Here is a 57,671-nt window from a genome sequence, read left to right as displayed (position 1 = left end):
GGGCGCAGGCGGCATGGGGGTTCTGGGCCACGCCCAGACGGCGCGCAGTCCCTGTGGATGGTTGGCTTTCAACTCAAGTTGGCTGCCTGCATGGGCCAGTGAAACCGCTTTGCACAGGGCCAGTCCCAGGCCGAAACCCGGTCGGCTGTCCTGTTCTGGCCCACGCTTGAAAGGCTCGAACGCCATGGCCCTGTCGGCTGCGGCCATGCCGGGCCCCAAGTCCGCCACTTCAAGCTGGAATTCGGACGCGCCGGACGCTATGGTGAGCGTGATGGGGGTGCCCGCAGGGCAATGACGCGCCGCGTTGTCCAGCAGGTTGAACAGGGCCTGTTGTACCAGTGTGGCGTTGCATTGCACCAGCGCAGGTTCAGGCCCAAGGTCCAACTGAAGACGTGCGTGGGGGTGATGGCTGGCCAGTGTATCTCGTGCCTGCATGGCAATTTCCTGCAGGTTCTCCCATTCGGTGGGCAGGCGGTGGTCCAGGTGTTCAAGCCGAGCCAGTTGCAAGGTGTTGGTGGTAATCACCTGCAGTCGGCGCAGTTCATCGCCCAGTTGTTGGCAACTGGTCTGGATCTGCGCGGTGCTGGGCGAATCGGCGCTGCGCAGGTTGTCCACGGTGGTCAGCATGGCTGCAATCGGGGTCCGAAAGTCGTGTGCGACTGAGGTCAATAGCGTGCTGCGCAGGGCTTGGTTGTGCCTGGCCCTGTCCAGGTCGTTCACCTGCTGCTGGAAATAAGTTCTTTCCAGATCGCCAGCCAAGGTCGCGCACAGGGTTCGAATGAGCTTCAGGGGCATTGGCGGATTGGCATTGGCGTCGTCTCTGGCTGTACGGATCAGCACGCTGCCCCAACTGCGCCCGCCCGAGGTCAGGGGTAGCACGTGTTGCTCCAGCTGATTGTCGCGGCCAGACAGTGAGCCCCGCTCTGTCAGTTCGTTCACACTGGCCAGCATGGCCCGGCGCTCGGGGGGCGAGGCTTTGCCCACCCAAATCAGGCCAGGTTTGCGGATGTCTTTCACAGGCCAGTGCGGGGTTACCATGGCTGATGCATTCAGCCCCTCGTCGCGCAGCCTGTCCAGCAGGAGCTGTGACTTCTTGGCCGGGTCGCTGGTGTTGGCCAGTTGGGCGGTCAGATAAATCTGGGCTTCACTGCGCTGGGCCGATTCCCGTTCTTCATTCATGGCCACCCGCAGGCGCGAGGTCAGCACGCTGGTCAAGAGGCTGGTGGCAAACACGGTGCCCAACATCACCATGTCTTGTTTGTGGTAAATGTCCAAGTCAAACCGGGGTGGAATAAACAGATAGTTGAACAGGACAATGCCGCCCGAGGTGATGACCAAGGTGGATGCCACGGACAGCCGCAGGCTGGCTATGCAACTGGCCAGCACCACCAGCCCGGTGAAATCGCGAAAGTCCACACGGGGCAGAATCAGTTGAATGAACACCAGGGTGAGTGCCCACACCACAAACCCCCACGCAAGCGACTCGGGCAGGTGAAGAAAGCCTGTGCGTCGTTGAGTGGGGCGGGGCAAACGCATGGATTTACCGCAGGTGGCGCGCGCTGTAGTCGGCCAGCGCCTGGCCACGGAAGGTTTGTTTGAACAGGATGGGTGTGAGGAAGGTGGTGAGAATACCCATCAGCACAAGGGTTGAGAACATGGTGGGCCCGATGAAGCCCTTTTGGTAGGCAATGCCCGCGACCACCAGTTCCATCACGCCGCGCCCATTAAGCACGCAGCCCAGCCCGATGGCTTCGCGGCGGCCCATGCCCACCACGTGCCCCCCCCACCAGCCAGCCAGCAGTTTGGTGAAAATCGACACCAGAATCACCACGGTGGGGAAGTCGAGTTCATCGAGCGCAATCGGTTTGAATTCCAGGCCCAGAAATGCAAAAAATACCGGGGCCAGAAAGCCGTTGGTGACCGAGTTCAAGGTGTTTTGCAGGTCGGTGTAGCGGGAGGCCTGAAAGTGGCTGCGGTCCAGAAACAGGGCTCCAAAAAAAGCACCGATGACAAAGTGGAAGCCCAAAGCCTCGCTGACGGTGCCAAACACCAGCACAAAGACCACCACAATCCCGAAAAGCGCCTCGGGGCCGAAGAGCTGGATCATCCGCTCGGGCAGGGCCCGAATGTTCACCTGTTTCTGGTCCAGCCACTTGAGCAACCAATTCAGAGACAGCACCAGCAGGGCAAATACCAACAGTTTCACCGAGGCCACCCCGACGGTGCTCAGGGCGTCGCTCAGGTTCATTTGGGTGGGCAGGTTGAGTACGATGCCTAGAATGAACAGCGCGGCCACATCATTGACCACTGCGGTGGCCAGGGAAAAGCTGGCAATCGGTGTGTGGAGTATGCCCAGGCTGTCCAGCAGTTTGACCGCAACGGGCAATGCGGTGATGGAGATACACAGGCCCAGAAAGATGGTGCGCATGATATCCAGGTCATAGGCCCACGCCACCAACACACCGCCGCCGAAAGGCACGAAAAAGCTGATGGCGGCCAAGGCCAGCCCACGGCCTTTCATGGCGTCGTAAATGTCGGAGAACCGCATTTCGAGGCCGGCGCTCAGAATGATCAAAAAAACTGCCAGCTCGGTGACGGCGGCCAGCGATTTGTTGGGTTCGATCAACCCAAGAATGGCTGGGCCCAGCAGGATACCGGCCAGAATTTCACCGATCAGTTCCGGTTGGTTGTACCGGGCGAACAGCCGGCCAAAGAGCCGGGCAACCACAATCAGGACTAGCAGGCTGGTGAGCAGGGACATGAAGGGCTGTAGCTCCGGGGCAGTTGAACAATGGTCGGGGCCTGATGCCCCGGGAGCCGTTGGATTCAGCGGAAGGAGAACAGTTCCACGTCAAAGACCAAATCGGTGTTGGGCGGGATCGGGCCTGCACCACGCGCGCCATAGGCGGTGTCGGCTGGGCAGAAGATGGTCGCACGGTCACCGACCACCATTTCGCACAGGGCTTGCGTCCAGGCCGAGATGACCCGGTTCAGCGGAAAGGAAATGGTTTCGCCGCGTTGAAAGGAGCTGTCGAACACGGTGCCATCCAGAAACGTGCCTTCATAGTGAACAGTCACAATCGAACTGGGCACAGGTTTTTCAGTGCCGGTGCCGCGTTGGGTGAAGGTGATTTTTACGCCGGAAGGCAGAGTCAAAGTGTCGCTCATGGTGCAGGGCTGCCCAAGTGGTGGTTGTCAAAGCCACATCTTAACCGGCTGGGTGTGTCAATTCGGGGTGTGGGTGGGTTTTCCCGCGGATTGAGCAGGCTCTGAGGGCCGGGCGTACAAGCCGGTTAAGTGGTCATGGTATAAACATCTCACCTCAAAACCCGAAGAATGGAGACACCTGAATGAATAACCCTTTGTTGTGGCGCGTGTTGCAAGCTGGTTTGGTGCTGATTTGGTTGGCGGTGCCGTTTGGTGACGCACTGGGTATGCCCAAGCTGACGACGCTGGGCCTTGTGCTGCTGGTGTTGCATGCGCTGGAGATTCCCCTGTCCAAAGCCAAAGTGGCCAGCACCGGTGTCGGCACTGGCCGCATGGTCGTGATGACCCTGCTGTTTGGTTTCACCTGGTGGCTGCCCGTGTCCAAAAGGGTGATTGCACCCTGATGGCCTTGAAGGCGCCAGCGCGGTGATTCACATCACATAACGCTGTGCCTGGCCTTGCATCTGCCGGGCCAGTTCATCAATGCCATGGACTAGGGCGTCCAGCCGTTCGCAGGCGCTCTGGTTTTCTTCGGTCATTCGGGCAATCAGTTCCACCTGCTGGGCAATCAGGCCAGACGCTGAGGATTGTTCCATGATGGACCGGTTGATCTCGTCCACCGCATGCATGGTGTGGGTGGATTGCTGGTCGATACCATCCATCAGTTCTTCCGCCTGTTGGGCGCTGCTCAAGCCGATGCCCAAGGCCATGCTCCAGCCTGACACCATGTCCACCGCAGCGTTGGCGCGCTCCTGCACGCTGGAAATCAGTGTGCTGATTTCTGCTGTAGAACCGGCGGTGCGCTCGGCCAGTTTGCGCACTTCATCGGCCACCACCGAGAAGCCACGGCCTTCTTCGCCGGCGCGGGCCGCTTCAATGGCCGCATTCAGGGCCAGCAGGTCGGTTTGGCTGGCGATGGCGTCAATGGTGGTAACAATTTCACTGATGGCGTTGGCACTGCTGGCCAGTTCGCTGATCATGGTGGACAGGGGCAGGGTGGATTCATTCACATCCCGCATGCTGCTGGCCACCGTGCGCACGCCCTTGCGACTGGTACGTGCCGAGGTGCCCACTTGCTCGGAGATGGATTTGGTTTCACGCACATTGTCGGAAATCTGGCTGATGGACACCGTCATTTCTTCCACCGAGGCGGCGACGGAACTGGATGAGTGGGCTTGATTGGTTGCGCTGCTGCGCACCTCACTGGAGGCTAGGCTCAATTGTTCCGAGGCCTGCCGAAGTGTGCCCGCACTGGTTTGCAAACCGCCGGCAAACTGTTTTTGGGCTGTGGCCAATTCATTCAATGCCGCGCTGATCTGGCCAATTTCATCCTGGCCCGGGGCCACATCATGCACCCGCAGGTCACCTTTGGCCAGTTGGCGTGTGGCCTCGACAATGCGGGCCACCCGGTTGCGCATGTTTCGGGCAATCAGGCTGCCCATGATGATCAGCATCAGCATCATGACGCCAGCAGACGCGAGGGCGGAGGCGATCTGTGCGTCATAGTCGCTTTTGCGGCTTTCCAGTTGGGTCAACAGCGTTTCGGCGTTCAGGCGGGCCAGCTCATGGGTTTCGGTGATTGGAACTGTGGCCTGTCGGAAGAAGGCGCCCGCCTCCATGGTGCCGCCATTGGTCAGTGTGCCCAGAGTCACCAGCAGGGTGTTGATCGATGCTTGCAATTGGTCGCGGTGCCGGGCAATTTCTGCGTTCAGGGGGATCCCCGCTTTGCTGACTTTCTCGTAGCTCAGGTTGATGCTGTTCATGGTCTGTTCGATCTCGCCGGTCTTCGTCCGGGCTTGCATCAACACGTCCGTGGGCAATGGCCCCGCTGCGAGTGCAGCAGACACCTGGCCACGGATTTGCCCTATGGATTCACTGAGCAGCGGCAGGTCAAAGTCCCCAACACTCATCAAGTAGTAGGTGGGCAGAATCGGGTCAAGAGTCAGTTCGCTGTCGTCAGACACTTGGCGCACCGCGCGAATCAGGTTGTTGATCAAAGCCGTGTGTTGGGCGAAGTTGTCAGGCGCATTGAGTTTGCCTTGGCTGGCTTGCAGGCTGTGCCATTCCTGTTCCAGCTGGGTACTCAACACCCGCGCATCGGCCCACGCAGCGGGCAGGGTCTGGTTGAATTTCGCCCAACCGGTGCTGACTTGCGCTGCAGTCGCGTCGAGCTCGGCTTTGACGGCGGAGTCGCCCGCTTTCAAGCGGTTGCTCAAGCCGCGATGGCGCTGAACTTGGCCCAGGATGGCAGTCAGTTGTTCAATCGCCCGCACCCCTTCAATTTCGTTCAGGGTGGATGCGCGCACGGTGCGCAGGGTCGACAGGCTTTGCCAGCCCAAGCCGCACAGCAGTGCAGTGGTTGCCAGGCCGATGGCCAGAAACTTTCTGGACAGGGAGACCCGGTTCAAGAGGGAATCGAATGTGAACATGACATTTTCCACGGGTTAACACTTCCGGTCAGTATCCGGCACTGGTTAACCCGTTGGTCGAACTGTATGCGGGCGTTTTTGACCGCTTTTTTCAGGATGCCTGCCCGCGCCTGCGCGGATGCGACAGCCAGAGCGCCACCACACTGGCCAAGCCGATGTGAAGGGCTGCACAGAGGGCCAGAAACACCAGCGTCCAGCGGCGGTGGCTGCCCAGCACGGTGTTGGTGTGGGTTTTGATCAAGGGCAGGGCGCCGAAGCACAGCATGACGCCCAAGGCAGCCTCGGGCAGGGTGATGGCCACGCCCACCAGCCAATCACTGCCCACCAGGCCCACAGCAATCAGCATCAGCGAACGCATCAACGTGCTGACTTCTTGCCGTGGCGGGGCAGTGCTGGCCTCGGTGGGCAGGCTGCCCAGCAGCCCGGCAGTCACATTCGAAACCCACAGGGCTGGGCTCAGTGGGCGCTGAACGGCTGTTTGCCCCAAACCCATCAGCAGGGCTGGCAGGGCCACCAGGCTCAAGGCCAGGCCCACGTCATCGGGGTTGATGGCAGGAAGAGCCAGCACCGGGGGTGCCCAGTTCAGGCCGGGCAGGCGGATGAGCGAGTCCAGGGCTTGGGGGGTGTCCCACAGCCCCATCAGGAGCCCCAGCCCCAACAGGGCTGGCCACAGCAAGCCGGGCGATCGGGTGGCTGCCCAAGTGCCCGTCAAAAACAGCAGGGTGGACCACAGGGGGCTGTCGACCATCCATTGAACGCCAGTCCAGAACATCAGCAGCCCAAGGCCCAGTTGCAGGGCTTGAAGCACATCACTGCTCAGCAGGCCGGGTGTGGACCTGGCCCGGGTCACGGCCTTCAGCAACAGCCACAGTGCGCCAGTCAGCAGCGCCGCCAGTGCAAGGGTTGGGGCGGAGAGTTCTGCCCCATGGGCCGAGGCCGACAGGGCCAAAGCCAAGCCCACCAGGCCCAGGGGTTGAAGTGCCACCCGGTTACCTGTCCACAACTGCACCAACCCGACAGCACCGCAGGCCAGCAGCAGATGTTGCAAGTCCAGCCCACCCAGTGTGCACAGCAAACAAAGGCCCACCGGCAGAGGCAAGGCTTTGACGGGCGTGAGCAAGGTGGTGTGGGGGCGAGACATGGGAATTGGCTTGGATACAAACGCCTGTGAGCATACGTCAGCGGGCGGCTGTTCGGTTGAAATCGGATCGGGGTTTTCCCTTGCATGAGGGGCGTGTTTGGTGCAGTTGTTTGCTGGTTTGTTTTGTAACCTTATGAAAACAATGAAATAAGCGTGGGTGATGTGAATTTTGTGCAGTGCCCATATGCTGTGCAGCGCATATTGAGGCTTGACGACAGTCTGCGCACAATCAAAAGGCTGAAGAAGGGTCTTCCTTCTCTGTTGCGGTCAAAGAAACAAAAGAGGAGTGTGAGCAAAGTGGAAATGAACCGTCGGGATTTCTTCAAGGTGACGGCTACCGGGCTGACAGGCTCGGGGCTGGCTGCCCTGGGGTTCTCGCCTGCGCCAGTGTTGGCGGAGACGCGGAACTTCAAGCTGGCCCGCACCACCGAGACACGGAACACGTGTCCTTATTGTTCGGTGGGTTGCGGCGTAATCATGTACAGCCTGGGTGACAAGGCCAAGAACGCGAAGGCTGAAATCATCCACATCGAAGGCGACCCTGACCATCCGGTCAGCCGGGGGTCCCTGTGCCCGAAAGGCGCCGGTCTGCTGGACTTTGTCCACAGCGCCAATCGACTGAAATACCCGGAAATCCGCGAGCCCGGTTCCAACGAGTGGAAACGCGTGAGCTGGGATGAGGCGATGGAACGCTTGGTCACGATGCTCAAGGCCGACCGAGACGCCAACTTCATCTCCACGCTGGACGACGGCAAAGTCGTCAACCGTTGGTTGACCACCGGCATGCTGTGTGCTTCGGCATCGTCCAATGAAAGTGGGTACATCACCCACAAGGCGATGCGCAGCCTGGGGATGCTGGTCTTCGATAACCAAGCGAGGGTTTGACACGCTCCGACGGTGGCCAGTCTGGCTCCGACATTCGGACGCGGTGCAATGACCAATCATTGGACCGACATCAAGAACGCTGACCTCGTTCTCATCATGGGTGGCAACGCCGCCGAAGCTCACCCCGTGGGTTTCAAGTGGGTGATTGAAGCGAAGAAGGACCGCAAAGCCAAACTGGTGGTTGTGGACCCGCGCTTTACCCGTTCTGCCGCCATGGCCGACTACTACGCGCCCATTCGCGCCGGTGCGGACATTGCATTCCTCGGTGGGGTGATCAATTACCTGCTGACGAACGACAAAATTCAGCACGAGTACGTCAAGAACTACACCAACGCCCCGTTCATCGTGAATGCGAGTTACACCTTCGAAGATGGCCTGTTCTCGGGCTACGACGGTGAGAAGCGCAAGTACGACAACGCCAGTTGGGGGTATGAGAAAGACGAGAAGGGCTTTGCCAAAGTTGACCCAACGCTGGAACATGAGCGGTGTGTGTACCAGATCATGAAAAAGCACTACGCCCGGTACACGCCGGAAATGGTGTCGAAGATCACCGGTACGCCTGTGGACAAGTTCGAGAAGGTCTGCGAGATGATCGCCAGCACCTGCACGACGAACCGCACCATGACCATCATGTACGCGCTGGGCTGGACGCAACACAGCCAGGGCTCGGAGATGATCCGCGCTGCGGCCATCATGCAACTGCTGCTGGGCAACATCGGCGTGGCTGGCGGTGGCATGAACGCTTTGCGTGGCCACAGCAACATTCAGGGCTTGACCGACCTTGGTCTCTTGTCCCAACTGCTGCCCGGTTACCTGGGCTTGCCCAAGGACAGCGAGCAGGACATCAACGAGTACCTGAAGGTTCGAACCATTCAGCCCCTGCGGCCCAACCAGATGAGCTTCTGGCAGAACTATCCCAAGTTCTTTGTCAGTCTGCAAAAGGCATGGTGGGGCAATGCGGCCACGGCTGAAAACAATTGGGCCTACAACTACCTGCCCAAGTGGGACAAGGGTTACGACGTGCTCAACGCGTTCGAGATGATGAACCAGGGCAAGCTCAACGGCTACATCTGCCAGGGCTTCAACCCCGTGGGTTCTTTCCCGAACAAGAAGAAAATCGTCGATGGCCTGTCCAAGCTGAAGTACCTGGTCATCATCGACCCGCTCGTCACGGAAACTTCCGAATTCTGGAAGAACTACGGCGAGTACAACGATGTGAAAACCGAGGAAATCCAGACCACGGTGTTCCGTTTCCCCTCCACCTGTTTTGCCGAGGAAGACGGTTCGCTGACCAACTCCAGCCGCTGGTTGCAATGGCACTGGAAAGGCGCGCCCCCACCCGGGGAAGCCAAGGGTGATCCGGAAATCGTCGCGGAAATTTTCACACGCCTGAAAGCCAAGTACCAGAAGGACGGCGGTGCATTCCCTGACCCCATCCTGAACCTGACCTGGCCGTACCGCATTCCCAACAGCCCTTCTGCGGAAGAGCTGGCGATGGAGTACAACGGCAAGGCCTTGGCCGATGTTCTGGACCCGAAAGACCCCACCAAGGTGTTGGCCAAGAAGGGCGAGCAGTTGGCTGGTTTTGGCTTGCTGCGTGACGATGGTTCGACCTCGTGCGGTTGCTGGATTTATTCCGGTGCCTGGACGCAGGCTGGCAACCAGATGGCCCGCCGCGACAACAGCGACCCTTGGGGCTTGGGCCAAACATTGGGCTGGGCTTGGGCATGGCCTGCGAACCGCCGCATTCTGTACAACGCTGCGTCCACGGACCCCACGGGTAAGCCCTGGGACCCCAAGCGCAGGCTGATTGGCTGGAATGGTGAGCGCTGGGCCGGGTCGGACGTGCCGGACATTCGGCCGGACGCCAGCCCGCTGGATGCCGACCGCGTCAACCCCTTCATCATGACTGCCGAAGGTGTGGCGCGCCTGTTCACGCCGACCGGCTTGGTGGAAGGGCCGTTGCCCGAGCACTACGAACCCTTTGAAACGCCGCTGGAGAACAACCCCATGCACCCGAACAACCCGGCTGCCAAGTGCAACCCGGCTGCGCGTGTGTTCAAGGGGGACATGGAAGCCTTCGGCACACCCAAAGAGTTCCCGTACACGGCCACCAGCTACCGCCTCACCGAGCACTTCCACTACTGGACCAAGAACGTGAAAACGTCCTCGATTGTCCAGCCACAGCAGTTTGTGGAAATCAGCGAGGCACTGGCTGCGGAGAAGGGCATCAAGAATGGCGACAGGGTCAAAGTGTCGTCGAACCGGGGCCACATCAAGTGCGTGGCTGTTGTGACCAAACGCATTCCCGTGCTGGAGTGTGACGGCAAGAAGGTGCACACCGTAGGGCTTCCCAACCACTGGGGCTTTGTGGGCGTGGCCAAGCCGGGTTATCTCGTGAACACATTGACCCCGTTTGTGGGCGATGCGAACACCCAGACCCCGGAATACAAGTCGTTCACTGTCAACATCGAGAAGGCCTGAGGAGAGCACAATGGCATCATTGCAGTCACTGGATGTCGTCTCTCGATCGGCGACAACACTGCCACCCCCCCAGGTCCGCAAGACCCGGGAAGTGGCCAAACTGATCGACGTTTCCACCTGTATCGGCTGCAAAGCCTGTCAGGTGGCCTGCATGCAGTGGAATGACCTGCGCGATGACGTGGGCGAGAACGTGGGGACGTATGACAACCCCCGCGACCTCACGCCCAATTCATGGACGGTGATGCGTTTCTCGGAAGTGGAGAAAGAGCAGAACAGTCTGGAGTGGTTGATCCGCAAGGACGGTTGCATGCACTGCGAAGACCCGGGGTGTTTGAAGGCCTGCCCTTCGCCCGGTGCCATCGTCAAGTACAGCAACGGCATTGTGGACTTCATTTCCGAAAAATGCGTGGGTTGTGGCAACTGCGTCACGGGTTGTCCGTTCAACGTGCCCCGGATTTCCAAAGCCGACAACAAGGCCTACAAATGCTCCCTGTGTTCCGACCGGGTGGGTGTGGGCCTTGAGCCCGCCTGTGTGAAAGCCTGCCCCACCGGCGCCATCCAGTTCGGTTCCAAAGAGGACATGAAGGATTACGCCGACACCCGTATCACGGACCTCAAGGAGCGCGGCTACGCCAATGCGGCCTTGTACGACCCGCAGGGTGTGGGTGGCACGCACGTCATGTACGTGCTGCAGCATGGCGATCAACCTGAGCTGTATCACGGTCTGCCCAAAGACCCACAGATCAGCCCCATGGTGTCGCTGTGGAAAGGCATTGCAAAACCGCTGGGCGTGTTCGCCATGCTCGGTGCGGTGTTTGCAGGGCTGATCCACTACATGCGTGTGGGCCCCGTGGAGGTGAAGGAAGATGACGCCGGGCCTCAGGCCTGAGCAGGGAGAGCAGCATGTCCAAAGGCAATTACCTTGACCGTTACGACACCGCAACCCGGACCAAACACTGGACCATGGCGGTGCTGTTCATCCTGGCTGGCCTCTCGGGGCTGGCGTTTTTTCACCCGGCATTTTTCTTCCTGACCAACCTCTTCGGTGGCGGTTCATGGACACGGATTCTGCACCCGTTCCTGGGTGTGGGGGCCTTTGCCGTGTTCGCACTGATCTACGTCAAGCTCAAGGACCATAACCGCTTTGAGCCCGTGGACCGGGAATGGATCGCCAAATCCAGCGAAATGCTCAAGGGCAACAAAGCGGCCATGCCGCCAGTGGGCCGCTACAACGCGGGCCAGAAGTTTGTGTTCTGGAGCATGGCCGGTGGCCTACTGGTGTTGCTGGTGACCGGCATCACCTTTTGGCAGCCGTACTTCCGTGGGTTTTTCCCGATAGAGGTGATTCGCTTCGCCGTGGTACTACATGCCTTGTCGGCGGTGGTGGTGATTTTGTCACTCATCATGCACGTGTACGCCACCATTTGGGTCAAGGGCACCTTGCGCGCCATGACCCGTGGCAACGTGTCTGAAGGATGGGCCAAACAGAACCACCCCTTGTGGCACAAGGAGGTGACGGGCAAAGGGCAATAAGCCCCACGCCAGTTTCCACCGCCCGGCGCGCGGGGCTTTGCAGCCTTGTTCGCCGGGCGTCTGTTTTTATTGAACACCGGACAGGAATGTCATGCAGCACAACACCGATCAGCGCGACCCGGATTCCATCGTGGCCCAGGGCCGAATGATGAGCCCCGAGGAAATCGCCGTCCAGAATAAAGACCAAGCCGAATTCATTCTTTACCCCGCGTTGGGCAGCCTGTACGCCGAGCGGGCTGCACGCCTGCGGCACCTGGCCCAAGGCCACCCCATGCAGGATTACCTGCTGTTTGTGGCCAACCTGGCTGATGCGCAGCATGCAGCCGCCCAGTCGGTCAGCGGGCTGAGCCTGCCCACCACAGCCGACATTCACCAAGCCATTGAAGCCAACCGGCCCTTGTTGCATGTCGGCCACCATGGGCGCGATGTGCAGTGGTTGACTGTGTTGCGCAGCCTGTTGACACCGCTCAAGCACCTGCATTCGGGCCAGCCTGTGGCGCGTGTGATTGAACAGTTGCTGGCCAAAAGCGATGAGGATATCAACCGCCTTGCAGACCGTTTGCTCAATGGCTACCTGCATGGGCTGGACCTGGCCCAAGCCCAATTGGTGGCTGCGGGTTTGCAGGTGTATTTCAGCCGTTTGGTGGTGGACACCCATGCCGCCCACGCGGGCAAGAGGCCCGAGCCCTTTGGCCGATTGCCCGGCCAGACTGCCACCTGCCCCTGCTGCGGCAGCCGGCCTGTGGCCAGCATCACCCGCATTGGCGCCGAGCAAAGCGGTTTCCGCTATGTGTCGTGCAGCCTGTGTGCCACGCAGTGGCATGTGGTGCGTGTCAAATGCGTGGCCTGCGACAACACCAAAGACATCACCTATCAGTCCCTTCAGGCTGCTGATGCCGATGACAGTGGCGCTCCGTTCAAGCCCGGAGCTGTACAAGCTGAATGTTGCGACCAGTGTGGGCACTACCTGAAAATTGTTCACATGGAAAAAGACCAGTTTGTGGAGCCGCATGCGGACGACCTGGCCTCGCTGGCACTGGACTTACTGGTGGCTGAACAGGGCAATGTGCGCTTCGGCAACAACCTGATGCTGTTGTTCGGCCCGCCACCCGACAACGCGGACCCCGGGGTGCACTGATGAATTCGCCCGCTGAATCCATGGTTCATGGTTCGCAGGCGAGTCTGAAGCAACTGCCCGCGGTGGACAAGTTGCTCAATCTGCCCGACACCCATGCGCTGATTCAACGCTTTGGCCAGGACCAAGTGCTGGTGCATCTGCGTCAAACACTGGCCGACTTGCGTCGCCGCCTGTTGGACGGCGATATGCTGCCCGCCACTGCTGTGGAAGCCTCTGCGGTGCTGGCCTTGGCAGCCCAGGGGTGCGAGCGGCTGTTTGGCGAGCGCATGCGCCGGGTGTTCAACCTGACAGGCACAGTGATTCACACCAACCTGGGGCGGTCGGTGCTCAGTCAGGCGGCCATTGACCATGTGGCCCGCATGATGCAGACGCCCAACAACCTCGAGTTTGACCTTGATCGGGGCGAGCGGGGCGACAGGGACGATCTCATTGAAGAACTGATCTGTACCATCACTGGGGCCGAGGCCGCCACGGTGGTGAACAACAACGCCGCCGCTGTGCTGCTGACCATCGCCGCCTTGGCGCGCGGCAAGGAATCGATTGTGTCACGGGGAGAGCTGGTGGAAATCGGCGGTGCATTCCGCATGCCGGATGTGATGTCCAGCGCGGGTTCCACCTTGGTTGAAGTGGGCACCACCAACCGCACTCACCTCAAAGACTATGAACAGGCCATCAGCCCGCGCACCGGCCTCATCATGAAAGTACACACCAGCAATTATGTGGTGCAGGGCTTTACCAAAAGCGTGAGCGAGGCCGAGCTGGCCCCCTTGGCACGTGCCAAGGGTATTCCACTGGCCAGTGATTTGGGCAGCGGTGCTTTGGTGGACATGTCGCAGTGGGGCCTGCCCAAAGAGCCTTTGCCGCAGGAAGCCCTGGCCGATGGGTGTGATGTGGTGACTTTTTCCGGCGACAAATTGCTGGGAGGGCCGCAGGCGGGTTTGATTGTGGGCCGCAGGGACTTGCTTCAGACGATTCGCAAATTTCCCATGAAGCGGGCACTGCGCCTGTCCAAGCTGCCGTTTGCAGCCTTGGAAGCCACCCTGCGCCTGTACCTGAACCCCTCGGTGCTGCGTGAAGAATTGCCAACCCTGCGCCTGTTGACGCGACCCGTCGATGACATTCAACGGGTTGCTGCCAGTGTACTGGGCCCATTGCAAACCGCGCTGGGGGAGCGTTATCGGGTTGAAGCCCAGCCCATGATGAGTCAGATTGGTTCAGGTTCGCTGCCGGTGGATGTGATTCCCTCGTACGGCCTGGCCGTGACCCTGCCCGGCCAGAAGCGGCCCGGTGGCGCCTTGGACGCCCTGGCCACTGCCTTGCGCCAGTTGCCGGTGCCGGTGATTGGCCGCATTCACAACGACCAGTGGTGCATGGACTGCCGTTGTCTTGAAGATGTCAGCGGCTTTGTGGCCCAACTACCCCAGTTGCGGAGCGTGTTGGCATGATCATTGGCACGGCTGGCCACATCGACCACGGCAAGTCCACCCTGATGCAGGCCTTGACCGGCACCCACACCGACCGTTTACCGGAAGAAAGGCGGCGGGGTATTTCCATTGAATTGGGCTACGCCTTTCTGGATGGAGCCGACCGCCAGCGCATTGCCTTTGTGGACGTGCCCGGTCATGAAAAACTGATTCACACCATGGTGGCTGGTGCCACCGGCATGGACCACGCGCTGCTGCTGGTGGCCGCTGATGATGGTGTGATGCCCCAAACCCGCGAGCACGCGGCCATCCTCAGCCTGTTGCAGGTGCCGTCGATCACCGTGGTCATCACCAAGACCGATTTGGCCGATGCCGACCAACTGGCCTTGGTGCATGCGGGTGTGGACGCACTGCTCAAAGGCACAGCCCATGAAGACAGCCCGCGTTTTGAAGTGAGCGCCACCACGGGGCAGGGCATCGAAGCGCTTCGGGCTCATGTGGTGAGCCTGAAAGGCCGACCCGAGCCCAGCCACTTGATGGGTTTTCGCATGCCGGTGGACCGCAGTTTCACGCTCAACGGTGTGGGCACTGTGGTGGCCGGCACGGTACAAAGCGGGCAGGTGGCCGTGGACGATGAAGTGGTGGCGTTGCCCGGCGGCAGCATGGCACACCGCGTGAGGGTGCGCAGCCTTCGGGCCCACAACCAAACCGTGACGCAGGCCAAACCGGCAGACCGCTGCGCCTTAAACCTGGCCGCGCTGGCTCGGGACGATTGCCCCAAAGGTGCGTGGTTGGTGGCCCCGGAACTGGCGCACCACACCCTTCGGCTTGATGTGCAAATCACCTTGCTGGGTTCGGAAGAAAAACCGCTGCGTTCAGGCCAATGGGTGCATGTGCACTGGGGTACTCGGGATGTGCTGGCCTCGGTGGCGGTGCTGCGCAGTGCGCAGCCCGATGCCCTGGCCCCCGGCGAAACAGGGCTGTTGCAGTTGGTGTTCCGCCAACCCGTGTCAGCCTGGTGGGGCGATCGGCTGTTGCTGCGCGACACCTCGGCCAGCCGAACCTTGGCGGGTGGCTTCGTGTTGGACAATGCCCCACCCGCGCGCTACCGCAAGGCCCCCGCGCGGCTGGCCATGCTGCTGGCCTTGGCTGAAGTGGACCCGCTTCAACGCGTGTTGAAGGTACTGCAGGCCAGCGAGTTGGGGCTGAATTTGGGGCAATGGGCGGGCCGTCAGGGCATTGAACCCGCCAAGTTCATCGCCGCTTTGGCCCAACACGCCCAGGCGCAGAGCGCTGTGCATTGGTTGGATGAGCGCCAAGGCTGGGCCATACACCGCACCGTACTCGGCAGCTTATGGGGCACTGTGCGGGGTGTGTTGTCGGCTTTTCACCAGAGCCACCCCGACGATGCAGGCCCCGATGTCGCCCGTTTGCGCCGCATGGCCTTGCCCAAGGCTGACACCGCAGTGTTCGCGGTGTTGGTGAATGCCTGGGTGGAGGCAGGCCAGCTGGTGCGCAAAGGGGCTTGTCTGCAATTGCCGGAGCATGCGGTGACCTTGTCCGCCGTGGATGAGCGCATGGCCCAGAAGGTGATGCCCCTGCTCACCAATGCCCGCTTTGACCCGCCGTGGGTGCGTGATTTGGCCCAAGCCACCGGCGAGCCCGAGGTGATGATGCGGGTGGTACTGGGCCGCTTGGCCAGCCAGGGCCAGTTGCATCAGGTGGTGAAAGACCTGTTTTATGCCCCGCAGCCCATGGCTGAATTGGTGCGTATTGCGGCCCGTTTGCATGCAGCCCAGGGTGAGGTGCAGGCCGCTGCGTTTCGGGATGAAACCGGGCTGGGGCGCAAACGCGCCATTCAGATTCTGGAGTACCTGGACCGGGTTGGCGTGCTGCGCCGGGTTCAGGATAGACACCTATTGCGCACGGACAGTGCGCTGCTCCACACTTTCATGGAGGCTGCGTGATGGTGCGCAGCCTTGTGCAGTTAACTGGAAGGAATTCATCCCCGGTGGGGTGGTCAGACTTCAAATCTGAAGGGTGGCGCCATGCGTTGCCAGGTGGGTTCGACTCCCATTTCCTTCCGCCAATTCGAGGCTTGTCGTGAACATCGCCAACATCCACTGGCCGGACACACTGTGGTACTTGCCTGAATGGGACACTTGGGCTCAGTTGCACGACGATGGCACAGCCACGGTGGGCATTACTCAATTGGGCATCGAGTTGTCCCGCGAGTTTTACATGTGTCGCCCCAAACCTTTGGGTACGGTGGTTGAACAAGGCCGTTCCATCGCAGTGGCGGAGTTGGCCAAGTCGGTAGTGTCGGTGAAAACCCCGGTCAGCGGGGAAGTCATCGCTGTGAACGCTGCCCTTGAAGACCAGCCCAACCTGCCGTTTCAAGACCCTTATGGCCAAGGTTGGCTGGCCCGCATCCGGCTGAGCCGCTGGGCCGAGGATGTGGCCGCTTTGAAGCAGGGCCCGGCCATTGAAAGCGATGTGCGGCAACGCATGGTGCTGTACCGCCTGCTGCCGCTTGATGGGGCTGACGCATGAGCATTCAGGGTGTGGCCTTTCAGTTGTGGCGTTGCGACCCCAACGACCCGGACCGCCTGTCCACCCCGTTTTTCGATGCCTCCGCCCTGGCCGCATTCGATGTGCCCGTGGAGCTTTACTTCACTGCACGTTCAGTGCTGTTGTTGGCACCGGGTGTGGCCGATGCGCTGTATTCAGGCAGTCAGCAGATCAAATCAGTGGGCGACTACCTGCGCGAAGCGCATGCCCACGGTGCCCGCATGTACGCCTGTACCGATGCACTTCAGGCTCACGGATTGAGCCTGGGTGGATTGATTGCGCAATGCGATGGCCCGGGTGGTGTGGTGCAGTTCACCGGCCGGTTGATAGACCCCTCATGGCGTTGCCTGGTGTTCTGAGGCCAGCCACTGCTCCAGTGTTTGCCCGGTGTGGCCGGTGAGGTAGCCGGGAATGGCCGACAGTTGGGCCAGAAAGGCAGGGTCGTGCAGCAGGCCGATGGCGTGTACCAAGCCCGGCCGTTCGGCCATGGCTTTGGGCCAAGCCATGAAGTAGGTTTCAGTGGCCAGGTGCACAAAATCCAGGCCAAACCTCGAAGCGGCTGCACGCACGCCAAACCCGGCGTCTGCCATACCGCTGGCCACGAAAGCAGCCACTGCGGAATGGGTGTGTTCGGCAGGGAAGGGTTCATTCAGAGCTTCGTCGCTCAGCCCTTGCGCCGCCATCAACTGGTTCATCACTTCCCGCGAGCCGCTGCCGGGCTGGGTGTTTACAAATCGGATGTGCCGCTGACACACATCCCGCACCGTGGTCAGTTTCAGCGGGTTGTCTGTTTTCACAATCAGACCCAGTTCGCGTTGCACCAGCACGCGCACATCACACCACAGCCCACCGGCCAGTCGCTCCAGCCAGTGGGTGTCCAGAGTGTTCAGGCCAGGGCCTGTGAGGTGAAACCCTGCCAAGTCGGTTTGGCCTTTGAGCAGTCGGTCAATCACCTGGGTGTTGTCCAGCCATCGAATGCTGGCTGCAATGTCGTGGTTGACCAGTGTGTTGACCACGCTGTCCATCGCAAAACAATGGCTGGCGTCCACCGACACCCGGTCTTCTTGGCAGTGCAGCAGGTCGTCCAGTTCGCGGCCCAATTCGCTGGTCACTTCCGCCAGAATGGGTTCAAGGCGAGCCGTCACCCGCTGTTCCGCGCGCACCAGCCGCAGGCCGAGTTCGGTCAGTTCGGTGCCGCGCCCGCGTTGCATCACAATCACTGGCTGGCCAAACAATTGCTCGGCGGCATGCAGCAGCCCCCAGGCGTGGCGGTAGGCATGTCCGTAGAGTTCGCAAGCCTTTGCCAGGCTGCCGCATTCGTGCACCTCCACCAACATGCGCATCGTGCGGGCCAGCAGGTCGTGGTTGTCCTGCGGGCCCAAGGACCAACGGTGTCGCACACGAAGCTGCTTGAGCACAGTCATCGGGGTACTGCTTCAGAGCACGCTGAAATAATCAGCAGGGCTGGGGCGGGCTTTGGGTTTGGGCAGGCTGCCCACGTGGCCCACGCTCAGGAAACAGGCCATGGCTTCACCGGGCCTTAAACCTGCCAGTTGGGCGAGGCGGGTGGACCTCAGGGCTTGCCCGGTGGTCAACGACGAGCCCAAGCCCAGTTGGGTGGCGGTCAGCAGCATGTTTTGAATGGCACACCCCAGGGAGATGTAGCGTTCATGCAGGTTGATCTTGGTGTATTCATCCGTTTCCCGGCACACGCACAACAGCAGCCAGGGCGAGCGTTCGGCTTTCTCGCGCGCCTGCAACCGTTCTTCGGTGGAACAGTCTGGGTCGCGGTCGATCAGGTCTTGTTCAAACACATCGGCCAATTTTGCGCGGGCTTGGGCAGACACTTCAATGAAGCGCCAAGGCAGAATCTGGCCGTGGTCAGGCGCGGCTGCGGCCGCGCTCAGAATGAGCTGGCGTGCAGCTTCATCGGGGCCGGGGCCCACCAAGCGGCGCGGCAGCACGCTGATTCGAGCGTGAAGTTGGTCGATCCATCCGGATTGCGGGGCCATGCTGCCTGCCTTGACGGTCGAAGTGAACAGTGGCACAAGGGTAGCACTCTGGGCCACTGGGCGTCATGCGGATCGACCCTAGGTGAAGCGCAGTTCAATTTGGCCGCTGCGCGATAGTCTCATTGTGTACACTTTGTACACCTATAACAAACACGGAGACCCCCATGACCCCTATTCATGCTTTGCTTGCTTTCACCGCCTGGACCTTGCTGTTGGTGGCCCTGGTGTTCCTGTACCGTGGCCTGCGTTTCATGCAGGGCACACCCATCAACGCCTGGCCCCGGGGCAACAAGCCTGCAGACGATGCCCCCTTGGTCAAGCGCATTGAGGATGCGCACGCCAACTGTCTGGAAAACCTGCCGTTGTTTGCGGTGATCGTTTTGGCTGCAGCCGACCTGGGCAAGTTGGACCTGATCGCGCCCTTCGCGGCGTTCGTGTTTTACGCCCGCGTGGCTCAGTCGCTGGCGCACCTGTCCGGCACGGGCAAAGCGGCCGTGTTTGTGCGCGCCAACTTCTGGGTGGCCCAACTGGGCCTGATGGGTTACATGCTCAGCCTGTTGCTGAAGTAAGTACCGTTCGCACTGACTTGGCTGGCGGGGCCTTAGTACAGGCCCATGGCCAAGCCAGCCGCCACAGCTTGGCCCAGTTGTTCGCACTGGGCCAAGTCGTTTTCAGAAATGTGTTTGGGGGCGGCAATCGCCTTCGGTGTTTGGGCTTGTGTGCAAACAATCAGCGGTTCAGCCACTTCCTTCATGCGCCAGCCGGTCAGAATGCGTTGTAGCTGCCGCACCGCCCCTTGCCCGTCGCTGCCAGCGCACACCATCAAGGCGTAGGCCTTGCCTGCCATGTGGTCGAGCGCCGGGTAGTAGCAGCGGTCGAACAGGTCTTTCATCATCCCCGTGATGCTGCCCAAGGTTTCCGGGCCGACAAACAGGCAGGCCTGCGCGCCCATCAGGTCGGGCGTGTGTACCTCACTGGCCTGTTTCAGCAAAACCGTCACGCCTGGTTCCTGGCGTGCGCCCGCGCAGGCGGCTTGCGCCATGTGCTGGCTGCCACCGGTCAGGCTGTGAACAACGATCAACAGGGTTTTCATGATTCCGCACGATGCGGAAGCAATCATTGCCCCAGCATCTGGTTGTAACGCGACAGAATGGAATCGTACAGTACGCCCGCCGAGGCATGCAGCCTGAGGCTGTTTTGCAGGTAGTCGAACTGGGCATTGCGCAGGTCAATCTCGGCCTGTTGCAGGCGGTTTTCCGCAGTCAGCAAATCCAGCAGGGTGTGGGTACCCAGTTTGTAACCGGCTTCCAAGGCGTTTTTGGCTTGAAGGGCCGAGTTCACTGCGGTGCGGTTGGCTTTCACACGCCCAGCGTCGTTTTGAACCGTGTCGAACAGGTTCGCCACCGTGCTGCCTACCGTGGCTTCGCTGGCCGCCAGTGTCTGTTTCAGGGCTTCAGTGCGTTGCGTGGCCTGGTTCAGGCGCGCAGTGGTGCGGCCACCCCCGAACAATTCCCACTTCAGCTCAACGCCCACCGAGTCCGAACGGCCGCCATTGAGGTTGATGGCCAGGTTGTCACTGCCCGAAATTTTCCGTTGGCTGACTGTGGCCACGGCATTCACCTGGGGCAGATAGCCGCCAATCAGGCTGCCTTGGTCCTTCTCACTGCTTTGCACTTCGTGCCGCGCAGCCACCAGGGCCGGGTTGCGTTTTTGGGCCAATTGCTGCCAGGCGCCACTCTCGACCGGCACAGGGGGGATCAGCGGTGGCGTGGGTTTCAGGGGCGCCAACTGAAAGCTGCGGTCGCCACCCAGGCGTGTGGCCAACTGCTGACGCGCCGCGTTCAGGCTGATTTCAGCCGTCAGGCGCTGGCTGCGGGTTTGGTCGAACTGGGCTTGTGCCTCCAGCAGGTCCAGCTTGGGCAGGGTACCCAGCTTGAATTTCACCGTGGCTTCTTCCAGGCGTTTGTCCAGTGTCTTTTCGCGGGCGCGCGCCAGGTCCAGAGCGCTTTGGGCGCGCAAAACATCGAAGTATTGGTTGGCCACATCCAGCCGGTATTGCTGAACCTGCTCCACAGCGCGGGCTTCATCCCGCGACTTCAACAGTTCCGCCGACTCGTATTGGCGAAACGCGGGCAGGTCAAACAGGGTTTGCGTGAGCCGGGCACTGACATCGCGGGAGTCATACTCCGAGCGGCCACCCAAAGTCAGCAGGCCGTTGTTCACGGTGGTGCGGTCCTGATTCAGCGTGTTGCTGGTGCTGGACGCAGACACCACGGCCTGGGGCAGCAGGGCAGCGCGCGCAATGGCGGGGCCTTCCATATTGGCCAGGTAGGTTGATTTGATGGCTGCGAACTTTGGGTCTTTGGATTCAGCCTGACGCACCACTTCCAACAAGTTCAGTGCGTAAACCGACGGTGTGGCCAAGGACAGGGCCAGAGCAACAGCGCAGACGCGCAACGAGGGCATGGGGATGGGCATCAAAAAAACCGGTTTCTGAAACATTGCAAATCTAAAATTAGCAGGAGATTGCAAAAATTTCATTGAAATTTAGATTGCAGTCGGAAATCCATGCGAGCAATAAATACAATTATGTCAGCATTTTACCCTTGGGTAACTTGTAAAAGTACTCTAAAAAAGTAAATGTGTCTTGCGTGAATTACCTATATTTTAGACAACTAAAGCCAGCACTTACACACGTCTATGCCAAACCAGAACCCCAATCCTGCAAGTACTTGTTTTAACAGCCCGTTTTTGAGTTTAACGCCTTTTGAGTTTCCCGACGTGCAACTGGCCAAGGCCTTGTTGCGCGCGCGCGTGCCCGCTGTGCTGGATTTGGGGCGCGTACCGGCAAACTGGCCTGCAGCAGTGCAGGCGGCGGAATCGCTCAGTGCTGTGTTGAAGGCCGTGCCAGCCCCGGCTGCCCTTGGCCTGCGTGTGCCGGAGGGGGTCGCTGTGGCGGAAGCGTTGGCTTTGCCCGGTTCGGTCAGCTTCTTGGTGTTGGGCCACGGGGCGCAGGTGCCCAAGGCTTGGCAGGGTTTGCCCGTCGTGGTTCAGGTCAGTTCGGTGGAGGCTGCTGAACAGGCTTTGGCGCAGGGGGCATCGGGTTTGATTGCCAAGGGGCAAGAGGCCGGTGGCGCGGTGGGCTATGAAAGCGCATTTGTGTTGCTGCAACGCATTTTGAAACTCAAGGCGCGCGGCAACACCCCGGTGTGGTGCCAAGGCGGTATGGGCCTGTACACCGCCCCGGCCGTGTTTGCGTCCGGCGCCACGGGTGTGGTGTTTGATGCGGCGCTGGCCGCCCTGCCCGAAAGTTCGCTGCCTGAAGCAATTAAATCCAAACTGGCCACGCTGGACGGCAGTGAGATTCGTTGTGTCGCCGGCGATGTGAATGTATTCGGCGGCAATCAACGCGATGCAGCCAAACTCGACAGCCTGGACGCCGCCACCGTGGCAGCGCGCCTGGCCAGTACCGGTGATGACCGCCTGTGGGCCTTGGGGCAGGATGCGGCCCTCGCCGCGTCAGTGGCCAAGCGCTATTCGGCCGTGGGTGAATTCATCGCCGCGATGCGGCTGTCCATTCGCGCCCAGGTGCGCCAAGCCCGTCAACTGAAAGTGCTGGAGCCCGGCAACGCCTGGGCCCAAAGCCATGGTGTGGCTTACCCGGTGGCCCAAGGCCCGATGACCCGCGTCAGCGACACCCCAGAATTCGCACAGGCCGTAGCCCGCGAAGGGGCCATGCCTTTCCTGGCTTTGTCGCTGTTGAACCGCGACACTTGCCGCACCCTGCTGGAAGGCACGGTGGCTGCCGTGGGCGACCGCCCCTGGGGCGTTGGGGTGTTGGGGTTTGCCGCGCCCGAGGTGTTGGAGCCACAGCTTGAATTGCTGCAAGAGTTCTCCCCATCGGTGTTGCTGATTGCCGGTGGCCGCCCTGCGCAGGCCAAAGCCTTTGAAGCGCGTGGCATTCCTGCGTATCTGCATGTGCCTTCACCCGGCCTGCTCGACATTTTTCTGAAAGAAGGTGCAACCCACTTTGTGTTTGAAGGCCGCGAATGCGGTGGCCACGTGGGCCCACGCTTCAGCTTTGTATTGTGGGAACAGGCGGTGGTTCGCCTGTTGGCGCAGGACGACCTCAGTGCCGTGCATGTGCTGTTTGCTGGCGGTATTCACGATGCCGTGTCCGCAGCCATGGTGGCCGTGATTGCTGCGCCACTGGTGGCCCGAGGGGCCAAGGTGGGCGTGCTTATGGGCACCGCCTACATTGCCACTGTGGAAGCGGTGCAGGGCGGTGCGGTGCTCGAAGAGTTCCAGCGCCAAACGCTGGGTGGGGCGCAAACCGCATTGATTGAAACTGCGCCAGGCCACGCCATTCGCTGCTTGCCTTCCGGGTTTATCGATTTGTTCAACCGTGAGAAAAGCCGCCTCAACGCAGAGGGTGTAGACACCAAGGAAGCCTGGCAAAAACTCGAGTCCCTGACCGTGGGCCGCCTGCGTGTGGCCACCAAAGGGCAGGACCGTGTGAACGGCGAAATCGTGGACATTCCCCTGCACACCCAGCTCAGCGAAGGCATGTACATGATCGGCCAGGTGGTGGCCATGCAGGACCGCGTGTTGACCATGGCGGAATTGCACAGCCGTGTGACCTCCTCGGCGGTAGCGCATCTTGAAACCCTGCCCGAACCGGCTGAGTTGGACGCCGATGTTCCCGAGCCCATCGCGATTGTGGGCATGTCCGCCATTTACCCCGGTTCGCCCGACCTGGAAAGCTATTGGGCCAACATCCTGGGCAGCCGCGATTTGGTGTCCGAGGTGCCGGCCGACCGTTGGTCGGTTCAGCAGTACTACAGCGGTGGTGCAGCCGAGCGCGACAAGAGCGTCAGCAAGTGGGGTGGCTTTCTCGAACCCATGGCCTTCGATCCTCTGGAGTTTGGCATTCCCCCAGCCACGCTTGCCTCGGTGGAGCCTGTGCAGTTGTTGTCGCTGAAAGCCGCCAAGGACGCGCTGGCTGATGCAGGCTACGCCACCAAGTGGTTCAACCGCGAAAAAACATCGGTGATTTTTGGGGCCGAAGCGGGCATGGACCTGGGCAACCAATACACCTTCCGCAACCTGTGGCAACAGTACGCCGGCGACATCCCGCCCGCGTTGGACGCCGCCTTGCCCGCGCTGACTGAAGACTCCTTCCCCGGCATGTTGGTCAATGTGATTTCAGGCCGAATTGCCAACCGTTTGGGATTGGGTGGCGTGAACTATGCAGTCACCTCCGCATGCGCCAGTTCGCTCACCGCCATTGAACTGGCCGTGAAAGAATTGCGCAACGGCACCAGCGACATGGCCCTGGCCGGCGGCGCAGACTTTCACAATGGCATCAGCGATTACCTGATGTTCTCTTCCGTGGGTGCTTTGTCAGTCAAAGGCCGTTGCCGCTCATTCGATGCTGAAGCGGATGGCATTGCCTTGGGCGAAGGCATCGGCGTGGTCGTGCTCAAGCGCCTGTCGGATGCGACTGCCGATGGCGACCGAATCTACGCCGTCATCGACGGCATCGCCGGGTCCAGCGATGGCAAAGGCTTGGGCCTGACCGCCCCGCGCAAGGAAGGCCAAAAACGTGCCTTGGAGCGCGCCTACAGCCAGGCCAATGTGTTGCCGGGCGAAGTGGGCTTGGTCGAAGCCCATGGCACGGGCACCGTGGTGGGCGACCGCACCGAACTGCAAACCCTGACTGAAGTGTTCACCGCAGGTGGGGCTGTGCCCGCACAGGCGGTGCTGGGCTCCGTGAAAAGCCAGATTGGCCACACCAAGTGTGCCGCAGGCATTGCCGGGCTCATCAAAATTACCAAGGCCTTGCACCACCGTGTGCTGCCGGGCACCTTGCATGTCAGCCAGCCCAACCCCGGGTACCGTGCGGCATCCAGCCCCTTCCGTTTCACCGAGCAACCATTGCCCTGGGTGGGCAAGCCCGGCCAGCGCACTCGCGCAGCCGTCAGTGCATTTGGGTTTGGGGGTGCCAACTTCCACGCGGTGTTGTCCGCTTGGGAAGGTGATGCACCAGCCTTCGGTGCGGTCGACTTCCCAGCCGAGCTGGTGCTGTTGCGTGGCCACAGCGCGGATGAGGCCCGTGCGCAGGCCCGTACCCTGCACGACTGGTTGAACAAAACACCCGTGCCCGCAAAACTGCGTGACTTGGCGGCCACCGTGTGGCGCACAGGGCAGGGGCCTGTTCAGTTCGCCTTCGTGGCCGAATCCGTCAAAGGTTTGGCCAACACGCTGGAAGGGATTCTGGCCAACCGCCCCGACGTGAATGTGTTTCAGGCCAAAGGCACCCGCGCCCGCAAAGTGGCTGCGCTGTTCTCGGGCCAGGGCAGCCAGCACCCGGGCATGTTGCGTGACTTGTTCGTGTATTTCCCCGCCCTGCAAAGCGACTTGCAAGCCGAGCCAGAACTGGCCGCGCTCATGTTCCCGCCCAAAGCCTTGTCGGAATCACAACAAGCCGCCCAACAGGCGGCCATCACCGACACCCGTGCTGCACAGCCCGCTTTGGGCCTGGCTGGCACTGCCTTGTTTCGCTGGTTGTCCGCGCTGGGCCTCAAACCGGCCATGGCCGCTGGCCACAGCTATGGTGAATTGGTGGCGTTGTCCACGGCCGGTGTATTCAGTACGGCTGATTTGATTGCGCTGTCCAAAGCCCGCGCCCGTTGCATTCTCGATTCCGTGGGGGACGACCCGGGTTACATGGCTGCAGTGTCCACCAACACCGACACGCTGGGCCCCTTGCTGGCCGGGTTTGATGGGGTGGTGATGGCCAACCAGAACAGCCCCGTGCAAGTGGTGATCTCCGGCCCCACGGCTTCCATGGATGCAGCCTTGGCGCACCTGAAAGCCCAGGGCCTTGCCGCCAAGCCGATTGCCACGGCAGCGGCATTCCACTCCCCGCAACTGAAAGCCGCCAGTGGTGCATTTTTGAGCGCCTTGCAAGCCGTTGAGGTGCATGCACCCACGCATGCGGTCAGCAGCAACCTGACCGCTGAGCTGTACCCCTCACAGCCGGATGACATTCGCCAGGCTTTGGCAGAGCAAATCTCCAACCCGGTGCGCTGGGTGGACCAGGTGCGCACCATGGCACAGGCTGGTGCCGACCTGTTCGTTGAAATTGGCCCCAAGAAAGTGCTGGCCGGTTTGGCCAACAAAATTCTTGGTGATGCCGCACAACCTGTGCTGGCCATCGATCAGGGCGAGGGCAGCCTCAAGGGCCTCCTCAAAGGCGTGGCCCAACTGGCCACACTGATGGAAGGTTTTGATGCATCCGTGCTGTTTGACGGACGGGCTCAAACCGTGAGCCTGAGCGAAGTGCCCAAACTGCCCGCTTCAGTGTGGTGGGTGGACGGTGGCAAGGCTGTGCCCGGCCAAGCGGGTTCCCTGAAAGTGGTGCCGCCAGTCACCGCCCCGGTGGTCAGTGTGGGTGGCTCAGCCAGCCCGGCAGGTCAGCCTGTCGTGGTTCAGGCTACCCCGGCTCACGCCGATGTGCCCACCTCGGCGGTGTTCAGTTACCTCAACAACATGCGTGAACTGGTGACTGCGCAGCGCGATGTGCTGGTCAGTTATTTGGGCGTGAACCCAACCCCAATGGCTACGACTGCCCCAGCTTTGCCGTTTGCTCCAGCAGCTCAGCGTGTGTCGGCCCCCACGGCTGCACCTGCTTCGGTGCCTGTTGCCGCAAGTGCCCAAGCCGTCATGCCAGCAGTGTCCAACCGTGAGGTGTTGCTTCAACTGGTCAGCGACCGAACAGGCTATCCTGTTGAAACGCTGGACCTGGATTTGGACCTTGAGGCCGACCTGTCCATTGATTCCATCAAGCGGGTTGAAATCACCGGCGAACTGTCCGACACCCTGAACCTGCGCACTGCGCTGGGTGCCAATGCCGCCGCCCAACTGGACAAGCTGGGGCAGAAGCGCACCTTGCGCCAAATCATCGACTTCCTTGATGAGGTACTGCCCTCCACCCCGGCCGCTGCGCCGGTGGCTCAGGCTGCACCTGAACCAGCTACGCCCGCAGCCAGCCCAGCGGTACAGGCTGATCGCCTGTTGCTGGACATCATTGCAAACTGCACGGGTTACCCGGTTGAGGCGCTGGACGTGACGCTGGACCTGGAAGCTGACCTGTCCATTGATTCCATCAAGCGCATTGAAATTGTGGGTCAGTGGCTGGACAGCCTGGGTGCTGCAGCAGGCAGTGCCCAGCGCAGTGCGCTGAGTGAAGCCCTGTCCAAGTGCCGCTCCATCGCCGACATGGTGGCATGTCATGCCAGCCATGCGCCGAACGCGGCAAGCGCCCCGGTGGCCGTGGCCCCCGCTGAGCAGGCCAATGACGACGCGATTGGCGATGACATTCCCTTCGAGCGCTATGTGATGCGCACCCGCAGTATTGAAGAGGCCGCCACGCGCTTGAACATTCAAGGCAAAAACGTGGTGCTCATTCCCGATTCCCTGGGTGTGGCCCCCGTGGTGGCTGAACAGCTCAAGGCTCAGGGTGCCAAAGCGCGAGTCATTTGTTTCCGTTCCGAACGTGAGGCATTGAACCAAGCGCTTGAGCACACCGATGCGCTGATCCACCTGTGGGGCATTGACCCCGCTTCCCGCATGGACGACACGCTGGCCTTCTTCGAAGTGGCCCGAACCGCTGTGTTGAATGGCACTTCGCACCTCTTGGTGGTGACCGCCTTGGGGCTGGACGAGCATCAACTGGTGCGCCAACCCGAGCGGGGTGCTGGCCTGGCTGGTTTGGTCAAATCACTGGCCCGTGAATTTCCCCAACTGAATGTGCGCACGCTGGATGTGGATGTGGACCAGTTCCCCGCCGAGGTGGCGCAGTCTGTGGTTCAGGAATTCTCAAGCGATGACCGGTACAACGAGGTGGTTCGCCGGGGCGCTGTACGATACACCGTGGAGGCCGTGGCCAGCCCACTGGACCTTTCTGCCCTCAAAGGCCTCGCGCTGAACGAACAAAGTGTGGTGCTGCTCACTGGCGGCGCCAAGGGCATCACCGCCTTGGTGGCCATGGAACTGGCACGCCGTCACCGTTGCACACTGGAGTTGGTGGGCCGGTCCGCCGAGCCTGTGGGTGCCGAATCAGCGCTGACACGTCATGAAACTGACCCCAAGCGCCTGCGTCAGTTGGTGCTGCAGAATTCACCCGGCAAAAAGCCTGCGGAAGTGGAGCGTGAAGTCAAGCGACTGCTGGCCGAGCGTGAGCACCGCAAAACCATTGAGACCATTGAAGCCGCTGGTGGCCGCGTGCGTTATCACGCACTGGACGTGCAGGACGCCCCTGCGCTTGAAGGGTTCATTGCACAACTGTATGCCGAGCATGGCCGCATTGATGGGGTGGTGCATGGCGCAGGCGTCATCGAGGACAAATTGCTCAAGGACAAAACGTCTGAGAGTTTCGCCCGGGTGTTCAACACCAAGGTGATTGCGGCCAACACCCTGCGCAAAGCCATTCGCGACGACGTGGGTTTTGTGGTGTTCTTCTCCAGCGTGGCCAGTGCCTTCGGCAACCGTGGGCAGGTGGACTATGCCAGCGCCAACGACGCGCTGGACAAGTTGGCCCGCGCTTGGCAAGCCGACATCGCAGGCCGCGTGTTGTCTGTGAATTGGGGCCCATGGGCTGACACGGGCATGGTCAATGAATCACTGCGCAAGGAATACGCCAGCAAAAACATTGGCTTGGTGCCCAAGGTGGGTGGTGTGGCAGCCTTGCTCGACGAGTTGGCCAGCCCGGTGCTTGAAGCCCAAGTGGTGCTCATGTCCGGCAAGCCGGAAAGTTTCATCGGGACTGCGGCGTTCACCGGGGCATAAGGCATGGAGAAAATTGCCATCATCGGCATGGCCTGCGTGTTCCCGGGTGCCAAGGACTTGCAGACCTACTGGAAGAACATCTGCGAAGGGGTGAGCGCCATTTCCGAGGTGCCCCCCGAGCGGTGGGACCCTTCGCATTACGACCCCCAGTCCACCGAGGTGGACAAGTTCTATTGCAAGGTCGGTGGCTTTGTAGACCACCATGCCGAGTTCGACCCGCTGCCCTTTGGTGTGATGCCCAAAACCGTGGACAGTGCCGAGCCCGATCAACTGTTGGCCTTGAAAATCGGTCAGCTTGCGCTGGGCGATGCCGGCTACCTGGACCGCGATTTTCCCCGCGACAAAACCGGGGTAATTGTGGCCAAGGGCAACTACGTGAGTGCAGGCGTCATACGCCTTGAACAGCATGTGCGGGTGGTGCCGCAGATTGTGCAAACCATCCGCGACCTCTTGCCTGGGCTGGACCCGGCTGAGCTGCAAAAAGTGCGTGATGGCCTGATGGCCCAATTGAGCCCCTACGGCCCGGATGTGGCTTCGGGTTTGATTCCCAATTTCACGGCCTCGCGCCTGGCCAACCGCCTGGATTTGCATGGCCCCGCCTACACCGTGGATGCGGCCTGTGCCAGTTCCCTGTTGGCGGTGGAACAGGCCTGCAGCCTGCTGTCCACCAAACAGGCTGACCTCATGTTGGTGGGTGGTGTGCATCTGTCACACGACCTCACCTTCTGGGCGACGTTTTGCCAATTGGGGGCCATGTCACGCACCGGTAAAAGCAGCCCACTGTCGCAGGAAGCCGATGGCATTCTCGCCGGTGAAGGCATCGGTATGGTGGTGCTGAAACGCTTTGACGATGCACTGAACGACCAGGACCGAATCTACGCCGTCATCGAAGGCGTGGGTTCCTCCAGCGATGGCCGCTCCAGCAGTTTGGTGGCCCCGTCCACCAGTGGCCAATTGTTGGCGATGGAACGGGCTTGGGCCTCGGTGGAACTGGGCCGCGAGCGCATCGGCTTGCTTGAAGCCCATGGCACCGGTACCCCTGCAGGTGATGAGGTGGAACTGGAAACCGTGTCCCGGTTTTTCGAACCCGTCCAGACCAAAGCACAGGCCACGGCCAAGCCAGTGATTGGTTCCGTCAAATCCATGATCGGCCATGCCATGCCTGCATCCGGCATGGCCTCTCTCATCAAGGTTGCGCTGTCGGTGTACCACGGTGTGCTGCCGCCCAGTTTGAATTGCGCAACGCCCCACCCCAAATTGTTGGGTACTGGTTTTCAGGTGCTGCCCAAAGCCCAGGCCTGGAACACGCCCGCCAACACCCGTTTGGCCGCCATCAATGCCTTCGGTTTCGGGGGTATCAATGGGCACGTGGTGTTGCGGGGCACTGGTGCAGGCCGCCATGTGGAACAATCCGACTTTCTCAAGCCTGTGCTTCGTTTGGCTGCGGCCAATCCCCAGGCCTTGCTGGAACAATTGGACCAATTCGTCAGCACTGGCCGAGTGGGCCGACTGGCCGGGCCTTGCCGTTTGGCCATTCTCGACCCGGACGACAAAAAAATTGCCACAGCCCGAAAAGCCATTGCCTCGGGCAAAGCCTGGATGGGGCGGCAGAATGTCTGGTTCATGCCCAGCGGGCACATCGGCACCGGCGGCAAAGTGGCCTTTGTATTCCCCGGCGTAGACAGCCAGTTCAACCCGCGTACAGAAGACTTCGAAGCCTTCTTTGGCAAACCCTTGCCTGACTATTGCCACCCGCAGGACCCCAGCAGCAACCTGTTGCCCGTGGTGCTCGGCTTGCTGGGTTTTAACCGCTACCTGTTCGACCGCCTGTCCGAATTGCGGATTCTGCCCGACGCCTATGCAGGCCACAGCATTGGCGAGTGGAGTGCCATGCTCACCTCGGGCATGATGGACCAGTCCGTGTCGGACATGACCAATGCCTCCCTGAACTTCGACGATTTCGAATTCCCGGATGTGCGGTTTCTCGCGGCCTCCTGCGATGTTGCCACCTTGAAGGCCCAGTTTGCTGACCTGCCCGATGTCGATTTGTCGCACGACAACTGCCCCAACCAAGTGATCGCCTGTGGCCGTGAATCCAGCCTGGCGGTCGTCTCACAGCGCTTGGCGCAACTGAATATTTTTCATCAGGTGTTGCCGATTGTGTCGGGCTTTCATTCACACCTGTTTCAGAACCACTTGGGTTGGTACAAGCGTTTCTTCGGTTCGGTGGCCCTGCGCGACACGCCTTACCCAGTGTGGTCGGCCACCACAGCACAGCCTTTCCCTGATTCAGAGAAAGCCCGGAAAGACCTGGCCCTTGAGCACCTCGTGAAAGCCGTGCGCTTTCGCGAAACCATCCAGAACATGTATGACGCCGGTGTGCGCGTGTTTGTGCAGGTGGGCTATGGTTCATTGCCCGGCTTCATTGCCGACACGCTGGGTAAACAGCCCCATTCCGCCCTGTACAGCAGCCACGACAGCCGCTATGGCCTGTTGCAACTTCAACACCTGTGTGCCGCGCTGTGGGTCGAGGGCCTGGATTTCTCAGACCGCCTGTTGCCCGATTTCAAAGTGGCCAAGAAGCCTGTGGAGTCAGGGCAGGGTGTTCGCCTCAAGCTGGGCGTTCCACAGATTCGCGTGCAGGGGCTGACTTTGAATGCGCCATCGCGTTCTGGCGCATTCGATGAGCCTGAAACCTGGGCGCTTCCTGCCCTTGACGATGAGGTGGGCCAGCACCTGCACCACACCTTGAAAACCATCAACACCACCAGCCGCGAAGTGTTGGCCTTGTGGCAACAGGCCCGACAGGGCAAGGCAATTGCGCCGGGCAGTGCAGCCCACCCGGTTCTGGCCCCTGCACGCGCGGCAGCCCCCATGCGCCTGTCACACACAGTCAGCCGCTTGCTCGACTTGAATTCCAGCATTCCTTGGGTGCGTGACCATGAGCTGTACCCGCAACGCGAGGGTTGGCCCATTGTCGAAGACCGTCACCCGGTTGTGCCCATGACCATGGAAGTGCTGATGGTGCGTGACTTGGTGGCCCAGGAACTGGCCCAGTTGGCGCCGGGCCACAAAGCCATTCGTGTCAAACGCATTCAGGCTTTCAACTGGCTGGTGGTCAGCCACCCAGTGACGGTGGACATGCAGATGGACATGCTGTCCGAACAGGAAGTGGCGGTTGAAATCCGCGACTACTTCAGGGCGGTGGTTGAGATTGCGCCGGACTGGGCTGCGCCCGTGCAGGATGTGGAGCCGCTTCAGAACCCCCGGCCGTCCGCAGTCACTGCCGAGGAGTTGTACAGCCAGCGCTGGATGTTCCACGGCCCCGCCTACCAAGGTGTGCACACCATCAAAGCCATTGGCGACAACGGCATCGACGGTGTGCTGCGTGTGCCCGACGGGCAGGGCTCCCTGCTGGACAACATGGGCCAACTGGCGGGTTACTGGGTCATGGAACAGCCTGAGAACTGTCTGGCCATGCCCATCGGCGTGAACCAGATTACCTTCCACGGGCCCGACCCCGTGCCCGGCGAGTTGCTCAATGCCCGCGTGCGCATTCGCGCCTTGAGTGAACTGGAATGCGAAACAGACCACGTGCTCTTCGACATGGAAGGCCGCTTGCGCATCTCCATTCAGGGCTGGAAAACCCGCCGCTACCAGATGGACAAACATTTTTGGGAAGCTTCGCGTTTATTGGACCGGCAGGGCGTATCCGTGGAATTGCCACCCAACATCGCGCTGTTTGAAGACCGGTACGACACCGCCATCCTTCGCGATTACATGTCCCGCCGTTACCTCAGCACCATCGAACAGCAGTTGTACCAAGCCGTGCCGCCCCGCAAGAAGCGCCATTGGCTGGCTGGCCGCGTGGCCGCCAAGGACGCGGTGGCTTTTCTCTTGCGCTCGCAAGGGGTTGAAAGTGTGTACCCGCAGGAAATGTGCATTTATTCGGAGGAAAGCGGACAACCCGTGGTGCATCCCAATGTCACCAACACCGTGCCGGTCAATCTGAAGATATCCATCAGCCACAAAGACCAATACGCCGTGGCCATTGCCGACACCGAACCGGTGGGCATCGACATTGAGCGAATTGCTGATTGGTCGGAAAGCACCATCAACCTGGCCTTCAGCACCGAAGAGAATGAGTTGCTGCTGGCCACGGGTGCAGAGGACCGGGCGCTGACCTATCTGCGTGCCTGGGTGGCCAAGGAGGCCTATTCCAAACTGCGCAGCACCGGCTTGGGGGCGCACCTGCTCGAGTACCGCATTGAAGAACGCATTGACGATTTTTTCAGAATCGCGGATGTGTGGGTGATCACCCACCGCATGCCCCAACACGTGCTGGGTTGGACGCTGCCCAAGGGCGTCACCCCGCTATGAATTTTCAGGAACCCCACACCATGACTCAACACGACGACATTCTGGCACTGGTGATCGACAAGATTCGCACCACCATCAACGAAGACTGGATTCTGGATTACGAGATCGGCATGGACACCCAGTTCAATGAAGACCTTGAAATCGAAAGCATCGAGTTTGTGAAAATCGCGAACGCCATTCAGCAGCACTATGGGCAGGGCTTGAACATTGCAGCGTGGCTGTCGGGCAAAACCATCAATGAACTGATCGGCCTGAATGTGGGCACTTTGGTGGACTACATTGCCTCGCACGTGAAGGCTTAAGCCATGGCACGCATCCTGTTCACCGTTCCGCCACTGGTTGGGCACCTGAACCCGGCGCTCGCCGTTGCGCGCCAGTTGGCAGCGCAGGGCCATGAGGTGGCTTGGGCGGTGCATGCCGAGCGCATCGGTGAACGCATTCCCGACGGCATGCAAGTGCTGGACATCGGTGTGAACGACCCTGTGAATGGCATTGACGCCTCACAGGTGCGTGGCCTGGAAAGCGTGCGCGTGTTTTTTGAAGACTACACCGTGCCCATGGCCCGCGCGTGCACGCCGCAGTTGATGGGCCACGCCCGTGCCTTTGCCCCGGATGTGATGGTGGTGGACCACCAAATGCCTGCGGGTGCACTGGTGGCCCGTGCATTGGGCTTGCCCTGGGTCACGCTGGTGACCACCACTGCATCCATCCTGAAACTGTCCGACACCATGGACCAATGGGTGGCTTCCCAATACGCCGTGTTGCAGCGTGAGTTTCTGCAAGCCGATCGCCATGTGGAACGCCCCGACCTCTCGCCCCACCGCGTGGTGGTGTTTTCCCACCAAAGCCTGATGGGCGAGTTGCAGGACTGTTTGGACGCCCCTTATGAATTTGTGGGGCCGACTCAAGGGGAAGGGCGTCGGCAGGTGGATTTTCCCTGGTCCTTTTTGAAGCCTGACACGCGCAAAGTGCTCATCAGTTTGGGCACCGTCAGCCGCGACCGTGATACCCGGTTCTTCGAGGTTTTCCTTCAGGCCATGGCCCGGTTGCCCGACGTACAAGCCGTGATGGTGGCACCGAGTTCGCTTCAGGCCATGGCACCGCCCAATGTGTTGGTGCGCGATTTCGTCCCGCAGGTGGACCTTCTGCCGCACCTGCATGCGGTGGTGTGCCACGCAGGCCACAACACCGTGTGCGAAGCGCTGTCCCACGGGCTGCCCTTGGGCGTGGCCCCGATTCGTGACGACCAACCCGTGGTGGCCCGCCAAGTGGTTCAAGCCGGTGCAGGCGTGTCCATTCGATACGGCAAGGTCACCGTCAACACGGCGGTTCAGACACTCAAGACTTTGCTGGATGACCCGGCCCTGCGTCAGTCGGCCGCCAACCTGGCCACCCATTTCCGAAACAGCCCTGGAGCGGCCGGTGCCGCCCGAAGCATTCTGGGTTTGTGTCAAACCGCCCCTGTGTGAGGAGACGTTCATGGACATGTGCACCATTCATCACGACCACGTGGCGCTGTCAGCTCTGAAGCTGGGGCCTGATGCGGGCGATTCAAGGCAGCGCCCTTGCGTGTTTCTGCATGGCCTGCTGACTGGCAACATTTCCACGTGGTATTCCGTGGCGGCGCTGGACCTTGCCCGTGACCGTTCGGTCACCCTCTACGATTTGCGCGGCCACGGTGACAGCGATGCCCCCGCCCAAGGCTACGACCTCAATACCCAGGCCGATGACCTGTTGACCGTCATCAACGCGAGCGCTGGCCCCTCGGAGCAGGTGGACTTGATCGGTCACAGCCTTGGGGCGCTGATCGCTTTGCGCTTTGCCCTGCGTTATCCGCAACGCGTGGGCCGACTGGTGCTGGTGGACGCCCCCATGCCTGCCTGTGAATGGGTTCGCCCAAGCCTGGAACAGGTCACCAGCCCCGAAGCGTTGCGCCTTTGGCTGGCCGGTGCCCCTGCGATGATCGGCACCTTGACTGGCCGCCGCTTGGACAAATTGACCCGGCGATTGACTCACCTGCTGTTTTCCACCAGCTTGTTGCAGGACGTGACCGGCATGGCGGCGGAACCCGAAGCCGCCATGCGTACCCTCGAGTGCCCGGTGGAACTGATTTACGGCAAAGATTCGCCTTGCGCACCCGTGGGCGAAACCTTGAACACCCTGTTCCCCCAAAGCCGCCTGCATTGGCTGGAGTGCGGCCATTACATCCCCAGCGAGGCACCGCAATCCTTGCGTACCTTGTTGCTGTCCTTGCTTGAATTCCAGACTGATCACACACCGGAGAGTGTCCTTCCATGAGTCGCCGTTATGTTCGCCCCCTGTCCCCCTTAGAGCGTTACTCGCTGGTGCTGAACCGCCTGTATCGGTATCACGTGGACGGCATTCTGGAAGGGCGTGGCGACGTGGACATCAAGCGCCTTCAACAGGCCGTGGACAAGGCTGCGCAGAGCAACCCTGCCATCCGTGTTCGACTGCGCGGGCTGTTGCGCTGGTGTTATTGGGTGGACAGCGGGAAAGCCCCGCGTGTGCATCTGCTGCCGGTCAGCCCATGGACTGGCGATTCCGAGTTGAATACTGAATTTCTGCAACAGCGCCTGGACCCCATGAAGGGGCAAGCGGTGGCCGATGTGCTGGTGGTGCCGTGCACCGACGGCAAAACCCGCATCGTATTCCGGTCGGTGCATGCTGCCATTGATGGGCGTGGTTTGATGCACTGGGTGGCTGATGTGTGCCGCGCCCTGCGTGATGAAACGCCTGTGGGCTCCAGTTCTCGCCTCACCGACCTCGACATTCAACTGGCCAACCAGCAGAACATTCCACCGGAAGAGCCTGCCGCGCCTGCGCAGTGTGTGCCAGTCATCGAGCCCGATGAAGTACGCCATGGCGAGTTGCGTTACATCTGGCGGCGTATTGTGCTGCCGTCCAATGTCAGTCAACTCCTGCCCCGCGCAGCGGAGTTTTTCGCAGCTTACGCCCGAGCGCGGGTGCCCGGTGGCGAAGTGGGCTTCACCATCCCGGTCGATTACCGTGGCCTGCGTACGCAGGAAATGGGCATAGGCAACATGACGGGTTATCTGCGTTTGCAGGTGCCTGAAGGGGCCAGCCCGCGCAAGTTGATGCAGCAGATTCTCACCAAGGTCAAGGCGTTCACCGATTGCAAAACCTTCCCCGGAATCACCACGCTGCGCTGGCTGCCCGTGTGGTTCATGCTGCGCCAGCTTAAACCCAAGGTCGATGCCTTGTTGCACACCGTGTCCCCAGCCTTGCCCACTGGCGGGCTGGTGTCCATGGGGTCCGTGGTGATGAGCGACTACAACTTCCCCGGCTTTCAGGCCGAACGCTTCTACGGCATACCCGGTGCCGTGGGCAAACTCAACATGATTTTCATCAACACGCCGACCGAGACCATCGTCTCGCTGTCCACGCCAGCCACCTACAACGGCAACGGCCAGTTGGACACCTTGGTTCAGGCATTCACAGAACATTTTTCCTCGCAGGGCCTTGCATCTTGAAATCCGTAGATCTCGACAAACTGAAAATCCGCCGGGATTCCTCACCCGTAACCAGCACCGCGCGCGCCGGTGGCAAAGGCAAGTGGGTGGCTGGTGCTGCCGTGGTGTTGGGCCTGGCCCTGACCGTCAAGCTGCTGGGCGGTGGCCCGGTCAATGTTCAAACCACCCGTGTGGGCACGGCCTGGCCATCGCAGGAATTTGCAGTGCTGGATGCCACCGGTTATGTGGTGGCCAAAACCCGCGCGGCTGTTGCATCCAAAGGCACTGGCCGGGTGGAATGGCTGGGTGTGCGTGAGGGCGACCGTGTGGAGGCAGGCACTGTGGTGGCCCGCCTGGAAAGTACGGATGTCGAGGCGGCCTACCGCGCCTCCCGCTCCAATGCGGAGGCGGCCAAGGCCGCCATTGACAGCGCACAGACTGAATTCAACGACGCCAACGACAATCTGCAAAAGTCCGCTGTGTTGTTTGAAAAGGGCCTGATTGCACAAACGGCGCTGCGCGATGCGAAGTCCCGAGTGGAGCGTGCCAAAGTAGGCTTGGCCAGTGCACGGGCTTCTTTCAACGCCGCGCAGGCCAATCAGGACAATGCCAAAAGTGCGTTGGACAACACGGAAATTCGCGCGCCGTTTTCCGGTGTGGTCATTTCCCGTTCAGCCAACGTGGGGGACATTGTCACGCCCCTGTCGTCGGCCGCGGACGCCAAAGGGGCTGTGGTGGTGATGGCCGACATGAACACGCTGGAAATTGCAGCGGATGTGTCTGAATCGGCTTTGTCTCGCATTCAAGTGGGCCAAAGCTGTGAAATCGCCTTGGACGCTTACCCCGCCAAACGTTACAAAGGGGTGGTTGCCTCGATTGTGCCCACGGTCAACCGTGCCAGTGCCACCGTCACCGCCAACATCAAGTTTCTGGAACTGGATGGCGGCATTCTGCCGGACATGAGTGCACGTGTCAGTTTCCTCAGCCAACCCTTGGAGGGTGCAGGCAACGAACCGGTGATTGCGGTCAGCCCCAAAGCGCTGATCAAGCAAGGCGACAAAACCCAGGTGCTGGTGGTTGAAGGCGGCAAGCTCAAAGCCATCGAGGTAACGCCTGGCCGCCTGCTGGGCGACCTTCAAGCCGTAACTGGCAACATTCAGCCCGGGCAAGTGGTGGTGCTCAACCCCACATCGAGCCTGAAAGACGGACAGGCCGTGGGTACGGTGGAGTAAGCGGCGTGGACACACTCATCGCCATACGCAACCTGGCCAAAACCTATCAGCGCGGCAATCAGGATGTGCCAGTGCTGCTGGATGTGACGCTGAACATTGCCGCTGGGGATTACGTGTCCCTCATGGGGCCGTCAGGTTCTGGCAAAAGCACACTGCTGAATTTGATTGCCGGGCTGGACAAGCCCACCAGCGGTTCGCTCAAAGTGGGTGGCATAGAACTGGCTGACCTGTCCGAGGCGGACATGGCCCGCTGGCGTGCCAACAATGTGGGGTTCATTTTCCAGTTTTACAACCTGATGCCAGTGCTGGATGCGTTCGAGAACGTAGAGCTGCCCCTGTTGCTGACTGGCTTGGGCCGGGCCGAGCGACGCGAGCGTGTTGAACTGGCCTTATCCATGGTAGGACTGGGCGATCGCATGGACCACTACCCCAATGAACTGTCGGGCGGGCAGCAACAGCGTGTGGCCATTGCACGCGCATTGATCACCGACCCCTTGCTGATTGTGGCTGACGAGCCCACGGGCGACCTTGATCGCCAATCCGCCGACGATGTGTTGAACCTGCTGGACCGGCTGAATCAGGAATTGGGCAAGACCATTGTGATGGTGACCCACGACCCGCAGTGCGCCGCGCGTGCGAAGAATCAGGTTCATCTGGTCAAGGGCGAACTGATGCCCACCCCCGGTGCCCACTGAGATGCACATTCAGTACATCCTTCGATTGGCCACCCGCAACATGTGGCGGCAGAAGTTTCGGTCGCTCATGACCCTGCTGGGCATTGCCGTGGCCATTCTGTCCTTCGGTATGCTGCGCACTGTGGTCGATTCCTGGTATGCCGGAGCGGAATTGGGCTCTGCCTCCAGGCTCATCACCCGCAACGCCACCTCGCTGACCTTGCCCTTGCCCTTGAGCCATGCCGAGCGCATACGCCGCGTACCCGGTGTGGATTCCGTCACGTACGCCAACTGGTTCGGCGGCATTTACATCGATGAGAAAAACTTCTTTCCCCAGTTTGCTGTGGACGCAGACACCTACTTCAAGGTGTACGACGAGTTTGTGGTGGACCCCAAAGAACTCAGCGACTTCAAGCTGGACCGGCGGGGTGTGATTGTCGGTGAAAAAACCGCCCGAAAATTCAAGTGGAAAGTGGGGGACCAAGTGCCCCTGCGCGGCACTGTTTACCCGGGCAATTGGAGCTTTGTCATCCGTGGCATCTACAAAGGCAAAGACAGCAAAGTCGACACCAGCCAGATGATCATGCACTGGACTTACGTGAACGAAAAAACCAAGGCCATTTTGCCGTCACTGGCGGACCGCGTCGGCATCTACGTCACCAACCTGGCCCCCGGCGCCACACCGTCCATGATGAGCAGCCTCATCGACGCGCAGTTTCGCAACTCGGTGAGCGAAACCCGCACTGAAACCCAGAAAGCCTTCCAGTTGGGGTTCATTGCCATGGTGGACACCATTCTGGCCGCCATCCAAACGGTGGCCTATGTGGTCATTCTCATCATCATGGCGGTGATGGCCAACACCATGGCCATGGCCGCCCGCGAACGAACACGTGAGTACGCCACCTTGCGCTCGCTCGGCTTCTCGGCGGGCTTCATCAACACCCTGATACTTGGTGAGTCGCTGGCCTTGTCGGTGTTTGGTGCTGTGGCAGGCATTTTGTTGTCGTTTCCCGCCGCACGTGCCTTCTTTTCGGTCACTCGTGATTTGTTCCTGGTCTTTGACATCACCTCCACCACAGTCATGCTGCAGTTGGGCTCCGCGTTGGTGATTGGCGTGGTGGCGGCCATTGCCCCCATGGTGAACAGCCGACGCATTCGCATCGTGGACGGTTTGAGGGCGATCACATGAAACGCGGCCTCTCCTTCGCCTTTGTGCTGAAAAACCTGTGGGCCCGCCGGCTCACCACACTGCTCACCGTGGCCGGCATGGCGCTGGTGGTGTTTGTATTTGCCTGTGTGTTGATGATGACTGAGGGCCTGCGAAAAACCATGGCAGGCACCGGGTCTTATGACAACGTGGTGCTCATCCGCAAGGGCTCGCAAACAGAAGTGCAAAGCAGCATCACCCGCGACCAGGCCCGCCTGATTTCAACACTCAATGGCCTGTCCACCGATGCGCAGGGCAATGCCAATGCAGCAGCGGAATCCCTGGTGTTGATCAACCTGCCCCGCCGCGATGAAGGCGGCATGGCCAACGTGGTGGTGCGGGGTACGCAGCCGAGCGCCTTGGCCATGCGTCCTCAGATTCGCCTTGCACAGGGCCGTCTGTTCCGTGCAGGCACCTCTGAAGTCGTGGTGGGTGAAGGGCTGACGCGTGGGCGGCTGGCTGTACAACTGGGCGACACACTCTCGTTTGGTGCTCGTCAGTGGACGGTCGTTGGTGTGTTCACGGCAGACCGCAGCGGGTTTGAATCGGAAGTGATGGCCGACCGCGATCAAGTGATGCAGGCCTTTCGCAGGCCCGTGTATTCCTCGGTGGTCGTGTCCCTGCTGGACCGTGCCTCTTACACCGATTTCGAAAAAGCGGTGTTGAGCCAGCCCAGCCTGAACCTGGACATTCGCCGTGAAAGCCTGTTCTATGCCGACCAGTCAGAAAAAATGGCCAACTTCATTGGCATTCTGGGCAAGTCCATCACCTTCATCTTTTCGCTGGGTGCGATGATCGGGGCCACCATCACCATGTATTCCAGCGTGGCCAACCGCGTGAGGGAAATCGGCACCTTGCGCGCCTTGGGTTTCCAGCGCCTGAACATCCTGAACATTTTCCTGATGGAAGCAGCCAGCCTGGGCGGCTTTGCCGGCCTCATCGGCCTGTTCTTCGCTTTCTGGATGCAACGTTTCGAGATTTCCACCACCAATGTACAAACCTTTTCCGAGGTGGTGTTTCAGTTGATTCTCACCCCGGTCACGGCGGTGCAGGTGTTGCTGTTTGCGCTCTTTATGGGGGCGTTTGGCGGCATGTTGCCTGCCTGGCGTGCGTCGCGTATGGAGATTGTTGATGCCCTACGAAATGGTTGATCACCTGCAGTCCGCTTTGCCACTGGTGCAGGCAGCGCCAATTGAGCGGCCCGTGTCAGGGTCCGAGTACTATCACGCATCCATCGGGAGCTGCCCGCTGACCCTTGAGCGCGACCGTCAGATTGTGTTCGCGCTGGAAGCCCCAGCCGATGCCAGCATGACGCCTCAACGATGGCGCGCCGCCATTGATGCGGTCACCGCCGTTAACCCGGCTTTGCGCATGCGCTGGGTGGGTGTGCTGGGCTGGTCACGCTGGCGCAGCGATGGCCCGTCCCCAGCGTTGAGGGTCATGGACCACATGCCTTGGGATTTCAAAAGCAACGCAGGCATGGAGTTTCTGGACGAATGGCCCTTGAACCTGCGCACCGGCCCGGTGGTGGAATTCATCATTGGCAAGCGGGCGGATCAGCGGCAAGTGTTCATCATGCGCACCCACCACGCCATCATGGACGGCATGGGCGGTTTCCATGTGTTTGACGAGTTGTTCCGCTTCCTCAGGGGCGAGGCCTTGGTGGGCAGCAATGCGCGTTTCAGCGACTCTGACATGATCAAGGCACTGAACCCACCCAAACCCCGTCCGCTGCGCGAACCCACTTGCCGGGTGCTTGAAGCCAGTGAGGTTGACCCACCTCCCAAAGACCCCGGGGACGACTGGGTGCGCATGGTGTTCAACACCCACAGCAAACAGATCCTGGCCCGTATGGCCTGCGCTTTTGCACAACTGGCCCACCGGCGCAGCAGCCTGCCCGCGGTCATCGCCGTGCCGGTGGATTTGCGGCGGCATTACCCGGGCTTGGTCGCGGTCACCAACTTCAGCAGCATGTTGATTGTCAAGCTGTGGCCCGGTGAGGGGCCCGAGGTGTTTCAGTCACGCCTGAAAGCGTTGTTGAATGAGCGCATGGAACTGGCGGTGGCCAGTGGGTTTGATGCCATTCGCTGGTTTCCGCAATGGTTGGTGGACCTGCTGTTGGGCCGAACTTGGCGCAATTTCATGAAACGCAGGCCGATGGAAACCGTGGTCATTTCCAACCTGGGTGTGGTGCCGCTGGACCGCTTTCAGGCACCGGGTTTCCAGTGCGATGACTTTGGTTTGGCCCCCTTGCCGGGCAATGGCTTTGCCACCTTGCATCAGGTGAACGGTCAACTGCGCATTGTGTTGAACCTGCCCAGAATTCAAACCCATGTGATGTCGTTCGACGAAGTGCAAGAAGCCCTCCAGGCCTTGCTGTGAGGGCAGGGCTTACACGGGCTTTTTGCGGCCCCAGTTCCACTTCTTGAGGTTGCGCAAGGTGTACACCTTGATGCCAAAACCATTCATCACGAAGTAAATGGCGATGGTGTAGTACGAGTTGTTCAACAGGTAGGCCATGTTGCCAGCCATGTCCTTGGACAACTCGACCAATTTGTAAGAGTTACCCGGTATCAAGCACGCACCCACCTGTATGCCCAAGGCCAGAATTCGCCAATAGTCACGCACTTCTGCCGACTGCCTATCCTGGCTGCTGGCCACGCAGGCCACCAACTGAACTCCGCCCCAGATCAGGAAACTGGAGAAATACAGCACCGCCTCCATGGTGTGTGGGCGCTCCCACAGGCCACTCACACCAATGCTCATCAACAGCAAGGCCGACAAAGCGATCAGGCTTTGGTCAACACGGCTCCATGGCAAGCCCTGTTCACTGCGCTGGTACAAAGTCCACAGGCGCAGAGCCATCACCGCACCCAGAATGGTCCAAAGCCGACTGACTGCGGGCAGGGCCATACCGTCAGGGCGACTGGCCGACAGGGCCGACCAGGTGAAATCCATCGAAAAGGCTTCCGAGCCAATCACCACCAAAGCCGCAGCGGGGCTGAACATGAACATGAACAAATCAAATGGCTTTCCCGGTTCATCGCCCAACAGGGGCCGCGCAGTCAGGGCACTGGCCTCGTTGCGCTGAATCAGCCATATCACTGAGGCTGCGCAAATCAGTGGGGTGATCCACGCGCTGAGGTTGACCCAATGGTCAGGCAGCCAAGGAAATAGCACCGTCCACAGGCCGTGGTGCACCAAACCGCCAGCGGCGATCACCAAGGCGGCGTTGCGCCACCAGCCTGCATTGGCGTGGTCGCCCGCTTTGCGGCTCATGCGCGCTTCCAGCAGGCTGTACAGCGTCAAGCCCAGGTACACCATCGCATTGAAGTAATTCGCGGGCCCGCCCGGCATGCTGTGTGCGTTGAACCAAAGCAGCAGGCCGCTGCACCACAGCACATTCAAAGTGCTCAGCAGGGCAGTGGCGCTGGGCAGGGCAGGGAAGGCCGGCGAGCGGCGTTGGGACAGGGACATTGGGGGCGCTGGATCAGGCTGGAACCCCACCATTATCCGTGTTCGTTTGAGAAAATTTAGAATTAAAACTTTAGATTTCAGACTCAGTCAGCATGCCGATGGCCCATGTCCGAATGCGTGCACGGCTGTGAATTCGGTCCACCTGGGCTTCCACCGCAAATTCATGGATGGCGCGTGGCGTGCACGGGGGCAAATCACGGCCTGACATCGCCCACTCAACCAAGCGGTTTTCCAGAACGGAAGGGATCTGTTCCAGGGCTTCGGCAAGGCTGGCTGCCGTGTGGATCTCGGGGCCAAGGTCACGGAACATGAAATGCACGCGACCATCCACGTCGTGACGGGCATCACACGCATAAAACAGTCGTTGGCTCAATTCCGGGCTCCTGATTCATCGGGAACAGCATTGGGGGTTAGGGCTGACCCCGTGTCGGGTTAACTCTACTGGGCTATCGTGACACAACTAATACAGAACAAATCGCACGGATTCGGTGCAAATACTGGAGTAATTCTTCTATTTGATCAATCCAGTTTCTGATTCGTAGCGAATTTTGTCCGAATTTTTACATCCCCTACTCAATTCCCGGTCAGGGTTAATCTAAAACCCTAAATCTATGGAATATGCGGATCTTGGGGCCACTGAGGCGTGTTTCGCAGCGCGATCAACTGGCCACGTGTGATTAGGGAAAGTTACATGCTGCAACGTTATGTCAAAAATTGGCTTTTAAATCAGGGATGCTTGCCATATATTTACATCATGTAACTAATAAAGTTGAGTGCAACGGTCTGACATGGAATGAGATCGGCTGAAACCCGATATTTACTCCTTTCTGGGTATTCCTTTTTTAGATTCAAGCGTTAAGATTTAGTGACAAGCGCAACAGCGCTCAAGCAAGCGCCCGTGGTCGTACCAAGAGGCGCCCGCCTGCTGCCCGCAGGCAAACCTGTAGTCAATCAGCGGCCGGTCAAACGGTCGCGAAGGGAGGAGTAGTCCACCATGGTCCATCTTGTTGAACATGCCAGCGATCTCGCGCTGAATTCTGACCTGCTTGCAGGCGGTTCATCGGTGGCGCTTTCAGAAGCGCGCTACCACAATCTGGTGTTGATCACCTCACGGCGTGGTTCAAAGACCGAACTGGCCAAGCAGTGTGATCTGAATCCCAGCGTGATCAGCCACATTCTCAAGCGTCGCTATGGCATGACCGATGACATTGCCAGCCGCATCGAAGCCGGCCTGGAGCTTCCCGAGGCCTACCTCAGCCAGGTCCGTCGTCGCGCTGATTTCCCCGAGGCCTTAAGGGAGCGTTTCATTGCTGACACGCCCGTTGCCAAGTCAGCGAACAGCAGCCGCCGCAAACCAGGCAAGGCCGCGTCTACGCCAAGCCCCACCGAGTTTTTCAAGATGAGCAGCGTCAACCTGGCGCAAGCCTTGGGCAGCCAGATGAATGTGGTTCAGAACCCCTTGGCCAATCTTGATTTTGATGCGCTGGGCCCCTTGGCCCAGGCCCTGCTGGCCATGCTGGCTGACAAAGCCCGGCACGACGACCTGAGCGAAGACACCGCCTTTCGCTTGATCAACCTGTTGATGGCCCCCAGCCCCAACCGCCATTCCTGAATTTGGGTCGCCCCTGTTGGCGGCCTACATTCTTGTCAGAAAATTACCTACGTTTTGTTGGTAAATTTCTATATTTTATGTAGAATCCCCCCTGCTAACAAACTTTAAGCGGGGTTTTCATGGATTCAAGCAATCCAGTCGTTGGTGTGGTTAAGTCCAGTGCTGAAGGTTTGACCGTGCAGCGAAACGGTCAGAGCGTCCCGCTCGGCCAAGGCGATTCAGTGCACTGGGGTGATCAGATCACCAACGCCAGTGAATTCAAAGCCACTGTGGCCATGCCTGCGCTTCACGCTGCGCACAGCGCGGCCTTGCTTGAACTCCAACCCGGCGCCACTGCGGCACTTGAACAGGTGGGCGACCCAGCCTATGAAGCCATGCGCACTCGGGTGGTCGCATCGGCTGGTGGTGCGGAACTCTTTGAAGTCAGTGATTCCATTCCCGCTGCATACCTTGAACAAGACGATGCCGCGGCCGGTTTGGTGGGCGCGGCTGTGGTGCCTGCATCGGGTGGGCTCTTTGGCTTGCTGGGCTTGGGTGCTGCCGCGGCCGCCGTGGCCACGCGCAATAACGAGGATCCTGTTGCTGAATCAACCACTCCAACAGACCCAACCACACCGACCGATCCCACCACACCGACCGATCCCACCACACCAACGGACCCAACCACACCCACCGATCCCACCACACCCACCGATCCAACACCTGTAGATCCTCGGTCTGACGTCCAGGGTGCCGCTGGCCTAGTGGCTGACCTGGCCGACACACTGGACAACTCCTTGGGAGGTATCCCGGTGATCGGCACGTTGATTGACGGGCTGACAGACCTGCTCGGCTCTGGCCCCGGTGATGTGTTGCCTACCCCAGGTGGCTTGGCTGATGGTTTGGCGGCGCTGGGCAATGGGCTTGCCGAGGCCACATCAGGTATTCCGGGCTTGGACATTCTGGGCAGCCTATTGGGTGGCGTGATTGGCGGCATTGCGGACTTGGGTCAAAACGACACTGCCGGCAGTGGATTGTCGGGCCTTCTCGATGATGTCTCCACTACGCTGGACACAGCCACGAATGGCATTCCTTTGCTTGAGCAATTGGGTGATGTATTGGCTGTGGTCACGGGTTCAGGCAACAACCCAGATGTGCCTATCCCCGGCTTGGCCGCTTTGACCGACACATTATCCACCGCGCTAGGCAATGCCATTCCCGCCGACATCCCGGTGGTGTCGCAAGTGGGTGACCTGCTGACAGGCCTTTTGGGTCATCTGCCCGGCACTATGCTCACCGACCTGTCGCTGGCCTTCATTCCCAACGACCAACTCACCGGCATCGTGGACCAAATCGTCGCCATCGATTCTGCCTTGGCGCAGTCCGACACCGGCTTGCTGGCCGCTCGCCCAGTGTTTGAGCACGCGTTTGCCGATGCACCGTTGGTCACTGAGTTTGCCTCGATCTCGTCGACCGCAACCGATTCCGTTCATGCCTTCATGCATGACGTGGTGCACCCTGCTTGATGGAGACAACCATGCAAACATCAGAACCCTTGGGCCAATTCACCTCCGTAGACCCGGGGGTGGTCGTCATCCGGGCCGGGCAAGAACTGCCAGCCTCCGACAATATGGCAATCTTGCCCGGTGACCGGATCCGATCGACCCACACCGCCATGGCTTTGGTGGCCATTCCAGGTTTGATGGGCCAAGCCCCCACCTTGTTGCAAATCAAAAACGGTGCGCAGGCCACCCTCAGCTTTGATGAAAGCAGGGGGCAACAAGGGGCGGTGGTCATCGACAGCGAGTTTGTCAGCGGGCCAGACGATGTGGCCATCATCAGCGAATTCGATGACCAAAACCAAGCCGCCGTGCTCAACGATGACGGCGCATCCTCTGGCTTTTTTGGATTGTTCGGCGGTGGCTTGCTGGCGGCCACAGCCCCGGTGGCCACAGCTGCCGCAGGTACGGCTGTGGTGCTTGCCGCGGTGTCTGGCAGCGACGACAGCAGCAGCACCGGAACCAGTACAGGCGGAACGGGCGGCAACAATGGTGGCGGCAGTGTCACCCCCACTGAACAGGGCGGACTCGTGGGCGTGGTTGAAGGCATCACCAATGGCCTGGATGACGCCACAGCGTCAGTGCCTGTGTTGGGTGCAGTCGTCGACACCACCACCAATGTGCTGGAACAGGTGCTGGCTGGCGACAATCAGGGGGGCGTTTTGGGCTTGCTGACAGGCGTTACCGATGGCTTGGCCGATGGATTGGCGGGCACACCATTGTCCTTGCCGTTCGAGCTGCTGAATCAGGGCTTGGATATGCTTACCGATGGCCTTCATTCCGGTTTCGACATGGTGGATGCCGCACTGGATGGCACCCCCTTGGAACCTGTGGTCAATCTGGTCGAAAACCTGTTGGGCACCTCTGACAGCGCAGACGGATTCGGCGGGGTGCTGGGCACTGTGACTGGCCTGACCGAGAACCTGTCCAATCTGCTGGACCCTGTGCCTGTGGTGGGGGATCTGGTTCATGTGGTAGACGGCGTGGTGTCCGCCATCGCATCGGACTCCTTGCCCCTCAATGCGTCCCTCAATGGCCTTGAAATACTCAACGGCCTTGGCGAACGCTTGACTGGTTTGGGCTGACGTTACCCATTCAATCGGCCAAGAAGACCGGCAAAAGGCGGTTTGTTTGGCCGATGGGTTAACCCGTGCGTGAAGGACACTTCGCGCACGTCACTGAACCTACCAACATGCTTGAATATTCCGTCCACCTTGGCCCGGGCAAGCGTCGCCCACGGGTGGCGCGGCAACGGGGCATCTACACCTTGCTGATGTCGCTGGTGCTCGGCATGGCCTTGTCGGCACTGGGTGTATTGGCTGTGGGCCACAATGTGTGGCAGAAAGGGCAGATGCAGGGCGTGGCGGACTTGGTGGCGCTCACGGCCGCCAAGCAAATTGCCGATTGGCCCCAATTCACGCAGGCCTTGGAGACGGGCCGTGCCAACGGCCTCCTGAACACCGACACGGTGACCATCCAGTGCATCATCAACGGCGCAGTCGTCAACAATTGCGACGACGCCGTGGCGGTGCGAGTCACCGTCAGTCGCCGCATCCCCTCAATCCTGCCATTCTTTAACTCCAGTCGAGTCACCTCCGTACTGGCTGAAGCCACCGTCGCACCCTTGATCGTGGGCTCGGTCGGGTCGGGTCTGTTGAACCTGAACACCCAGCAGTCCGCCTTGCTCAATGGTTTGCTGACTGGTTTGGGTGGCGGTAACGTCAACCTGTCCGTGGCCCAATACGGCAGCCTGTTGGGGGCCAAAGTGAATGTGGACTTGTTGGCCCTCAAAACCGAACTGGGTGCACTCACCATGGATGAGTTGCTCAAGTTGCGCGTGTCCGCGTTCAAATTGCTCGATGATTCGCTGCGCGTCGGCACGGGCAGTTCCTCTGACAAGGCCCAGGTCAAAGGTGTGCTTAGCCTGCTGGGCAATACCCTGAACCGGGTCAACCTCACTTTGGGCGATTTGGTGGCCGCCGACCTTGGCATGAAAGACAACACGGCGCTCAACGTCAACCTTGGTCAGTTGGCCCAAGTGGCCTTGTTGAAATCGGTGCAGGGCCAGTCGTATGTGCTGCCCATACAGTCGGGTTTGCTGAACCTGGATGTGGGCGTTCGTATTCTTGAAGCCCCCCAGATTTTTGTGGGTCAAAAAATGCCCAACCGCTACCCGGTGGTTACCGCCAAAACAGCGCAGGTGGCGTTGGATGTGCGCATTCGGCAATTGCTGAACCTGAACCTGCTGCTGATCCAGTTAAGTGCCCTCGACCTTGGCCTGCAATTGCGTGTGGCTGGCGGCAATGTGCAGGTGGACGACCTGCGTTGCCATTACCCCCGCGCCGACAATGAAATCGACATCACCGTAGTGCCCGCAGTGGCCGAGCTTTGCCTGGCCGACAGCGCCAGCAACCTCAACACCACCGTGGGCAGTCTGCAATGTGGGCCGCCGGCCAACATTCTCACGGCCACCTTGCTGGGCCTGATTCAGGTGGGGGTGAAGCTGGGGGCCTCATTGTCAGTGCGCAACAACCCGGAATCGTTCACGTTCCAAGGGGTGGCCCCAATGAGCAAGACGGTGAAGTTAAGCCTTGGGCAATCCCTGGGCAACCTGCTGGGTAACCTCAAGCTCAATTTGGTGCTCGATGTGCCCTTGGTTGGCCCACTGCTCAGTGGCGTGGTCAATGGCCTGCTGTCCACGTTGTTGTCGGTGCTGGCACCCGTCATCAGTCCAATCCTCGCGCTAGTGGGCGGAATTCTGGACGGCCTCTTGGCTGTGTTGGGCATCAACCTCAACGAAGTCACCATCAACGCGGATCAGTTCAACTGCGCCGCCGTCAGGCTCACCCGCTGAGCCTTCCAGGCCGACTCACCCGGCGTGCAACCTGTTTGTCACATTTCTGACAAGCGCCCATCACATTCCTTCACCACACTCGTGCGGTTTGTTGACCAAGCCGCATGACAGAGAGGGAGCCACCATGTCGCACCACGAATTCGACGATGAAATTCACAATACATCCAACAACGAACACTTCCAGGAAGTGTTGAGCCGCAACCTGCAAAACCCACAACGCCGTGCTGTACTGCGTGGTGGTGTGGGCCTGAGCATGCTGGGCGCCTTGCCACTGCTGTCAGCCTGCAACAGCGACAGCAATGCCGCCACGCCTTCAACGACAGTCAGCACTTTGGCAGCCGCGTCCGCCTTGGGCTTTACCACCGTGGCCAAGAGCCTTGCCGACGACGTTACCCTGCCACCCGGCTACACCTACACCGTGTTGCACGCCACCGGTGACCGCCTGAATTTCACCGTACCCGCTTACACCAACCTGGGTACCGAAACCGATGACTGGTCCCAGCGTGTGGGCGACCACCACGACGGCATGGAGATTTTCTACATCGACGCCGGTGGCCGCCCCACCAGCACCGACACTGGCCGCGCTCTGTTGGTGATGAACCATGAAAGCTCAGCCGATGCCCACTTTTTCCACCCCCGTGGCCAAACCTCGGGCGGTGCCAATGGCAAAAAATTCAGCCAGTTCAGCGGTTGGGACTTGGGTGTCCGCCCCGAGCTGGAAGCCCTGAAGGAAATCAACCACCACGGTGTGTCGATTGTTGAAATTGTGCGTGGTGCAGGCGGCGCATGGACGCTGAACCTCGCCTCCAGTTTCAACCGCCGTGTGAACGGTCAAAGCCTGATGCGCATTGCAGGCCCAGCGGCCCACATTGCCGACATCCGCAAACTCATGGTCACCAAGTTTGACACCACCGGCGTCACTTCACGCGGCACACTGAACAACTGCGGCCATGGTTACACCCCGTGGGGCACTTATCTGGCCTGTGAAGAAAACTGGAACGCCTATTTCGCCATGCCCAAGCAAACTGCTGGCAATACGCTGGAAAACGCCAGCGGCAAATTGGCCACCTCCCGTTCACGTTATGGCCTGCCTGTGAATTTGACGGCCCCAGCGGCCACCACTTCCGGCACCCAAGGCTGGCACACCGTGTCCGACACGGACGACCGCTTTGCCCGCTTTGACATCGCCCCCCGTGTGGGCGCCAATGCCGATGGTCGCGACGACTTCCGCAACGAGCCCAACACCTTTGGTTATGTGGTGGAAATCGACCCAACCAACCCCGCGTCAATCCCCGCCAAGCGCGTGGCCTTGGGCCGTTTCGCACACGAGGCTGCCGTGGTGGGTATTCCTGTGGCGGGCCGCCCCTTGGCCTTCTACATGGGCTGCGATTCCCAAAACGAATACATCTACAAATTCGTCAGCGCCGCCAACTGGGACCCAGCCGACTTTGGCCGAGGCATGACAGCCGGTGACAAATACCTGAACGAAGGCAAGCTGTATGTGGCCAAGTTCACCGACGATGGCAAAGGCCAGTGGATTGAACTCACCTTCACCAACCCGCTGATCAGCGGCTACACCACTTATAACTTTGCCAACCAGGCCGATGTATTGGTCAATGCCCGTCACGCTGCCGATGCCGTGGGCGCCACCAAAATGGACCGCCCGGAGTGGGGTGCTGTGAACCCGGTCAATGGCGAGGTGTACTTCACCATGACCAACAACAGCAGCCGCAACACCACCAACAACAACGCCGCCAACCCCCGCGCCTACAACGACACGGATGGCCGTATGCGTTCCGGTAACCCCAACGGCCACATCATTCGTTTCCGCGAAACCAGCAACCTGTCCACAGCCACGTCGTTCGATTGGGACATCTTCCTGTTCGGTGCTGAAGCGGATGCAGGCGCCAACATCAACCTGTCTGGCCTGACGGACAACAACGACTTCTCCTCACCCGATGGCCTGTGGTTCAGCAAGGTCACCGGCATCTGCTGGATCCAGACCGACGACGGCGCGTACACCGATGTCACCAACTGCATGTTGTTGGCGGCTGTGCCCGGCAAGGTGGGCGATGGTTCGAGAATCACGGTGAACAACAACCTGAACGGCACCACCGACACCCAGGACACCTTCATCGGTGCCGCCTTGGGTGAGCCCAAACTGCGCCGTTTCTTGGTCGGCCCCAAGGGGTGTGAAATCACCGGCATCACCGAGTCCATGGACGGCAAGACCCTGTTCGTGAACGTGCAGCACCCTGGCGAAAACACCCCCGCGATCGGTGCCGCAGCCAACTTCACCTTTGAAAGCCAGTGGCCCGGCGTGTCATCCGTCAACTATGGACCGGCTGGCCGTCCACGTTCAGCCACCATCGTGATTCGACGCACCGACGGCGGCATCATCGGCGCTTAAGTTCAGTACTTTGTGCCTGCACAACACACGCATTCCCGCCTATAGTGGGGATGTGTGTGTTGGTGCAGGTTTTTCCTTGGTGAAGCAGCCCGTTTTTTTCATCTCCCACGGCGGTGGCCCCTGGCCCTGGGTGGAGGCTATGCGCGTTCGATACCGCGCCACCGAGGCGGCCTTGGCCGGTGTGGTAAGTACCTTGCCCCAACAGCCCAAAGCCATCGCGATTGTGACCGCGCATTGGATCACCGCGACATTCTCCATGGCCACCCACGCCCGCCCGGGCATGATCTACGACTACGGTGGTTTTCCCGAGCACACCTACGAAGTGCAGTACCCTGCACCCAACTCAGCTGAAGTGTGTGCCCGTTTGGCCGAGCTTGCATCCGAACATGGCCTTACATTGCGGGCAGACCCAAATCATGGATTTGACCATGGCGTGTTTGTGCCCCTGCATGTCATGCGGCCGCAGGCCGACATTCCCGTGCTTAGCTTGTCCATTCAAGTAAATTATGACTACGCCCAGCACGTGGCCTACGGGCGTATGCTGGCGGCCCTTCGAGATGAAGGTGTGCTCTTGGTGTGCAGCGGCCTGAATTATCACAACATGCGCGGTTTTGGCCGGGCTGAATCACTCGCCCCGGCGCAGGCCTTCAATGCCTTCTTGAACGACGCATTGACCCAGGCAGCCGGGCAGGCCCGAATTGATGCATTGGCCAAGTGGGATCATCACCCCGCAGCACGGCTGGTGCATCCCGAAGAAGACCACCTGGTGCCACTGTTCGTGGCTGTTGGCGCGGCAGGGGACGACCCTGGCCAAGTGCTTGTCGAAGAAATGGTGATGGGCATTCCCATGGTGTCCTGGCGGTTTGGGTGATTGTTCACCGATCTGTCCCAGCCCCAGAACGGAGCCAGATCAACACAATTAAGTCAGCTTGTCGATTGGAAATGCATCACCCCGATCTTCGGTTTGCTAGATTCATTGCCTGTGTTTAATCAGCCTACTCACTTACATGATTGATTTCGCGAACCCATCACGGGACCGATCAAAGGTGTCAGACTATTCCTTCGTGGTGTTGCGAGACGTGATGCAGGCTGCCGGTGTACAGAAGATCATCATCACCAGCACTGCAAGGACTCCGCTAGAGCAAGCCCGCATCATGTACGACAACCTGACCCGGTATGGTGTAGCCCATCAAAAAGCCCTGTATGGCTATCACGGGGACATGGTGATAGACGAGTACGTCAGATTATCCAAGGACACGCAACGACCTCGGGACGCCATTATTGGTGGAATGGCTGACAAAATCATGGCGATGGGCCCAGAGAAGATATCCAATCACATCGCGGATCTCAATGTGTTGAATGTTGTAGACATTGCGCCTTCGAGCATTCCTTTTGCCTTGCATGCCAGTTTCGTCAATGCAATCCAAGCGGATACACGCGTATCAAAATGTCACGTGCCGCCGCGTGATCCGGCCTTTCATCTGGAAATTCCGCAGCAGGTGTCGCCGTGAAGTTATTCTGGCGAAGTATTGGGCTCATCGTTCTGGCTTTACTGCCTGCAATTCAAACCCATTCGGCCACAGCCGAGTGTCCGTTCGATCGGGCGGGGGTGAACATTCAATCCATTCGAAAGAATCCAAACGTCAGGCACTTCAATGTGGTCAAATCGGGCCAATTGTATGCGGGCGTTTTACGCAGCGGTGCAGTGTTTCAATTGCAGCAGTTCACATGCACTTCTTCGGGGGCCGAGGTCAATCTGCTGATGCCGCCGGCGTCGATGGGCACTCAAGCCCAGCTTGTCGACATGGCTATGCAGGCTGCACAACTGGCTTTGCCTGCGCCCATGTTTAGGGTGGTTGCGCCGGAACTCAAGGCGCAGTTGCTTGATCAGCCTGAATCCTCTGAGCCCCAATTTTTCCCGGCGTTGAGCGATAAGGCTGGCGTCGCCTCTCTTGAACTTCAGGTCACCAAGGCCGGCAATTCCGTTTGGTTCCGGTTTCGTTGGGTTCAAAATTGACCGGTGTCGCTTCTGCCGTTGATGTCTTGAATTGTCTCGTCGTCCTCAGTTTGTCTTAAGAACTGCGCGGTATACCTGTCCCTGAGTTTTCGGCCTACCTTGCTGCACAGGCCTTCATCAAACCATCGTTCAGACCGCTCAGGGAACCCCCCATGAAAAAGCACTTTGCAGCATTGTTGGCCGCATGTCTGCTGCCTGCCGCAGCCATGTCCGCCACGTACACCTACACGTACAAAGGCCCTAATTTTTCCAGCAACACCGACCACGTGGAAGTGGTGTTCACCACATCGGCTCCACTGACGCCGTCCACCAAATACACCGATGTCTCCCAAGCGGGCATCATCAGCGCAGCCACGTATGTAATCACCGCCAATGGCACGCCAGTGGCCGGTTTTAACGGTTTGCCGGTCACCGGTGGCAACTTCATGCTGAACACCGATGCCACCGCATCGGCCACCAACCCCGGTATCGAAAGCTGGCACATCTTCGGAGGCGCCAACAACCTGCAGGGCTCGTCCCCAACCATGACCGGGTCTGACTACCAGGCCTATTCCATGAACTCGCTGAAAAGCATTCCAGGTTCAGTCACTGGCCCCTACGCCTATGACCAAGGCACCGTCACCACCTACTACACCAGTTGTAATGGCGTGGCCGGTTGCCAATTGGCGGGGAACGGACAGCCGTACACCACCGGGTACGCTGCGCGCACCACAGTCAATTCAAGCTCGGCCAACTGGTCGATGAAGGTCAACTCGTCAGGGCCAACAACTCCCGCTGCACTGGTGGTGTCGGGCAATCTGCCCTCTGGCGTGGTTGGCCAGCCGTACAGTGGCTCGCTGTCCGTCAACGGCGGCACTGCGCCTTACAACTATTCCGCAACCAGCCTGCCCCCGGGCCTGTCGATTGCACCGTCCACCGGCGTGATCTCCGGCACACCCACCCTCGAAGGCGTGTACAACACCCAGGTGACTGTGAAGGACAATGCAGCGCCCGTGAACTCGATGACGGTCACCAAACCCATCACCATTGTGGCCGCCAGCCCGGCCCTGTGTGTCAAGCCAGCTGTGTCCCGCCCAGCGGCTGGCAAAGGCATCGTGACTTTGGTGGGCAAGGGCTACATCGTGGTGGGCCTGGCCACAGTGCGAATCCCTGCCTGTGCAGTTATCAGCTACAACGGCGCCAAAGGCTTCAAGGTGGGTCAGAAAGTGGAGTACGAAGGTTTCACCTCCGATTCCACGGGTACCGTGGGTGTGAAAGTCACCGTCAACTGACCGTCACTGGTTCTGTTCAAAAGCCGGTTGCATCGCCAGGTGCAGCCGGTTTTTTTTATGGTCGCCCGGGCCTGTAAAAACACGGACTTGCGCAAGGGCGGGGAACTGTGCCACTGTAGTGAAAACAAAGCCGGACATTGATTCGGCCACAACACGAGGAGACGGATATGGGCGACAGACCGGCAGGGCTGGGAAAAATCGCGGCCTTGGCAGAACGAATCAGTGACGCTTTCGCATTTCCATTAAGGCTTTCCCATTACGTGGAGCTGGTCAACCCCCTGTGGGCCAGCCATGACATGCAGGCGCGAATTGTGTCTGTGTGGGATGAAACAGCCACTGCCCGTACCCTGACCCTCAAGCCGGGCAAAAACTGGCGAAGCTTCAAACCCGGTCAGCATTTGAGGGTGGGTGTTCAAATTGGTGGCCGCCATTTCACTCGCACCTATTCCATCAGTGGTGAAACCGAGCGCGACGATGGTTGTTTCACCATCACCGTCAAGGCCATACCGGGCGGCCGTGTGTCCAACCACATTGTGCGCAACCTGAAGGTGGGTGATTACCTGCCGATCGGCATCGCGCAGGGCGATTTCTACATTCCTGATGCGCAACCGGTGCGGCCCCTGTTCATCACCGCAGGCAGTGGCATTACGCCGATCATGAGCATGCTCAAAAGCCTGGATACCCAAGGCCGCATGCCCGATGTGACCCACATCCACTACGCCCCGCAGCCTTATGACGTGATTTTTGCCAAGCAGCTTAAGGCGCTGGGCGAGAAGTATCCCCGCTACCGCCTTCAGTGTGTCTATACCCGTGAACCCGGTGGGGTGGACACCGAGGAGGGCCTGAGAAGCCAGCATTTCAGCCAGGCCCAGCTTGAACGCTACTGCCCCGATTGGCGCGAACGCGATGTCTATGCCTGTGGGCCTCAGCCTTTGCTGGACAGCCTTGAGCAATTCTGGGAAGCCCAAGGCCTGCGCCGCCAACTGCACACCGAGCGTTTCCGCGCAGCGTTGTCGGCGTCCACTGGCCCCGGGCAAAAAGGCCGCATCGCCTTTGCGCGAAGCAATGCCAGTTTTGATGCGGATGGCCAGACCAACCTGCTGCGCCTTGCCGAGGACGCAGGTTTGAACCCCAGCCATGGTTGCCGCATGGGCATCTGTCACGCCTGCGACGCCGCGCTGGCCTCAGGTTGCGTGCGCGACTTGCGCACCAATGAGTTGGTGAGTGAGGCAGGGCAGATCATCCAGATTTGTGTGTGTACCAACGTCGGCGATGCCGTCATCGACGCTTAAGGAGCATGGCCATGGCTTATCCCCAACATTTAAGTGCCGGTGAAATTGAAGAATTCGGACGCGAGATGGACGCCATCCGAAACGAGGTGATGGATTCGCGCGGCGACAGGGATCGCCAATACATTCTTGGCGTGATCCGCTGGCAGCGTTCCATGGCGCTGGGCGGTCGAATCGCCATGATGCTTTCACTGATTGTCTCGCCCTGGGGCTTGTTGCCGGTGGCCAACTGGGCGGCTTTTCTGCTGCTGTTGCTGGGCGGCGCGGTGTTGCTCGGCCTTGCCAAAATTCTGGAGAACATGGAAATTGGCCACAACGTGATGCATGCCCAATGGGACTGGATGCGCGACCCCAACATTCAGTCCAACACCTGGGAATGGGACAATGTGTGCCCCTCCGACCAATGGAAGCACAGCCACAACGTGGTGCACCACACCTGGACCAATGTGCTGGGGCGAGACCCTGACGTCGGCTACGGTGTACTGCGCGTGTCGGACCTGCAGCCCTGGCACCGCAAATACCTGCTCAACCCCGTCATCAACTTCATTCTCATGATGCTGTTCCAGTGGGGCGTGGCTTTGCACGACCTGGAGATGGACAAAGTGATGGCCGGTGAGCGTCGCTACGACGACATTCGCCCCAAACTTCGCCGCGTGGGTTGGAAGGTGTGGCGCCAACTGCGCAAGGACTACCTGCTGTGGCCCCTGCTGGCCAGCGCATTCACCTTGCCTGTTACCCTGGTGTTGGGTTTGCCGGTGTTGTCCATCGCCTGGGCGGCCTTCCTCACGGTGGCTGCAGGCAACTTCGTGGCCAATGGCATTCGCAATGTATGGTCCAACATGATCATTTTTTGTGGACACTTTCCGGCGGGTGTCCATCACTTCCTGCCCGAGGACGTGGAAGGTGAAACCCGCGCGCAGTGGTACCTGCGCCAGTTGCTGGGCAGTTGCAACATTGAAGGCGGGAAGGTGTTCCACATACTGTCGGGTAACCTGAGCCACCAGATTGAACACCACCTGTTTCCCGATGTGCCCAGCAACCGTTATCCGGAAATGGCGCCCCGTGTGCGTGCCTTGGCAGACCGCTACGGTTTGCCTTACAACACGGGGTCGTTCACGCGGCAGTTTGGCAGCACCACCCTGCGAATTTGGGGTTTTAGTCTGCCGGGTGCGGCTGCGGCGCGTTGATGTTCAGGCACGCCGCCAAACCCAGCAGGGCCATGCCCCAGTAAAGCCACATCGCATTCACCCCCAGGCTGTCCACGGCCAAGCCAAACAGGTAGGGGCTGAGTGCGGCCGTGTAGCGGGCCCAGGCCTCGGCCTTGCTCGCCATGGCGGCGTAGGCTTGCGGGCCAAACAGCACCAAGGGCAACACGCCTTTTGAAATGGTCAGCAAGCCAATGCCAACCCCATGGGTGATGGTGAACACCGGGGCCAGCGCCACACCGCCAAACAACAGAATGAGGGGCGCACAAACCAGCAGGCTGTGGGAAAAGCGCGCCATGGGCACTGGGGGCAGGCGTTTGAGTACCGTGAAATCGGAC

Annotated in this window: 44 protein-coding genes and 1 tRNA gene (2 of these 45 running past the window's edge); 33 read left to right on the top strand and 12 right to left on the bottom strand. The window is 60.0% G+C overall.

Going from position 1 to position 57,671, the window contains the following annotated elements:
• The 3 genes from ACK4FF_RS08435 to ACK4FF_RS08425 all read right to left on the bottom strand — a co-directional run.
• On the bottom strand, nucleotides 1-1,536 hold the 5' portion of the coding sequence (locus ACK4FF_RS08435; protein ID WP_409707357.1) for an ATP-binding protein. 15 nt of this gene lie to the left of the window's left edge; only the first 1,536 of its 1,551 coding nucleotides appear in the window; its start codon is at nucleotides 1,534-1,536; its stop codon lies off the left edge, out of view.
• A 4-nt stretch (nucleotides 1,537-1,540) separates the two neighbouring features.
• Nucleotides 1,541-2,761: a cation:proton antiporter gene (locus ACK4FF_RS08430; RefSeq protein ID WP_409707354.1), complete on the bottom strand. Its 1,221-nt coding sequence runs from the start codon at nucleotides 2,759-2,761 to the stop codon at nucleotides 1,541-1,543.
• Nucleotides 2,762-2,826: 65 nt separating this feature from the next.
• Entirely contained in the window at nucleotides 2,827-3,168 is a 342-nt protein-coding gene (locus ACK4FF_RS08425; protein ID WP_409707352.1) for an FKBP-type peptidyl-prolyl cis-trans isomerase, read from the bottom strand.
• 182 nt (nucleotides 3,169-3,350) lie between these two features.
• On the opposite strand from ACK4FF_RS08425, the gene ACK4FF_RS08420 reads away from it, so the two are divergent.
• Entirely contained in the window at nucleotides 3,351-3,611 is a 261-nt protein-coding gene (locus ACK4FF_RS08420; RefSeq protein WP_409707349.1) for a hypothetical protein, read from the top strand.
• Nucleotides 3,612-3,638: 27 nt separating this feature from the next.
• Here the strand turns inward: ACK4FF_RS08420 and ACK4FF_RS08415 are convergent, their stop codons facing one another.
• A complete protein-coding gene (locus tag ACK4FF_RS08415; protein WP_409707346.1) occupies nucleotides 3,639-5,636 on the bottom strand; it encodes a methyl-accepting chemotaxis protein in 1,998 nt (665 codons plus the stop codon).
• A 91-nt stretch (nucleotides 5,637-5,727) separates the two neighbouring features.
• Nucleotides 5,728-6,777 carry a hypothetical protein gene (locus ACK4FF_RS08410; RefSeq protein WP_409707343.1) on the bottom strand — a complete coding sequence of 350 codons (1,050 nt, stop codon included), beginning with the start codon at nucleotides 6,775-6,777 and terminating at the stop codon, nucleotides 5,728-5,730.
• A 297-nt stretch (nucleotides 6,778-7,074) separates the two neighbouring features.
• Between ACK4FF_RS08410 and fdnG the strand changes: the two genes are divergently transcribed.
• The 9 genes from fdnG (at nucleotide 7,075) to ACK4FF_RS08365 (ending at nucleotide 17,171) form a co-directional block, all read left to right on the top strand.
• Entirely contained in the window at nucleotides 7,075-10,146 is a 3,072-nt protein-coding gene (gene fdnG, locus ACK4FF_RS08405) for a formate dehydrogenase-N subunit alpha (RefSeq protein WP_409707887.1), read from the top strand.
• Between the two features lie 10 nt (nucleotides 10,147-10,156).
• Complete coding sequence (fdxH, locus tag ACK4FF_RS08400; RefSeq protein ID WP_409707340.1) at nucleotides 10,157-11,035, top strand: formate dehydrogenase subunit beta; 879 nt, start codon at nucleotides 10,157-10,159, stop codon at nucleotides 11,033-11,035.
• 14 nt (nucleotides 11,036-11,049) lie between these two features.
• Nucleotides 11,050-11,679 (top strand): formate dehydrogenase subunit gamma, encoded by a 630-nt coding sequence (locus ACK4FF_RS08395; RefSeq protein WP_409707337.1) that lies wholly within the window; start codon nucleotides 11,050-11,052, stop codon nucleotides 11,677-11,679.
• Nucleotides 11,680-11,770: 91 nt separating this feature from the next.
• Nucleotides 11,771-12,817 carry a formate dehydrogenase accessory protein FdhE gene (fdhE, locus tag ACK4FF_RS08390; RefSeq protein WP_409707334.1) on the top strand — a complete coding sequence of 349 codons (1,047 nt, stop codon included), beginning with the start codon at nucleotides 11,771-11,773 and terminating at the stop codon, nucleotides 12,815-12,817.
• Complete coding sequence (gene selA, locus ACK4FF_RS08385; RefSeq protein ID WP_409707331.1) at nucleotides 12,817-14,262, top strand: L-seryl-tRNA(Sec) selenium transferase; 1,446 nt, start codon at nucleotides 12,817-12,819, stop codon at nucleotides 14,260-14,262. Before fdhE ends, selA begins: the two co-directional genes overlap by 1 nt.
• On the top strand, nucleotides 14,259-16,208 hold the full coding sequence (selB, locus tag ACK4FF_RS08380; protein WP_409707329.1) for a selenocysteine-specific translation elongation factor: 1,950 nt from the start codon (nucleotides 14,259-14,261) through the stop codon (nucleotides 16,206-16,208). Before selA ends, selB begins: the two co-directional genes overlap by 4 nt.
• A 26-nt stretch (nucleotides 16,209-16,234) precedes the next feature.
• Nucleotides 16,235-16,330: transfer RNA gene (locus ACK4FF_RS08375), tRNA-Sec, on the top strand.
• Between the two features lie 14 nt (nucleotides 16,331-16,344).
• On the top strand, nucleotides 16,345-16,794 hold the full coding sequence (locus tag ACK4FF_RS08370) for a glycine cleavage system protein H (RefSeq protein WP_409707326.1): 450 nt from the start codon (nucleotides 16,345-16,347) through the stop codon (nucleotides 16,792-16,794).
• On the top strand, nucleotides 16,791-17,171 hold the full coding sequence (locus ACK4FF_RS08365; RefSeq protein WP_409707323.1) for a DsrE family protein: 381 nt from the start codon (nucleotides 16,791-16,793) through the stop codon (nucleotides 17,169-17,171). The genes ACK4FF_RS08370 and ACK4FF_RS08365 overlap by 4 nt, the downstream gene beginning before the upstream one ends.
• Here ACK4FF_RS08365 and ACK4FF_RS08360 read toward each other — a convergent pair.
• Complete coding sequence (locus ACK4FF_RS08360) at nucleotides 17,148-18,236, bottom strand: substrate-binding domain-containing protein (protein WP_409707320.1); 1,089 nt, start codon at nucleotides 18,234-18,236, stop codon at nucleotides 17,148-17,150. The genes ACK4FF_RS08365 and ACK4FF_RS08360 overlap by 24 nt on opposite strands.
• A 12-nt stretch (nucleotides 18,237-18,248) precedes the next feature.
• Complete coding sequence (locus ACK4FF_RS08355) at nucleotides 18,249-18,824, bottom strand: nitroreductase family protein (protein WP_409707317.1); 576 nt, start codon at nucleotides 18,822-18,824, stop codon at nucleotides 18,249-18,251.
• A gap of 164 nt (nucleotides 18,825-18,988) precedes the next feature.
• Between ACK4FF_RS08355 and ACK4FF_RS08350 the strand changes: the two genes are divergently transcribed.
• On the top strand, nucleotides 18,989-19,393 hold the full coding sequence (locus ACK4FF_RS08350; RefSeq protein ID WP_409707314.1) for an MAPEG family protein: 405 nt from the start codon (nucleotides 18,989-18,991) through the stop codon (nucleotides 19,391-19,393).
• 32 nt (nucleotides 19,394-19,425) lie between these two features.
• Here the strand turns inward: ACK4FF_RS08350 and ACK4FF_RS08345 are convergent, their stop codons facing one another.
• Nucleotides 19,426-19,917, bottom strand: coding sequence for a flavodoxin family protein (locus tag ACK4FF_RS08345; RefSeq protein ID WP_409707311.1), 492 nt, complete (start codon nucleotides 19,915-19,917; stop codon nucleotides 19,426-19,428).
• 23 nt (nucleotides 19,918-19,940) lie between these two features.
• A complete protein-coding gene (locus ACK4FF_RS08340; RefSeq protein ID WP_409707308.1) occupies nucleotides 19,941-21,302 on the bottom strand; it encodes a TolC family outer membrane protein in 1,362 nt (453 codons plus the stop codon).
• 273 nt (nucleotides 21,303-21,575) lie between these two features.
• Here ACK4FF_RS08340 and ACK4FF_RS08335 point away from each other — a divergent pair, with 273 nt between their 5' ends.
• From ACK4FF_RS08335 to ACK4FF_RS08285, 11 genes are read left to right on the top strand one after another with little or no spacing between them, the layout of a single operon-like run.
• On the top strand, nucleotides 21,576-28,676 hold the full coding sequence (locus ACK4FF_RS08335; RefSeq protein ID WP_409707305.1) for an SDR family NAD(P)-dependent oxidoreductase: 7,101 nt from the start codon (nucleotides 21,576-21,578) through the stop codon (nucleotides 28,674-28,676).
• Between the two features lie 3 nt (nucleotides 28,677-28,679).
• Nucleotides 28,680-33,056, top strand: coding sequence for a beta-ketoacyl synthase N-terminal-like domain-containing protein (locus ACK4FF_RS08330; protein WP_409707302.1), 4,377 nt, complete (start codon nucleotides 28,680-28,682; stop codon nucleotides 33,054-33,056).
• A 20-nt stretch (nucleotides 33,057-33,076) separates the two neighbouring features.
• A complete protein-coding gene (locus ACK4FF_RS08325) occupies nucleotides 33,077-33,358 on the top strand; it encodes an acyl carrier protein (RefSeq protein WP_409707299.1) in 282 nt (93 codons plus the stop codon).
• A 3-nt stretch (nucleotides 33,359-33,361) separates the two neighbouring features.
• A complete protein-coding gene (locus ACK4FF_RS08320; RefSeq protein WP_409707295.1) occupies nucleotides 33,362-34,525 on the top strand; it encodes a glycosyltransferase in 1,164 nt (387 codons plus the stop codon).
• Nucleotides 34,526-34,535: 10 nt separating this feature from the next.
• Nucleotides 34,536-35,354 (top strand): alpha/beta fold hydrolase, encoded by an 819-nt coding sequence (locus ACK4FF_RS08315; RefSeq protein WP_409707292.1) that lies wholly within the window; start codon nucleotides 34,536-34,538, stop codon nucleotides 35,352-35,354.
• Nucleotides 35,351-36,568: a hypothetical protein gene (locus tag ACK4FF_RS08310; protein ID WP_409707289.1), complete on the top strand. Its 1,218-nt coding sequence runs from the start codon at nucleotides 35,351-35,353 to the stop codon at nucleotides 36,566-36,568. The genes ACK4FF_RS08315 and ACK4FF_RS08310 overlap by 4 nt, the downstream gene beginning before the upstream one ends.
• Nucleotides 36,565-37,779: an efflux RND transporter periplasmic adaptor subunit gene (locus ACK4FF_RS08305; RefSeq protein ID WP_409707286.1), complete on the top strand. Its 1,215-nt coding sequence runs from the start codon at nucleotides 36,565-36,567 to the stop codon at nucleotides 37,777-37,779. Before ACK4FF_RS08310 ends, ACK4FF_RS08305 begins: the two co-directional genes overlap by 4 nt.
• 5 nt (nucleotides 37,780-37,784) lie before the next feature.
• A complete protein-coding gene (locus tag ACK4FF_RS08300; RefSeq protein ID WP_409707283.1) occupies nucleotides 37,785-38,474 on the top strand; it encodes an ABC transporter ATP-binding protein in 690 nt (229 codons plus the stop codon).
• 1 nt (nucleotide 38,475) lies between these two features.
• Nucleotides 38,476-39,642 (top strand): ABC transporter permease, encoded by a 1,167-nt coding sequence (locus ACK4FF_RS08295; protein ID WP_409707280.1) that lies wholly within the window; start codon nucleotides 38,476-38,478, stop codon nucleotides 39,640-39,642.
• The gene (locus ACK4FF_RS08290; RefSeq protein ID WP_409707277.1) at nucleotides 39,639-40,811 is read left to right on the top strand and encodes an ABC transporter permease; all 1,173 of its coding nucleotides are present in this window, start codon (nucleotides 39,639-39,641) and stop codon (nucleotides 40,809-40,811) included. The genes ACK4FF_RS08295 and ACK4FF_RS08290 overlap by 4 nt, the downstream gene beginning before the upstream one ends.
• Nucleotides 40,792-42,042, top strand: coding sequence for a hypothetical protein (locus tag ACK4FF_RS08285; RefSeq protein ID WP_409707274.1), 1,251 nt, complete (start codon nucleotides 40,792-40,794; stop codon nucleotides 42,040-42,042). Before ACK4FF_RS08290 ends, ACK4FF_RS08285 begins: the two co-directional genes overlap by 20 nt.
• Nucleotides 42,043-42,051: 9 nt before the next feature.
• Here ACK4FF_RS08285 and ACK4FF_RS08280 read toward each other — a convergent pair whose 3' ends face one another.
• Nucleotides 42,052-43,137, bottom strand: a complete 1,086-nt coding sequence (locus tag ACK4FF_RS08280) for a hypothetical protein (protein WP_409707271.1) — start codon at nucleotides 43,135-43,137, stop codon at nucleotides 42,052-42,054.
• A gap of 70 nt (nucleotides 43,138-43,207) precedes the next feature.
• Nucleotides 43,208-43,510: a hypothetical protein gene (locus ACK4FF_RS08275; RefSeq protein WP_409707268.1), complete on the bottom strand. Its 303-nt coding sequence runs from the start codon at nucleotides 43,508-43,510 to the stop codon at nucleotides 43,208-43,210.
• Between the two features lie 621 nt (nucleotides 43,511-44,131).
• On the opposite strand from ACK4FF_RS08275, the gene ACK4FF_RS08270 reads away from it, so the two are divergent.
• The 11 genes from ACK4FF_RS08270 to ACK4FF_RS08220 all read left to right on the top strand — a co-directional run bounded on the left by ACK4FF_RS08270 (nucleotide 44,132) and on the right by ACK4FF_RS08220 (nucleotide 57,315).
• Entirely contained in the window at nucleotides 44,132-44,749 is a 618-nt protein-coding gene (locus ACK4FF_RS08270) for a hypothetical protein (RefSeq protein WP_409707265.1), read from the top strand.
• A gap of 119 nt (nucleotides 44,750-44,868) precedes the next feature.
• Nucleotides 44,869-46,254: a hypothetical protein gene (locus ACK4FF_RS08265; RefSeq protein ID WP_409707262.1), complete on the top strand. Its 1,386-nt coding sequence runs from the start codon at nucleotides 44,869-44,871 to the stop codon at nucleotides 46,252-46,254.
• A gap of 11 nt (nucleotides 46,255-46,265) precedes the next feature.
• The gene (locus ACK4FF_RS08260) at nucleotides 46,266-47,372 is read left to right on the top strand and encodes a hypothetical protein (protein ID WP_409707259.1); all 1,107 of its coding nucleotides are present in this window, start codon (nucleotides 46,266-46,268) and stop codon (nucleotides 47,370-47,372) included.
• 107 nt (nucleotides 47,373-47,479) lie between these two features.
• On the top strand, nucleotides 47,480-49,141 hold the full coding sequence (locus tag ACK4FF_RS08255; protein WP_409707256.1) for a hypothetical protein: 1,662 nt from the start codon (nucleotides 47,480-47,482) through the stop codon (nucleotides 49,139-49,141).
• Nucleotides 49,142-49,265: 124 nt separating this feature from the next.
• Entirely contained in the window at nucleotides 49,266-51,551 is a 2,286-nt protein-coding gene (locus ACK4FF_RS08250) for a PhoX family protein (protein ID WP_409707253.1), read from the top strand.
• 79 nt (nucleotides 51,552-51,630) lie between these two features.
• Nucleotides 51,631-52,422: a DODA-type extradiol aromatic ring-opening family dioxygenase gene (locus ACK4FF_RS08245; protein ID WP_409707250.1), complete on the top strand. Its 792-nt coding sequence runs from the start codon at nucleotides 51,631-51,633 to the stop codon at nucleotides 52,420-52,422.
• 175 nt (nucleotides 52,423-52,597) lie between these two features.
• On the top strand, nucleotides 52,598-53,062 hold the full coding sequence (locus ACK4FF_RS08240) for a hypothetical protein (protein ID WP_409707247.1): 465 nt from the start codon (nucleotides 52,598-52,600) through the stop codon (nucleotides 53,060-53,062).
• 194 nt (nucleotides 53,063-53,256) lie between these two features.
• On the top strand, nucleotides 53,257-53,568 hold the full coding sequence (locus ACK4FF_RS08235) for a hypothetical protein (RefSeq protein ID WP_409707244.1): 312 nt from the start codon (nucleotides 53,257-53,259) through the stop codon (nucleotides 53,566-53,568).
• 152 nt (nucleotides 53,569-53,720) lie between these two features.
• Complete coding sequence (locus ACK4FF_RS08230) at nucleotides 53,721-54,839, top strand: Ig domain-containing protein (protein ID WP_409707241.1); 1,119 nt, start codon at nucleotides 53,721-53,723, stop codon at nucleotides 54,837-54,839.
• A 167-nt stretch (nucleotides 54,840-55,006) separates the two neighbouring features.
• Nucleotides 55,007-56,131 carry a ferredoxin reductase gene (locus ACK4FF_RS08225; protein ID WP_409707238.1) on the top strand — a complete coding sequence of 375 codons (1,125 nt, stop codon included), beginning with the start codon at nucleotides 55,007-55,009 and terminating at the stop codon, nucleotides 56,129-56,131.
• Between the two features lie 11 nt (nucleotides 56,132-56,142).
• Nucleotides 56,143-57,315 (top strand): fatty acid desaturase family protein, encoded by a 1,173-nt coding sequence (locus ACK4FF_RS08220; RefSeq protein ID WP_409707235.1) that lies wholly within the window; start codon nucleotides 56,143-56,145, stop codon nucleotides 57,313-57,315.
• Here the strand turns inward: ACK4FF_RS08220 and ACK4FF_RS08215 are convergent.
• Nucleotides 57,284-57,671, bottom strand: partial view of an MFS transporter gene (locus ACK4FF_RS08215; RefSeq protein ID WP_409707232.1) — the end only. Its footprint extends 782 nt past the window's final position; the window shows 388 of its 1,170 coding nt (coding positions 783-1,170); the start codon falls outside the window, past its right edge; its stop codon occupies nucleotides 57,284-57,286. The two genes, ACK4FF_RS08220 and ACK4FF_RS08215, sit on opposite strands and share 32 nt — an antisense overlap.

The sequence above is a fragment of the Limnobacter sp. genome, assembly GCF_046297615.1.
Classification (GTDB): Bacteria; Pseudomonadota; Gammaproteobacteria; order Burkholderiales; family Burkholderiaceae_B; genus Limnobacter.
Note: the sequence above shows the minus strand (reverse complement) of the source record. Positions and strands in the feature narration are given on the sequence as shown.

What these genes read in the sequence shown, in the direction of transcription:
- ACK4FF_RS08340 (WP_409707308.1), bottom strand. Translation starts at nt 21,302, where the DNA reads ATGCCCATCCCCATGCCCTCGTTGCGCGTCTGCGCTGTTGCTCTGGCC.
- ACK4FF_RS08360 (WP_409707320.1), bottom strand. Translation starts at nt 18,236, where the DNA reads ATGACTGTGCTCAAGCAGCTTCGTGTGCGACACCGTTGGTCCTTGGGC.
- ACK4FF_RS08295 (WP_409707280.1), top strand. Translation starts at nt 38,476, where the DNA reads ATGCACATTCAGTACATCCTTCGATTGGCCACCCGCAACATGTGGCGG.
- ACK4FF_RS08345 (WP_409707311.1), bottom strand. Translation starts at nt 19,917, where the DNA reads ATGAAAACCCTGTTGATCGTTGTTCACAGCCTGACCGGTGGCAGCCAG.
- ACK4FF_RS08420 (WP_409707349.1), top strand. Translation starts at nt 3,351, where the DNA reads ATGAATAACCCTTTGTTGTGGCGCGTGTTGCAAGCTGGTTTGGTGCTG.
- ACK4FF_RS08350 (WP_409707314.1), top strand. Translation starts at nt 18,989, where the DNA reads ATGACCCCTATTCATGCTTTGCTTGCTTTCACCGCCTGGACCTTGCTG.
- fdxH (WP_409707340.1), top strand. Translation starts at nt 10,157, where the DNA reads ATGGCATCATTGCAGTCACTGGATGTCGTCTCTCGATCGGCGACAACA.
- ACK4FF_RS08320 (WP_409707295.1), top strand. Translation starts at nt 33,362, where the DNA reads ATGGCACGCATCCTGTTCACCGTTCCGCCACTGGTTGGGCACCTGAAC.
- ACK4FF_RS08415 (WP_409707346.1), bottom strand. Translation starts at nt 5,636, where the DNA reads ATGTTCACATTCGATTCCCTCTTGAACCGGGTCTCCCTGTCCAGAAAG.
- ACK4FF_RS08315 (WP_409707292.1), top strand. Translation starts at nt 34,536, where the DNA reads ATGGACATGTGCACCATTCATCACGACCACGTGGCGCTGTCAGCTCTG.
- ACK4FF_RS08280 (WP_409707271.1), bottom strand. Translation starts at nt 43,137, where the DNA reads ATGTCCCTGTCCCAACGCCGCTCGCCGGCCTTCCCTGCCCTGCCCAGC.
- ACK4FF_RS08220 (WP_409707235.1), top strand. Translation starts at nt 56,143, where the DNA reads ATGGCTTATCCCCAACATTTAAGTGCCGGTGAAATTGAAGAATTCGGA.
- ACK4FF_RS08325 (WP_409707299.1), top strand. Translation starts at nt 33,077, where the DNA reads ATGACTCAACACGACGACATTCTGGCACTGGTGATCGACAAGATTCGC.
- ACK4FF_RS08285 (WP_409707274.1), top strand. Translation starts at nt 40,792, where the DNA reads ATGCCCTACGAAATGGTTGATCACCTGCAGTCCGCTTTGCCACTGGTG.
- ACK4FF_RS08310 (WP_409707289.1), top strand. Translation starts at nt 35,351, where the DNA reads ATGAGTCGCCGTTATGTTCGCCCCCTGTCCCCCTTAGAGCGTTACTCG.
- ACK4FF_RS08395 (WP_409707337.1), top strand. Translation starts at nt 11,050, where the DNA reads ATGTCCAAAGGCAATTACCTTGACCGTTACGACACCGCAACCCGGACC.
- ACK4FF_RS08425 (WP_409707352.1), bottom strand. Translation starts at nt 3,168, where the DNA reads ATGAGCGACACTTTGACTCTGCCTTCCGGCGTAAAAATCACCTTCACC.
- ACK4FF_RS08430 (WP_409707354.1), bottom strand. Translation starts at nt 2,761, where the DNA reads ATGTCCCTGCTCACCAGCCTGCTAGTCCTGATTGTGGTTGCCCGGCTC.
- ACK4FF_RS08330 (WP_409707302.1), top strand. Translation starts at nt 28,680, where the DNA reads ATGGAGAAAATTGCCATCATCGGCATGGCCTGCGTGTTCCCGGGTGCC.
- ACK4FF_RS08260 (WP_409707259.1), top strand. Translation starts at nt 46,266, where the DNA reads ATGCAAACATCAGAACCCTTGGGCCAATTCACCTCCGTAGACCCGGGG.
- ACK4FF_RS08250 (WP_409707253.1), top strand. Translation starts at nt 49,266, where the DNA reads ATGTCGCACCACGAATTCGACGATGAAATTCACAATACATCCAACAAC.
- ACK4FF_RS08365 (WP_409707323.1), top strand. Translation starts at nt 16,791, where the DNA reads ATGAGCATTCAGGGTGTGGCCTTTCAGTTGTGGCGTTGCGACCCCAAC.
- selA (WP_409707331.1), top strand. Translation starts at nt 12,817, where the DNA reads ATGAATTCGCCCGCTGAATCCATGGTTCATGGTTCGCAGGCGAGTCTG.
- ACK4FF_RS08270 (WP_409707265.1), top strand. Translation starts at nt 44,132, where the DNA reads ATGGTCCATCTTGTTGAACATGCCAGCGATCTCGCGCTGAATTCTGAC.
- ACK4FF_RS08410 (WP_409707343.1), bottom strand. Translation starts at nt 6,777, where the DNA reads ATGTCTCGCCCCCACACCACCTTGCTCACGCCCGTCAAAGCCTTGCCT.
- fdhE (WP_409707334.1), top strand. Translation starts at nt 11,771, where the DNA reads ATGCAGCACAACACCGATCAGCGCGACCCGGATTCCATCGTGGCCCAG.
- ACK4FF_RS08255 (WP_409707256.1), top strand. Translation starts at nt 47,480, where the DNA reads ATGCTTGAATATTCCGTCCACCTTGGCCCGGGCAAGCGTCGCCCACGG.
- ACK4FF_RS08355 (WP_409707317.1), bottom strand. Translation starts at nt 18,824, where the DNA reads ATGGCCCCGCAATCCGGATGGATCGACCAACTTCACGCTCGAATCAGC.
- ACK4FF_RS08265 (WP_409707262.1), top strand. Translation starts at nt 44,869, where the DNA reads ATGGATTCAAGCAATCCAGTCGTTGGTGTGGTTAAGTCCAGTGCTGAA.
- ACK4FF_RS08225 (WP_409707238.1), top strand. Translation starts at nt 55,007, where the DNA reads ATGGGCGACAGACCGGCAGGGCTGGGAAAAATCGCGGCCTTGGCAGAA.
- selB (WP_409707329.1), top strand. Translation starts at nt 14,259, where the DNA reads ATGATCATTGGCACGGCTGGCCACATCGACCACGGCAAGTCCACCCTG.
- ACK4FF_RS08290 (WP_409707277.1), top strand. Translation starts at nt 39,639, where the DNA reads ATGAAACGCGGCCTCTCCTTCGCCTTTGTGCTGAAAAACCTGTGGGCC.
- ACK4FF_RS08230 (WP_409707241.1), top strand. Translation starts at nt 53,721, where the DNA reads ATGAAAAAGCACTTTGCAGCATTGTTGGCCGCATGTCTGCTGCCTGCC.